Annotated in this window: 53 protein-coding genes and 2 pseudogenes (2 of these 55 running past the window's edge); 21 read left to right on the top strand and 34 right to left on the bottom strand. The window is 69.0% G+C overall.

From position 1 onward, the window contains the following. The 5 genes and pseudogenes from CVV72_RS05425 to CVV72_RS41495 form a co-directional block, all read left to right on the top strand. On the top strand, positions 1–311 hold the end of the coding sequence (locus CVV72_RS05425; protein ID WP_219151325.1) for a 2-oxo acid dehydrogenase subunit E2. The gene continues 988 nt to the left of window position 1, outside the view; the window shows 311 of its 1299 coding nt (coding positions 989–1299); the start codon falls outside the window, past its left edge; the stop codon is at positions 309–311. Next, positions 308–562, top strand: coding sequence for an acyl carrier protein (locus CVV72_RS05420; RefSeq protein ID WP_219151324.1), 255 nt, complete (start codon positions 308–310; stop codon positions 560–562). Before CVV72_RS05425 ends, CVV72_RS05420 begins: the two co-directional genes overlap by 4 nt. 2 nt (positions 563–564) lie before the next feature. Then, on the top strand, positions 565–1992 hold the full coding sequence (locus tag CVV72_RS05415; protein WP_219151323.1) for a glycosyltransferase: 1428 nt from the start codon (positions 565–567) through the stop codon (positions 1990–1992). Continuing rightward, positions 1989–2912, top strand: a complete 924-nt coding sequence (locus CVV72_RS05410) for a galactose-1-phosphate uridylyltransferase (RefSeq protein WP_219151322.1) — start codon at positions 1989–1991, stop codon at positions 2910–2912. Before CVV72_RS05415 ends, CVV72_RS05410 begins: the two co-directional genes overlap by 4 nt. A gap of 54 nt (positions 2913–2966) precedes the next feature. Further along, positions 2967–3530 (top strand): annotated as a pseudogene (locus CVV72_RS41495) (DUF998 domain-containing protein); the annotation flags it as partial. A 68-nt stretch (positions 3531–3598) separates the two neighbouring features. Here CVV72_RS41495 and CVV72_RS05405 read toward each other — a convergent pair. The 5 genes from CVV72_RS05405 to CVV72_RS05385 form a co-directional block, all read right to left on the bottom strand. Beyond that, entirely contained in the window at positions 3599–4417 is an 819-nt protein-coding gene (locus CVV72_RS05405) for a universal stress protein (RefSeq protein ID WP_219151321.1), read from the bottom strand. A gap of 119 nt (positions 4418–4536) precedes the next feature. Continuing rightward, positions 4537–4986: a hypothetical protein gene (locus CVV72_RS05400; protein WP_219151320.1), complete on the bottom strand. Its 450-nt coding sequence runs from the start codon at positions 4984–4986 to the stop codon at positions 4537–4539. Between the two features lie 283 nt (positions 4987–5269). After that, on the bottom strand, positions 5270–5665 hold the full coding sequence (locus CVV72_RS05395) for a DUF302 domain-containing protein (RefSeq protein WP_219151319.1): 396 nt from the start codon (positions 5663–5665) through the stop codon (positions 5270–5272). Between the two features lie 38 nt (positions 5666–5703). Next, a complete protein-coding gene (locus CVV72_RS05390) occupies positions 5704–6492 on the bottom strand; it encodes a sulfite exporter TauE/SafE family protein (RefSeq protein WP_219151318.1) in 789 nt (262 codons plus the stop codon). 10 nt (positions 6493–6502) lie between these two features. After that, a complete protein-coding gene (locus tag CVV72_RS05385; RefSeq protein ID WP_219151317.1) occupies positions 6503–7861 on the bottom strand; it encodes an MBL fold metallo-hydrolase in 1359 nt (452 codons plus the stop codon). Positions 7862–8110: 249 nt separating this feature from the next. Between CVV72_RS05385 and CVV72_RS05380 the strand changes: the two genes are divergently transcribed. Next, positions 8111–8272 (top strand): hypothetical protein, encoded by a 162-nt coding sequence (locus CVV72_RS05380; RefSeq protein WP_219151316.1) that lies wholly within the window; start codon positions 8111–8113, stop codon positions 8270–8272. A gap of 124 nt (positions 8273–8396) precedes the next feature. On the opposite strand, the gene CVV72_RS05375 is transcribed toward CVV72_RS05380, so the two are convergent. The 7 genes from CVV72_RS05375 to CVV72_RS05345 form a co-directional block, all read right to left on the bottom strand. After that, entirely contained in the window at positions 8397–8660 is a 264-nt protein-coding gene (locus CVV72_RS05375; RefSeq protein ID WP_219151315.1) for a metal-sensitive transcriptional regulator, read from the bottom strand. Positions 8661–8726: 66 nt separating this feature from the next. Beyond that, entirely contained in the window at positions 8727–9884 is a 1158-nt protein-coding gene (locus CVV72_RS05370) for an ABC transporter permease (RefSeq protein ID WP_219151314.1), read from the bottom strand. Then, positions 9881–11035, bottom strand: coding sequence for an ABC transporter permease (locus tag CVV72_RS05365; protein ID WP_219151313.1), 1155 nt, complete (start codon positions 11033–11035; stop codon positions 9881–9883). The genes CVV72_RS05370 and CVV72_RS05365 overlap by 4 nt, the downstream gene beginning before the upstream one ends. 11 nt (positions 11036–11046) lie before the next feature. After that, positions 11047–12021: an ABC transporter ATP-binding protein gene (locus tag CVV72_RS05360; RefSeq protein WP_219151312.1), complete on the bottom strand. Its 975-nt coding sequence runs from the start codon at positions 12019–12021 to the stop codon at positions 11047–11049. Then, complete coding sequence (locus tag CVV72_RS05355; protein WP_219151311.1) at positions 12022–12825, bottom strand: HPF/RaiA family ribosome-associated protein; 804 nt, start codon at positions 12823–12825, stop codon at positions 12022–12024. Positions 12826–12970: 145 nt separating this feature from the next. Further along, entirely contained in the window at positions 12971–13495 is a 525-nt protein-coding gene (locus CVV72_RS05350; RefSeq protein ID WP_255632536.1) for a hypothetical protein, read from the bottom strand. 244 nt (positions 13496–13739) lie between these two features. Then, positions 13740–14339 carry a hypothetical protein gene (locus tag CVV72_RS05345; protein ID WP_219151309.1) on the bottom strand — a complete coding sequence of 200 codons (600 nt, stop codon included), beginning with the start codon at positions 14337–14339 and terminating at the stop codon, positions 13740–13742. 487 nt (positions 14340–14826) lie between these two features. On the opposite strand from CVV72_RS05345, the gene CVV72_RS05340 reads away from it, so the two are divergent. The 8 genes from CVV72_RS05340 (at position 14827) to CVV72_RS05305 (ending at position 22235) form a co-directional block, all read left to right on the top strand. Beyond that, positions 14827–16233, top strand: a complete 1407-nt coding sequence (locus CVV72_RS05340; RefSeq protein ID WP_255632535.1) for an amino acid permease — start codon at positions 14827–14829, stop codon at positions 16231–16233. Beyond that, entirely contained in the window at positions 16230–17450 is a 1221-nt protein-coding gene (locus tag CVV72_RS05335; RefSeq protein ID WP_219151308.1) for an arginine deiminase, read from the top strand. Before CVV72_RS05340 ends, CVV72_RS05335 begins: the two co-directional genes overlap by 4 nt. Before the next feature lie 11 nt (positions 17451–17461). After that, a complete protein-coding gene (gene argF / locus CVV72_RS05330; protein ID WP_219151307.1) occupies positions 17462–18463 on the top strand; it encodes an ornithine carbamoyltransferase in 1002 nt (333 codons plus the stop codon). A 2-nt stretch (positions 18464–18465) separates the two neighbouring features. After that, positions 18466–19386, top strand: a complete 921-nt coding sequence (locus CVV72_RS05325) for a carbamate kinase (RefSeq protein ID WP_219151306.1) — start codon at positions 18466–18468, stop codon at positions 19384–19386. A gap of 209 nt (positions 19387–19595) precedes the next feature. After that, entirely contained in the window at positions 19596–20075 is a 480-nt protein-coding gene (locus CVV72_RS05320) for a DUF6069 family protein (RefSeq protein ID WP_219151305.1), read from the top strand. A 27-nt stretch (positions 20076–20102) separates the two neighbouring features. Next, entirely contained in the window at positions 20103–20477 is a 375-nt protein-coding gene (locus CVV72_RS05315; protein ID WP_255632534.1) for a hypothetical protein, read from the top strand. A 107-nt stretch (positions 20478–20584) separates the two neighbouring features. Continuing rightward, a complete protein-coding gene (locus CVV72_RS05310; protein WP_219151304.1) occupies positions 20585–21058 on the top strand; it encodes a GyrI-like domain-containing protein in 474 nt (157 codons plus the stop codon). Positions 21059–21194: 136 nt separating this feature from the next. After that, positions 21195–22235 (top strand): zinc-dependent alcohol dehydrogenase family protein, encoded by a 1041-nt coding sequence (locus CVV72_RS05305; RefSeq protein ID WP_219151303.1) that lies wholly within the window; start codon positions 21195–21197, stop codon positions 22233–22235. A 469-nt stretch (positions 22236–22704) separates the two neighbouring features. Here the strand turns inward: CVV72_RS05305 and CVV72_RS05300 are convergent, their stop codons facing one another. From CVV72_RS05300 to CVV72_RS05280, 5 genes are all read right to left on the bottom strand, one after another. Beyond that, positions 22705–23400 carry a CBS domain-containing protein gene (locus CVV72_RS05300; RefSeq protein ID WP_219151302.1) on the bottom strand — a complete coding sequence of 232 codons (696 nt, stop codon included), beginning with the start codon at positions 23398–23400 and terminating at the stop codon, positions 22705–22707. A 23-nt stretch (positions 23401–23423) separates the two neighbouring features. Continuing rightward, positions 23424–25013: an ABC transporter permease gene (locus tag CVV72_RS05295; RefSeq protein WP_219151301.1), complete on the bottom strand. Its 1590-nt coding sequence runs from the start codon at positions 25011–25013 to the stop codon at positions 23424–23426. Further along, positions 25010–25906, bottom strand: a complete 897-nt coding sequence (locus CVV72_RS05290; protein ID WP_219151300.1) for an ABC transporter ATP-binding protein — start codon at positions 25904–25906, stop codon at positions 25010–25012. The genes CVV72_RS05295 and CVV72_RS05290 overlap by 4 nt, the downstream gene beginning before the upstream one ends. Continuing rightward, complete coding sequence (gene ppsA, locus CVV72_RS05285) at positions 25903–28143, bottom strand: phosphoenolpyruvate synthase (RefSeq protein WP_219151299.1); 2241 nt, start codon at positions 28141–28143, stop codon at positions 25903–25905. Before ppsA ends, CVV72_RS05290 begins: the two co-directional genes overlap by 4 nt. A gap of 121 nt (positions 28144–28264) precedes the next feature. Further along, complete coding sequence (locus CVV72_RS05280; RefSeq protein ID WP_219151298.1) at positions 28265–28531, bottom strand: DUF1876 domain-containing protein; 267 nt, start codon at positions 28529–28531, stop codon at positions 28265–28267. A 204-nt stretch (positions 28532–28735) separates the two neighbouring features. On the opposite strand from CVV72_RS05280, the gene CVV72_RS05275 reads away from it, so the two are divergent. Beyond that, complete coding sequence (locus tag CVV72_RS05275) at positions 28736–29917, top strand: site-2 protease family protein (RefSeq protein ID WP_219151297.1); 1182 nt, start codon at positions 28736–28738, stop codon at positions 29915–29917. A gap of 118 nt (positions 29918–30035) precedes the next feature. On the opposite strand, the gene CVV72_RS05270 is transcribed toward CVV72_RS05275, so the two are convergent. From CVV72_RS05270 to CVV72_RS05255, 4 genes are read right to left on the bottom strand one after another with little or no spacing between them, the layout of a single operon-like run. After that, positions 30036–32297 carry a heavy metal translocating P-type ATPase gene (locus CVV72_RS05270; RefSeq protein WP_219151296.1) on the bottom strand — a complete coding sequence of 754 codons (2262 nt, stop codon included), beginning with the start codon at positions 32295–32297 and terminating at the stop codon, positions 30036–30038. After that, positions 32294–32950 (bottom strand): CBS domain-containing protein, encoded by a 657-nt coding sequence (locus CVV72_RS05265; protein ID WP_219151295.1) that lies wholly within the window; start codon positions 32948–32950, stop codon positions 32294–32296. The genes CVV72_RS05270 and CVV72_RS05265 overlap by 4 nt, the downstream gene beginning before the upstream one ends. Continuing rightward, the gene (locus tag CVV72_RS05260; RefSeq protein ID WP_219151294.1) at positions 32947–33132 is read right to left on the bottom strand and encodes a hypothetical protein; all 186 of its coding nucleotides are present in this window, start codon (positions 33130–33132) and stop codon (positions 32947–32949) included. Before CVV72_RS05260 ends, CVV72_RS05265 begins: the two co-directional genes overlap by 4 nt. After that, positions 33129–34052, bottom strand: a complete 924-nt coding sequence (locus CVV72_RS05255) for a universal stress protein (RefSeq protein ID WP_219151293.1) — start codon at positions 34050–34052, stop codon at positions 33129–33131. The genes CVV72_RS05260 and CVV72_RS05255 overlap by 4 nt, the downstream gene beginning before the upstream one ends. Positions 34053–34228: 176 nt before the next feature. On the opposite strand from CVV72_RS05255, the gene CVV72_RS05250 reads away from it, so the two are divergent. Then, positions 34229–34846, top strand: coding sequence for a hypothetical protein (locus CVV72_RS05250; RefSeq protein WP_219151292.1), 618 nt, complete (start codon positions 34229–34231; stop codon positions 34844–34846). On the opposite strand, the gene CVV72_RS05245 is transcribed toward CVV72_RS05250, so the two are convergent. The 4 genes from CVV72_RS05245 to CVV72_RS05230 all read right to left on the bottom strand — a co-directional run bounded on the left by CVV72_RS05245 (position 34833) and on the right by CVV72_RS05230 (position 38968). Further along, a complete protein-coding gene (locus tag CVV72_RS05245; protein ID WP_219151291.1) occupies positions 34833–36326 on the bottom strand; it encodes a WS/DGAT domain-containing protein in 1494 nt (497 codons plus the stop codon). The genes CVV72_RS05250 and CVV72_RS05245 overlap by 14 nt on opposite strands. Beyond that, the gene (locus tag CVV72_RS05240; RefSeq protein ID WP_219151290.1) at positions 36323–36589 is read right to left on the bottom strand and encodes a DUF1918 domain-containing protein; all 267 of its coding nucleotides are present in this window, start codon (positions 36587–36589) and stop codon (positions 36323–36325) included. Before CVV72_RS05240 ends, CVV72_RS05245 begins: the two co-directional genes overlap by 4 nt. A 463-nt stretch (positions 36590–37052) precedes the next feature. Further along, positions 37053–37577: a flavodoxin gene (locus CVV72_RS05235; RefSeq protein ID WP_219151289.1), complete on the bottom strand. Its 525-nt coding sequence runs from the start codon at positions 37575–37577 to the stop codon at positions 37053–37055. Beyond that, complete coding sequence (locus tag CVV72_RS05230; RefSeq protein WP_219151288.1) at positions 37577–38968, bottom strand: DUF4389 domain-containing protein; 1392 nt, start codon at positions 38966–38968, stop codon at positions 37577–37579. Before CVV72_RS05230 ends, CVV72_RS05235 begins: the two co-directional genes overlap by 1 nt. Before the next feature lie 169 nt (positions 38969–39137). Between CVV72_RS05230 and CVV72_RS05225 the strand changes: the two genes are divergently transcribed. From CVV72_RS05225 to CVV72_RS05210, 4 genes and pseudogenes are all read left to right on the top strand, one after another. Continuing rightward, positions 39138–40157, top strand: coding sequence for an NAD(P)H nitroreductase (locus CVV72_RS05225; RefSeq protein ID WP_219151287.1), 1020 nt, complete (start codon positions 39138–39140; stop codon positions 40155–40157). A gap of 17 nt (positions 40158–40174) precedes the next feature. Next, positions 40175–40405, top strand: a complete 231-nt coding sequence (locus CVV72_RS05220; protein WP_219151286.1) for an SHOCT domain-containing protein — start codon at positions 40175–40177, stop codon at positions 40403–40405. Positions 40406–40432: 27 nt separating this feature from the next. Continuing rightward, positions 40433–42313 (top strand): ATP-dependent zinc metalloprotease FtsH, encoded by a 1881-nt coding sequence (gene ftsH, locus CVV72_RS05215; RefSeq protein ID WP_219151285.1) that lies wholly within the window; start codon positions 40433–40435, stop codon positions 42311–42313. An 18-nt stretch (positions 42314–42331) separates the two neighbouring features. Then, positions 42332–43627: pseudogene (locus tag CVV72_RS05210) on the top strand (wax ester/triacylglycerol synthase family O-acyltransferase); the annotation flags it as partial. A gap of 69 nt (positions 43628–43696) precedes the next feature. On the opposite strand, the gene CVV72_RS05205 reads toward CVV72_RS05210, so the two are convergent. From CVV72_RS05205 to CVV72_RS05185, 5 genes are all read right to left on the bottom strand, one after another. Beyond that, entirely contained in the window at positions 43697–46237 is a 2541-nt protein-coding gene (locus CVV72_RS05205; protein WP_219151284.1) for a cation-transporting P-type ATPase, read from the bottom strand. Continuing rightward, positions 46234–47136, bottom strand: coding sequence for a universal stress protein (locus tag CVV72_RS05200; protein WP_219151283.1), 903 nt, complete (start codon positions 47134–47136; stop codon positions 46234–46236). The genes CVV72_RS05205 and CVV72_RS05200 overlap by 4 nt, the downstream gene beginning before the upstream one ends. Positions 47137–47240: 104 nt before the next feature. After that, positions 47241–47756, bottom strand: a complete 516-nt coding sequence (locus CVV72_RS05195; RefSeq protein WP_219151282.1) for a GNAT family N-acetyltransferase — start codon at positions 47754–47756, stop codon at positions 47241–47243. Positions 47757–47960: 204 nt separating this feature from the next. Then, positions 47961–49334, bottom strand: a complete 1374-nt coding sequence (locus CVV72_RS05190) for an MBL fold metallo-hydrolase RNA specificity domain-containing protein (protein WP_219151281.1) — start codon at positions 49332–49334, stop codon at positions 47961–47963. 24 nt (positions 49335–49358) lie between these two features. Beyond that, positions 49359–50339 (bottom strand): nitroreductase family protein, encoded by a 981-nt coding sequence (locus CVV72_RS05185; protein ID WP_219151280.1) that lies wholly within the window; start codon positions 50337–50339, stop codon positions 49359–49361. Positions 50340–50557: 218 nt separating this feature from the next. On the opposite strand from CVV72_RS05185, the gene CVV72_RS05180 reads away from it, so the two are divergent. Then, entirely contained in the window at positions 50558–51220 is a 663-nt protein-coding gene (locus CVV72_RS05180; protein ID WP_219151279.1) for a response regulator transcription factor, read from the top strand. A 78-nt stretch (positions 51221–51298) separates the two neighbouring features. Here CVV72_RS05180 and CVV72_RS05175 read toward each other — a convergent pair whose 3' ends face one another. The 4 genes from CVV72_RS05175 to CVV72_RS05160 all read right to left on the bottom strand — a co-directional run. Further along, complete coding sequence (locus CVV72_RS05175; RefSeq protein ID WP_219151278.1) at positions 51299–53020, bottom strand: GAF domain-containing protein; 1722 nt, start codon at positions 53018–53020, stop codon at positions 51299–51301. A gap of 97 nt (positions 53021–53117) precedes the next feature. Then, entirely contained in the window at positions 53118–54113 is a 996-nt protein-coding gene (locus tag CVV72_RS05170) for a nitroreductase family protein (RefSeq protein ID WP_255632533.1), read from the bottom strand. Beyond that, a complete protein-coding gene (locus tag CVV72_RS05165) occupies positions 54094–55764 on the bottom strand; it encodes a SulP family inorganic anion transporter (RefSeq protein ID WP_219151277.1) in 1671 nt (556 codons plus the stop codon). The genes CVV72_RS05170 and CVV72_RS05165 overlap by 20 nt, the downstream gene beginning before the upstream one ends. Beyond that, a protein-coding gene (locus CVV72_RS05160) for a lycopene cyclase family protein (RefSeq protein WP_219151276.1) crosses the window boundary here: on the bottom strand, positions 55761–56064 show its final stretch. Its footprint extends 821 nt past the window's final position; only the last 304 of its 1125 coding nucleotides appear in the window; its start codon lies beyond the right edge, outside the window — the gene reads right to left on this strand; the stop codon is at positions 55761–55763. The genes CVV72_RS05165 and CVV72_RS05160 overlap by 4 nt, the downstream gene beginning before the upstream one ends.

The following is a 56064-nucleotide window of genomic DNA, read 5'->3' as shown; positions in this document are numbered from 1 at the left end:
TGCGCGACCTGGTGTCCAGGGCGAGGTCAGGTTCCCTGCGCTCACGAGAGCTGACGACCGCCACTCTCACCGTGACCGACCTCGGCGACAACGGCGTCGAGTCGGTCCACGGCGTCATCCATCCGCCGCAGGTGGCGCTCGTCGGCTTCGGAGCGATCAGCCGGCGTCCCTTCGCGGTCGGCGACCTCCTCGGAGTACGGCCGCTCGTCACCGCGACGCTCGCCGGAGACCACCGTGCGACCGACGGCGCGACCGGCGCCCGATTCCTCAAGCTCGTGACCACCCTGCTGCAGAAACCGGAGGAGCTATGACCCAGCCACTCACCCGAGACCGGGCACATGCGGCGATCCGCACGGCGCTCCGGGGATTCGCCACCGAGGCCGACCTGGAGGCGCTGGATCCCGGTGAAAACCTTCGCGAGGTATTCGAACTGGATTCGCTGGATTTCCTGACCTTCGTGGAACGGCTTTCCGGTGACCTCGGAACACGGATCGAAGAGGCCGACTACGCCAAGCTGTCCACACTGGATTCGGCCACCGAGTTCTTGCTGGCAAGGGGATAGCCGTGCTCCAGACCGTGGACGTCGGCGAACTGGCGATCGAGGCATACCGCTCCGTCGTCCCCGATCAGATCATGGAACCGTTGCTCGAGACCGCACGAGGCCTGCGCGGCGCGAGGGTGCTGCATCTGAGCGCCACCCCGTACGGCGGCGGTGTCTCCGAACTGCTGCGCTCCTCGGTACCGCTGTACAACGATCTCGGCATCGAGACGACATGGAAGATCATCAGTGGGAACCCGCCGTTCTTCGCCGTGACGAAGAAGATGCACAACGCGCTCCAAGGAGAGACCAGGCAGCCGATCACCTCGGCGGACCGGATCCTCTACGAGCGCACCGCCCGGGAGAACGCGGCCGGACTCTCGGCGGATCCACAGTTCGGCGAGTTCGACTTCGTCTTCGTCCACGATCCACAGCCGTCCGCCGTACTGTCCTTTATGGACGACTCGGCCGCGTCGTGGATCTGGCGCTGTCACATCGACACCTCGGCCCCGGCGCCCGAGGCCTGGGAATACCTCAGCGGGTTCATCTCCCGCTACGACGCGACCGTGTTCACGATGGCGCGGTTCGCGCCGCCGGATCTGCCTCGTGGGCGGGTCGACATCATCCCGCCGGCGATCGATCCGCTGAGTCCCAAGAACATGTCACTCGACGATCGCACGGTGCACGCGGTCCTCAACTGGATCGGCATCGAACCCGGAAGACCGCTGATCACCCAGGTCTCCAGATTTGATCCGTGGAAGGACCCCCTCGGGGTGATCGAGGCGTTTCGGATGGTGCGACGCGACGTGCCCGACCTTCAGCTCGCCCTGGTCGGTTCGATGGCGCTGGACGACCCGGAGGCGTGGGACGTGTACAGCACGATCAGCGCCGAAAGCGCGGGCGACCCGGCCATCCACCTGTTCACGAATCTCACCGGGGTCGGCAACATCGAGGTCAACGCCTTTCAGCGGATGTCGACCGTGATGGTGCAGAAGTCCATCCGGGAAGGGTTCGGCCTGGTCGTCTCGGAAGCACTCTGGAAGGGCACTCCGATCGTGGCGGGTGCGGCGGGCGGGATCCCGCTTCAGGTGGCGGACGACTCGGGCGGCTTGCTCGTCGATTCGATCGACAGCTGCGCCGAGGCGATCGGCACACTGCTCACCGATCCGGCGGCGGCCGCCGCCCTCGGGGCCGCCGGACGGGAACGCGTCCGGCGGCACTTCCTGCTCCCCCGTCTGATATTGGACGAGCTGACCTTGCTCGAAGGCATCAGACGCGGAGCGGCCCCGTCCGAGCTGACCACCTCGGGTGACCATCGCGACCCGATCTGCGGGATGACCACCTACACCGCCGATCCCGCACTGGCGACCGAGTTCGACGGACAGAAGTTCCGCTTCTGCTCGCGCCGCTGCCAGGAGCTCTTCACCAGGTCCCCGACGGGAGCACATCCGTGACGGCGCAACGATGGCATGGCGGTGAGCTCCGGCAGGACGGCCTCACCGGGGACTGGGTGGTACTTGCTCCAGGCCGGGCGACTCGGCCACACGGGACCGACGGACCGTGCCCGTTCTGCCCTGGCGCCGGCGAGGACACACCGCCCGAGACGTGGCGGCTGCCCGGTCCGGACGGGAGCGGCTGGCAGGTCCGCTCCGTTCCCAATCGATACGCACTGTCCGACCGGCACGAGGTGATCATCGAGTCGCCCGACCACGAGTGGGATTTCCGCACCGCGACCGACGCCGAGGCCGAAGCCGTGCTGCACGCGTGGCAGCAGCGGCATCTGGCTCTGCGCAAGGCCGCCGCCCAAGTGGTGATCTTCCGTAACCACGGTCTGGCAGCGGGGACTTCGAGACCTCATCCGCATTCCCAGATCGCCGGGCTGCCCGTGCTGTCGCAGCCCGCGCGTCGGGAGCTCGAACTACTCCGCGACCACCAACCGCGTGGGCACCGGTACGCCGAAGACCAGCTGGCCGGAGAACTCGCCGCGGGTACCCGTATCGTGCACACCGGGCCGCACAGCGTCGCGTTGACCCCCTTCGCCCCGAACACCGCTTTCGAGGTCCGGATCGTCCCGCGAGCCTGCCAGGCCGACTTCGCCGCCGTCCCACGCGCGGAACTCGCCGACGTCGCGCGAACCCTGCGTATGCTGCTTCAAGCGCTCGACGGGGAACTCGGTGATCCGGCGTACAACCTCGTCGTGGAGACCGCGCCGACCGGCTGGGAACGGGCGCCTTTCCTGTCCTGGTCCATGCGGGTCCTGCCGCGGCTGGAGATCGCCGCGGGTCTCGAACTGGCCACCGGTATCCCCGTCGTGACCGCGACACCCGAAGACACGGCGTCGGCCCTGCGCGCGAGGGTCGGTGCCCTCGCCTGAGCCCTGCCGCAGGGTGAAGACGGCTGCCGGATCACCTGGATAACGGAGAAACTCATGTCCCCCAGCGATATCGTCGCCCTGCGCGGCCGGACCGCGCACAAGAGCCTGCTCGTGCTCGCTGCCGCGGCGGTCGTGGTGTACGTCGCCGGGGACATCCTCTCGGCCTCCTTGTACGACGGCTACAGCTCCCGGGACCAGGCCATCAGCGAACTGACCGCTTCCGGGTCGCCCGTCCGGCCGCTGATGGTGACGGTCGTCCTCATCCACAACGCCTTGTTGCTGGCGTTCGGGATCGGCATCCTCCGAGTGGCCCGGCGCGGGATCGTGGGGTGGCTCGGTGCCCTGCAGGTCGCGGAGTTCGTCCTCGTGGGCATCGCGACGCACACGTTCTGGGCGATGAGTTCACGCGGCACGGCGCCAGGATTCAACGACACCATGCACATCGTCCTGTCGGGCCTGTTCAGCCTGCTCGTCGTGACGATGATGATCCTCTCGGCCGTCGCCTTCCCGGGCTGGTTCCGCGGCTACGCGCTCGCGACGGCGATCGTGGTCGTCGCCTTCGGCATCGCGTCTTCGCTCGCGATGCGCGGTCTCGCTCGGAACGACACCCCGTGGGCCGGGGTCTTCGAGCAGATCAACGCCTACGCCTACTTCGCCTGGCTCGTGGTTCTGGCCGTGATGATTCGTCACGAGCTCTGGTCGTCCCGCGCCGCAGGACCGGCGCAGGCGGCCGAGACGACGGCGACCGGGCACCGTGCGCGTTCCAGAACCTCGTGGCTGGTGACGCCGAGGATCGGCCTGGTACGCAGTCGCCTGCCATGGGAGCCGACCACGAGCAACCCGGCGTCGGCGGATTCCCCGAGTAGGCCCCCGGCCTCGTCACGCTGACGGACAAGCCGCGGCAGGATCTGGACGTCGGGCCTTGCGGAGGCCGTGGCCTCAGTGCATGCCGCGAGCAGTTTCTCCGCATCGGACTCGGCGTTTCGGTCGTACCACACCCGCACCGGCACGAGCGGGCACTGCCGGAGGGCAGCGGTCTCGGCGGCGAACGACAACGCCGTCTCACCGGCGAGTGAATCGTCCACGCCGACGACGACCGCGCCCGGGGCCGGACCGGCCGCACGGACGACGACCACCGGCGAAACCGCCCGCGCGGCCACCATTCTCGTGACATGCCCCAGGTAAGGCCGGTCGCGTCCCGCCGCACCGAGCGCGACGAGCGAACTGGAGGCGGACCGCTGGATCAGGGTTTCCACCACATCACCGGGTTCTGCCACACAGCGCTTCGGCACCTCGGGCGCGGCAGCGGTCGCGACCGCCGACGCGTCACGCAGGCACCGTGTGCCGTATCCGCCGGCCGGGTCCCGATCGGAGACGGGTGCGTAGACCCAGAGGAGTTCCAAGGGCACGCGACGGCGCGCGGCCTCCTTCGCGGCCCAGCCGACAGCGGCCAGTCCTGGACGCGAACCGTCCACCCCGGCCAGCACCGGAAATTCACTGTCCATAATGGTCACCTTCCGAAACGTCGGCCGGATCGGTCAGGCCCGCCGGGGCTGCCCGGGCGGATACGGCTGCACGCCTGGACAAGCGGTCGGCCAAGGTCGCCTCCGACGCTGTCATGACGTCACCCTTCTCCGAGGGAACGTATTCCCGCGCGCAGGAGAGTCACCAGCTGGACCAATGCTCCGATAGCCGATCCGGCGATAGCGATGACCAGCAGCACGCGCACCGTCAGCGGCCAGTCGAAGGAGGCGCCCCCGAAGTCGAACGGGAAGACCTGCCAGATCCGGATCACCGCGACCAGTCCGGTCACTGTCGCCGCCAGGCCGGCGACAGAGGTGAACCATTCGGCGCCGTACCCGACACAGACAAGGCTGCTGACCATTCCGACCACCAGCGACATGGTGACGACTCCCAGCACCTGATCGGTCTCGTCGGTCAGGAACGGCACCGCCCGCCATCCGGGGCCGGCGTGGATCCCGATCAGCAGCAGGCCATTGATCACCACGCTCACCGTATAGGCGGCGCGGCGCGGCGCTGCCGTCGAACGACGGGTTCTTTCCTTGGCTGTCATCACGGCTCCTCTGTGCCTCCGATGATCCGGCTGGGATCACACGGGAATCAGAGGCTTAGGTCCGCTCAGTGGGGGACCTAAGAGCGATGCGGAGCGGCGAGGCTTCAGGTGACAACCGAGCCGAACCCTTGCCGGTTCCTTGACACAGAAGGCAGTCCGTCTTACCGGCGCCTTGGCACCGCGAACAGTTCACGGTCATCCCGTACCCCGGCACGATGCGCACTTTCCTTCTCCTGTTCCGTGGCACCATATGCAGTCCACGTCCGCTCTCCTTCCGCTCGGCTCAGGGCGAGGTCAAGGTCTCGAGCGCCGCACGGATGCGTTTGCCCGCCTCCTCGGCGACGGGGCGGAGCTCATCGCGTTCGGGCACGTCGATCATCACCCGCGGATCGAGCGCCTGGACCAGGGTGCGCTCGGCGCCGACGGCGCGGACGACGACGTTGCAGGGCAGCAGCAGACCGATCATGCGATCCACCTCCAACGCGCGGTGGGCCAGCGTCGGATTGCACGCGCCGAGGATCACGTAGGGCTCCATGTCGGCGTCGAGCTTCTCGCGCATGGTCGCCTTGACGTCGATCTCGGTCAGCACCCCGAAGCCCTGCTCCTTCAGCGCCGTGCGCACTTCGGCGACAGCCTTCTCGTACGGCAGTTCCAGGGTGACACTGAGGTCGTACCTCATGGTGATCATTCCTTTCTTTCTCGGCGCGAGCCTGCGGCTCATCCGCCGTGCAATGCGGAGGGTGCGAATGCCGCCGCGGCCGCGACACCGGCCGCGACCACCAGCACCAGAGAGGCGAACGCGCGCCGGACCGTCCGCTCCGGCAGCCGGTTTCCGAACCGACCGGCCACCAGCGAAGCCAGGAGGGCCGTTCCGGCGAAGGACAGTGCGACGGCGAGGTCCGGCACAGTGGCCGCGTGTGCGGCCAGCCCGCCCAGCGAGGTGAGCACGATGACCACCAGCGAGGTCGCGACCGCTTCCGGCGCGGTGAGTCCCAGCAGCATGGTCAGGGCCGGCACGATGACGAAACCACCGCCGACACCGAACAGACCGGTCAGCACGCCCACGACGGCACCGGCGCCCAGCGCCTTGGGCAGGCACCGGCGCCAGTCCACCTCGCCCGCGCCGACGCGGCAGGCACCTTCCGGCTCGCTGGTGGCGGTGAGCATCCGTACCGCGACCACCGCCATCAGAACGGCGAACGCGACCAGCACCCACCGGTCCGGCAGCAGCCTTCCGAGCGCGGTACCGGCGAACGCGGCAGGCACGCTCGCCGCGGCGAAGACGAGCGCGACGGGCCAGCGAATCACCTTCGCCCGCCACCTGGCCACCAGACCACCGGACGCTGACACCGCCACGACCAGCAGCGACGTCGGGATCGCCGCGCTGAGCGGCAATCCGACGCCGTAGACCAGCGCCGGAATCGCCAGGATGGAGCCGCCCGCACCGAGCAGGCCCAGCGCGGATCCGATGACGAGGCCGAACGCCACGGCCAGCAGCATCGTCATGGCGTCGGCCTCAGCTTGCGACCATGGACAACCCGGCCCGCGCCGCCCGGTCGAACTCGTCGTCGACCGCGACGACCCGGCGCCCGGCCGCCGCGAGCACCGAAGCCGCGATCGAGGCACGGTAGCCCGCCTGGCAATGCACCCAGACCTCCCCGGCAGGCACCTCGCCAACGCGGTCCAGCAGCTCGTGCAGGGGAACGTGCAGTGCGCCGTCGATGTGGCTCCGGGCCCATTCGAGATCGCGCCGGACGTCGAGAACGGTCACCGGCCGGTGGTGGCGGACCATGGCCAGCTCTTCGAAGCGTGCACGGGGAAACGTGCCCAGTGACGCACCGCCCGACCAGTCCTCCGGAGCGCCCGTGGCCGCGGTTTCGACGTGGTCGACGCCGATCCGGAGCAGTTCACGCTGCGCTTCGGTGACCTGTTCCGGGGTCTCCCCGAGCAGGGAAAGCGGGGTGCCCCAGGGGATGAGCCAGCCCAGGTAGGTGGCGAAACTGCCGTCGATGCCGAAGTTGAGGCTCCCGACCAGGTGACCGGCCGCGAACGCGGTCCGTGAACGCAGGTCCACCACCCACTCCCCCGCTTCGAGGCGCGAGCGCAACTCGCCGGGTTCGGCCTTCGCGGGCGTGGTGACCCCCGGGGCGTCAGGACCCGCGCTGTTCGCCGGGCCCATGTGCGCGTAATAAGCCGGATAGGCGTCCAGGCCGGCGAGCAATTCGTCGACGTAGGCCCGTTCGTCCTGGCTCAGCACCGGGTTGACCTGCTTCTCCCGGCCGATCGTCGACCGATCGGCCGCCGACTGAGTGGCGGAGCAGAAACTGCCGAAGCCGTGCGTGGGGTAGATCTCGGCGTCGTCCGGCAGTAGCTCCGCCAGCCGATGCGCGGACGCGTACTGGCGCTTCACCAGCTCACCGGTGTGTGCGGGGCCGAGCAGGTCCGGACGGCCGGTCGAGCCGTACAGCAGGGAACCACCCGTGAACACGGCAGGAACCCGATCCGGTGCTTCCAGGACGTAGGCCAGATGCGTGAACGTATGCCCTGGTGTCGCCAGCGCACGCACGCGCATGAAAGACCCGACTTCGACCACGTCACCGTCCGCGACCGGTGAGCGTTCGAAGGAAACCGGATCGGCGGCGTTCACGTGATAGTCCGCACCCGTGGCGTGAGCCAGCGCGAGTCCACCGGTCACGTAGTCGTTGTGGATATGGGTTTCGAACACGTCGGTGACCCGCAGCCCGCGCACTTGGGCGAGGTCCAGGACGCGATCGATGTCGCGCTGCGGGTCGACCACGAATGCCACCTCGCCATCGCTGACGAGGTAGCTGCGGTCGCCCAAGGTCGGCGTGTCGATGGCGACGATCTCGATCATGCTCCTCCTTTCGATACCCCCAGGGGTATACGAATCCAGGATAGCCCACCTTGCCGAATGCCTCTTGATACCCCATGGGGCATAGCTCAAACAGGCACTTCCTCGCACCGATCAGCATCGCAGCACCCGAAGGCGAATATCAGTGCTCTTGGTCCCTGCCGCACACGACCATCGGACACCTGGCTCGACTGGTACCCCCGGGGGTATAGTGAAAGCCGAGAAATGGCCTTGACCTCGTGAGGAGTCCACATGTGCCAACGGATCGTCTGTCCGAAGTGCGGGAAGCCGACCTACCGCGGCTGCGGCAACCACGTCGAGCAGGTCCTGGGTGACGTACCCGCCGCCCAGCGGTGCACCTGTTCCACCGAGCGGCCCGAGCGGAAGCCTTGGCGGCTGTTCGGCCGCCGCTGAGCGCGGCAAGGGCAGGCGGACCACACGGCCTGCCACGCGGCGGCGACCGGCTCGCCAGGGCCGACTTCCGGCTGTCACTACGGGGAGCCGCGCGCGGCTCCCTTCCATCCTGTCTCCTGGAACGTCAGGCCAGGGTGAGGAACAGCTTCTCGAGCTGTTTGCGATCGGCGGCGCCCTGCTCGGAGTCGTCGGACAGGCACTTTTCCAGGCCGCTGGCGATCAGCTGGAATCCGGCCCGGTCCAGTGCCCGCGACACGGCGGCGAGCTGGATGATGACGTCCCGGCAGTCCCGGCCGTCATCGAGCATCTGGATCAGGCCACCGACCTGGCCCTGTGCCCGCCGCAGCCGTTTGCGCACATCCGCGAGCACGTCTTCGTCAAGTTCCACACCGACCTCCTCTGGTACCCCCTAGGGTACCTGGCGAGAGGCTCCGGTACTCCAGGCCGTCGCGGTCTAGGCGAACAGCGATCGCCTCATCCGCAGGACGGCCACACCGAGGAACAGCGAGGCGAACGCGACGAGAATCGCCAAGGGCCCCAAGATGCCGGACAGCCCGCTGCTTCGGGAAAGGATCGCCGTCCAGGCGTCGACCGCCCAGGCATGCGGGGTGGCGTGTCCCGCGATCCTGACCGCGGGCGGCACGATCTCCAGCGGCCAGGTACAGCCGCCGAGCATGCCGGCCCCGATCCCGACGGCGGGACCGATGGCCGACGCCTGATCGGGGGTGCGGAAGACAGTTCCGCTCAACATCCCCGCCCCGGCGCCGACCAGTGCCCAAGTGATCGTCAGTGCGGCGGCCGCGAGCGGATCGCCCCAGCTCACCCCGAAGAGCAGAGAACCGACACCGATGATCAGTGCCGACTGGAGCAGGGCCAGCACGAGATAGCTGAGCGTTTCACCGAGTACGACGTCGCGGGAACGGACCGGTCCGGCCATGATCCGCGCGTGGATGCCCAGATCACGGGTCTGGATCAAGACCGCGCCCAAGGCCATCGCGTTGATGAAGACGAAGAACACCAGCATCGTCGGCGCGCTGTAGCCGAACCCTGGCGGCAGGACCTCACCCGCACTGCCGACCACTTCCGACCGGACCAGCACCTGGGGCGTCGTGGCATCGAGCGACCGGGCCATCGGGAGCAGGGCTTCGAAGGGCTGCCCGGTCTGCCGTGCGGCGAATCCGGCGGCCTGCACAGCCGACGCGTGGTCGGTGATCACCGACGCCACGGCGGACCATGCGCCCTGCCCGGATCCGGCCGAACTGGTGACCAGCAACGGGAACTCGACCGAGCCACCGCTGGCCAACGCGCCGTCCAGGTTGGCGGGGACAAGCAGCACGGCGTCGATCTCGTTACGGCGCAGAGCATCCGTTGCCTCGTTCTCGCCAGTGAACCGGCTGATCACCAGCGTTTCGGCCCTGTCGAGACTCTGCGTCAGTTCGCCGGCCAACCGTCCTTCCCCTGCCACCAGCCCGATCCTGAACCCGGATTGGCCTTGCACGACCGTCCCGATCACCAAGATCACGATTACCGGCAGCAGCACCATGAAGAACAGAGCGATCCGGTCCCCCACCATTCGCCGCAGCGACACCGCCGCGATCGTCAGGATGTTCATCGCGATTTCCTCCGGTACAACACCGCTGTGGCCACCGAGACGACGCCACAGAAGGCGAGGATCGCCATCACCGGCAGGATGACGCTGGTCCAGCCGGCGCCACCGGCGAGGTCGGTGAAGGCACGTAACGCCCAGCCGTTCGGGGTCAGGAGCGCCAATCGCCGCATGAACTCCGGCGCACCGCCGATCAGGACGAAGTTCCCGCCGAGCAACACCAGCCCGAAGATGATGACGGAGGCGATACCGTCGGCCTGCCGGTCGCTTCCCGCGATGGCGATGACGAAAGCCGTCAAACAGACCAGCGTCAGCGCCAGTGCCGCGATCACCGCACCGACGGCGAGCGGCGGCCCCCACTCCGCGCCGAAGAACAACCCAGTCACGACCGCGACCGACGACAGGCTGGCGGCACCGTAGACGAACGTCGCCAGCGCTTTGCCCACCAGGATCGAACGAGGTCGGACCGGCGCGACGCCGATCCTGTCGAGAGTCCCGTTCCGGCGTTCCTCGAAGTAACCCTTGGCGCCGAAACCGATCGCGAAGAACATGAAGAAGATCCCCATCGCGGGCCCGTAATACCCGACACCGGTGAGCTTTTCGGTACCGGCGGGCTTCGGGACGACCCGCTCCGGCAGACGCAGCCCGGCCGCCTCCTCCGGCAGGTTTCCCGGCGGTGCCCCGGCGGCGGCGGCCACCGCGACCGAAAGACGATCGGCGTTCAGCTGCGCCACGAACGATTCGGCGATCGACCGCGCGACCGCACCGGCCAGTGGCGAGTCCACGCTGGACAACACGGTGATCGGGCCTGCCTCACCCCCGATGGCGGCAGCGGAAAAGCCGCTGGGCAGGACGAAGGCGGCACCGAGGTCGCCCTCGTCGAGAAGTGCTCGCGCCTCGGCCGTGCCCGTCACCTCGACGATGGTCAGTACCGATTCCAGTTCAGGGCCGGCTATGTGGGCGGTGAACGCAGCGGCCAGCGCACCACCGTCTTCATTGACGACGGCGACATCGGTGTGAAAGGTCTCCGCACCTCGGAAGGCGAAACTGACCAGCATGGCCACCGCCACCGGCGCCAAGAACCCGAGTATCCACGCGGACCGGTCCCGTAACCGCTGCCGCAGGTCCTTTCCGGCCACGACGAATGCCGCGTTCATCGGCTGACTCCTCAATCCCGCAAAGCGGTGCCGGTGAGGTGCAGGAAGACCGCTTCGAGGTCCGGCTCCGTCACTTCGACCGATCGCACGCCCGCTCCGGCCCGCTCGACCGTGTCCAGCACGCTCGGCAACAGATGCCTGCCGTCACGGACGATCAACTGCAGTTCGTCCCCGATGACGCCGGCCCGCTCGACTCCCGGCATGTCGCGGCAGAGTTTCACGAGCGAGGTCAGATCACCGTCCGCGGCCAGGTTGATCCGGTCGTGCTCGCCGAGCCGGTCGATCAGTTCCCTGCGGGTGCCTTCGGCGATCAGGCGTCCGTGGTCGACGATGCCGACCCGGTCGCACAGCCGCTCCGCCTCTTCCATGTAGTGCGTGGTGTAGAGCACGGCCATGCCCGAGGCACCGAGTGATCGGACGTTTTCCATGATCGCGTGCCTGCTCTGCGGGTCGACGCCGACCGTCGGCTCGTCGAGCACCAGTAGCGTCGGCCGGTGCATCAGGCCGGCACCGATGTTGAGCCTGCGACGCATCCCGCCGGAGTACCCTTCGACCTTCTCCTTCGCCCGGTCGGACAGCCCGATCAGTTCGAGCACTTCCCCCACTCGCCGTTCCAGTGCCCTCCCGCGCAGCCGGTACAGCTTCCCGAAGAAACGGAGGTTCTCTCGCGCGCTGAGATCCGGGTACAGAGCGACGTCCTGCGGGACGTAGCCGACCTGTGCCCTGGCGTCGATCATCGCGCCGCCACCGGGCACACCCGCGATGGCGATACTCCCCGCGTCCGGCCGCAGCAGACCGCACACCAAGCGGATCGTCGTCGTCTTCCCGGCTCCGTTCGGTCCGAGTAACCCGTACGTTTCCCCAGGCGCGATCGCGAAACTGACATCGTCGACGGCGATCCGGTCACCGAAACGCTTGGTCAGCCCGGAGACCGCCAGAATCTCGGCGAGCACGGGCGACGGCCCGGTCAGCGATCCGCCGCTCATCTAGACGGCCGGGGTGATGAGGCCGTAGTGGCCGTCGTAACGGTGATAGAGCACGCTCCCCCGGCCGCGTTCGGCGTCGAGGAAGAAGAGGAACGGCAACCCGAGCAAGCCGAGTCGATCCACCGCTTCGGTCGTGGACAAGAGCGGCGCGGGCTGCGTGCTGATGGTCAGCGCGAGCTTGAACGGAGCGAGCAGATGTGGCCCCGGCGGTGTCGGCTGCGCAAGCCGGTGCATGGTCGGGCCCGCGTGGTAGAGCACGCTGTCCTGCCCCGTCCCGGATTCGGTGAACAGGTGGAAGTCGTAGTCCAGCAGGTGCATGTCGATGGCTGCTTCGTCCACAGTGGAGGGAGCAAGCGAGTAGGACTTGTGCCGGATGATCTCCCGCTCGGCCGACGGCCGGGGGTACCACGGATCCGGCCGCGACGGCACCGAATCGTGCCGCCATTCACCGGGCTCCTCGCTCGGACGCCTTCCGCGCCTGGCCTCCCAATGCAGTGCGCTCCGCTCCAGCTGACGACGCAGCTTCGCGTCCAGCAGGTCGATCGCCTCCTCGGCGGTCGGCGCGGCCACCTGCGCGCGAACCGGTCTTCCGTTCACATCGAGGGTCGCTTGCGCGATCACCGGGCGGTCCATCGCGGGATTTCCGTGCCTGCTCAACCGCACCGACGCGGCGAGCACCGGACGGTGCGCCGCCCCGAAGAGACGCGACACCTTCTTTCCGGCACGATCGGCGAGCGCCGGCGGGATGTCTCCGCGGATCGTCACTCGCACTTCCGGCTTCACCGTGATCCCGGTCGTCCGCATTCGTTCAGTCCTTCCCAAGATTTCCACCTCTTCATCGGACACCGACGGTGCCTGCCTCACCAAGGGACCAAGGGCGTCGAGAGGAGAGACCTTGGGGCCTGTCAGGCTGCCATCGGAGAACTGGAGCCGGTGCTTCACGCACCGATCATGAATGGGTCCATCGTGGTGAAACGGTCTCCCACTCACGCTGCCACCGATCGGCTCGCGCCCGATCGAGCAAAACCCGGGCGACCCGGTACGACAGCCAGCTCAGCACCAGAATCGCGCCCCACAGGCCGGCACCGGCTCCCAGACCGCGGAGCGCCGCACCGGACATGGTCAACGGCGCCCCCACCGGAATCCCATCGGCGTCGAGCCACACCGGTACCCGGGCGCCCGCCGGGGTCCCGCGTGTCGCGGGTACCTCACCGATCCGGGTCGAACCGTCGGGACGCGTCCAGCGAGCCGTGACGAAGGTGGTGTCGTCGAACGTCCCGGACCGGACCGCGATGACGATCGGCGCCCCGTCCTCGAGCAGGATCGCCTCGGCACGGTACCGGGTGGCGGTTTCTTGGGCCGACCTGAGTTTTCCGGACGCGAACACCGCTGACCCGGCCGTCGCCGCGAAGGGAAGTGACACCATCGCGATCAGCACGGCGAGCACCAGGATCGCGACCTCGAGCCGGTCCACCGGCCTCGCCAACGAATCGGGCCCGGGACGAACTGTCCGCCAGGCCCGGATGAACGGTGATGAAGTGTCCATTGCCGGCCTCCGGTCGCGTTCCGCTCGTGTGTCCATCAGCATTGCCTTGTGACGTCTCGACGAGGAGGGACGTCGGTCCCGGCTTGGTGGGACCTCCAGCCCCAACGATCTTCACCTGCTCGTCTTCGCGCGGGACTCGACTTCAAGAACCCCAGCGGTGTCCCGTTCGCTTTCAGGCCGCGGTCCACTTTTCGGAGGCCCGTCGCCATTCCCGCTCCCACCCGGCGTCGCGCAGACGTCCCAGCATCGAACGACCGGCGAGAAAGACGCTCGTCAGCAGCATCACGCACACGAGCCAGAAGGCGACGCCGACACCGACGCCCTGGCCGACCGCGTCGGCACGCGCGACGGGCGCGTCGACCGCGTTCCCTTTCGCGTCGAGCCAGATCGGTATTTCGTCGCCGGTCGCCAACCCGGGATCCACGGTGACGACGCCCTCCCGGACCGGCCCGCCGGGCACGGTCCAGCGAGCATGCACCTTCACCGTCTCTTCGACGGGCACCCCATCGAACCGGACCTGTGCGGGTGGCGCGTCGGCCACCAGCACGGCCGTCGCCTCGTGACGATTCGCGGACTCCTCGCCCGCTCGCCGCAATCCGGCATCGTAGGCCTCGGACCCCATCGCCACCGCGAACGGAATCGCCAGCAGGGCGAGCAGGACGAGACCGATCACCAGTGCCGCCTCCACCCGGTCCGAGAGACGGACGAGCGGATTCCGGCCGACGTGAAGCCGTCGCCGGACCGCCGTGACGATACCCGGCTGTGTTCGCATGATGCTCTCCTCGATCAGGGTCGTCCACGGGACACGGATGTCGACGGCCTGTCTTCAAGCTTCTTTCCCGGAGGGAACACACGGGAGTGGCTGTGGTCCCCGGCGAGCCGGGACCTTCGGCACGCTGCCGCCCGATCCGGTCCTTCGACCCATCGACCGCGGACCTAAGCCCCATGGCACTGCCGCGCCGTAGGTAGATCCTTTGTCGAGGACAGGCGACCGTGTCGTCCGGAGCGGGTCGATCGTGGGTATCGCCTCGGATTCTCTTGAGTTCCCGGTCAGGGCCCCACCGCGACCGCACATTCGCCCTACCTCTCGACAACCCGAATCGACACTCACGACCACCTCGACCCTTCGTCCCACCTTTGCCTTCCGGCAAACGAGCCCTGCAAACGGAAGATCGGACAGACTGATGGCGGAGCAGGAACAACCGGGCGGATCCGCACCAGCCCCGACGACGGGCAAAGAGTTCTCGAAGAGGTTCGGCTTGCCGACCGCGACGGCGCTGGTGGTCGGCTCGATCATCGGCACGGGCGTGTTCGCCCTGCCCTCGTCACTGGCCCCGTACGGCCTGTCGAGTCTCCTGGCCTTCGCCTTGGTCACCATCGGCGCCTTGGCTCTGGGGCTGGTGTTCGGCTGGCTCAACAAACGCGTGCCGGGCTCGGGCGGACCGTACTTGTACGCACGGGACGCTTTCGGCGACTTCGGTGGCTTCGTCACCGCCTGGGCCTATTGGCTCACCGCGTGGGTGGGCAACGCCGGTATCGCGGTCGCCTGGGTCGGCTACGTGGAAGTGTTCGTCAACAAGGAGCACAACCCGTGGTGGTCGATCGCCATCGCGCTCATCGGCCTGTGGCTACCGGCCGCGATCACCATCTCCGGCGTCCGGAACCTCGCATGGTTCCAGATCGTCACCACGATCCTCAAGTTCGTACCGCTGGTGTTCATGGCGACCATCGGGCTGTTCTTCATCAAGGTCGAGAACCTCGGTTCGTTCAATCCCAGCGGGTTGTCGTGGCTGGGGGCCATCTCCGCGGCGGCCGCGATCGCGTTGTTCAGCTACCTCGGCCTGGAAACCGCCTCGGTGGCCGCCGGGCGCGTCCGCGACCCGAGCCGGAACGTGTCCCGGGCGACCGTGCTCGGCACGCTGGTCTGCGCCGTCGTCTACGTTCTGGGAACCGTCACGGTGTTCGGCACCGTGGGGCAGGGCGCCCTGATCGACTCGACGGCACCGTTCTCCGATTCGGCCACCGCCATCTTCGGGGGGAGCTGGGCCGGGCAGGCCATGGCCGTGGTGGCGATCGTCTCCGGGCTCGGCTGCCTGAACGGCTGGACGTTGATCTGCGCCGAAATGCCGATGGCCGCCGCCCGCGACCGGCTGTTCCCGGCCCAGTTCGCCAAGCTGAGCAAGAAGGAGATCCCGGTCTTCGGCATCTTGGCCGCCACCGTGCTGGCGTCGGTGCTCACCGCTTTGGGTTACTGGAACTTCCAGTCCGTGTTCACCAATGTGGTGCTGCTGGGTGTCTTCACCGCGGTGATCCCTTACCTGTACTCCGCCGCCGCGCATCTCTACTGGCTCATCGTCCAGGGCCGCGCGCTGAACTGGCCGCATCTGGTCCGCGACCTGGTCGTGACCGCCTTCGCGCTGCTGTTCAGCTTCTGGGCCCTGGCGGGCAGCGGATACCAGGCGGTGTACTACGGCGTGTTCGTCTTCTTCCTCGGCATCCCCGTCTACGTCTGGATGAAATCCCAGCGCAAGGAGTACGGCGAGACCCCCGTCTCCCCCATCCGCTATCCCGCGGACAGCCCCTATTTCCTCTCCCCCAACGGGACCAACGGCGCGAACGTCGAAGATGCCCCCACGTCGCCGTCCGAAACGCAGGAGCAGTCATGACTTTCGCCGTTCATTCGGAGGTCGGCCGGTTGCGGCAGGCCATCGTGCACCGTCCCGGCCTCGAACTCAGCCGGTTGACCCCTCGCAACATCGGCGAACTGCTCTTCGACGACGTCCTCTGGGCCAAGAAAGCGAAGCAGGAACACGACGCGTTCGCCGAAGCTCTGCGAGACAAGGGTGTCCGCGTGCACTACTACGGCCAGTTGCTGGCGGAAACGCTCGCACTCCCCGAGGGCCGGGCGTTCGTGCTGGACCGCGTGTGCACCCCTGAAATCCTCGGCCCGGCGCTGGTCGCGCCACTGCGGGCCCTGTTCGACGACCTCGACGGCGAGCATCTGGCCGAGTACCTGGTGGGCGGAGTCCTCAAAGCCGACCTTTCCCCGCTGCGAGCGCGGAGTCTCCGATGGGACACCCTCGCCGCCGACGACTTCGTCCTCCCGCCGTTGCCCAATCATCTGTTCCAGCGTGACGATTCCTGCTGGGTGTACCGCGGTGTCTCGATCAACCCGATGGCGAAACCCGCCCGGCAACGCGAATCCCTGCACACCCGGGCCATCTACCGCCACCATCCGATGTTCGCCGGGGCCGGATTCCACACCTACTACGGTGATGACGACGTCAGTCACCAGCCGGCCACGATCGAAGGCGGTGACGTGCACGTCCTCGGCGAAGGTGCCGTCCTCATCGGAATGGGAGAGCGCACCACGCCCATGGCCGTGGAAATCCTCGCCAAGGCGCTGTTCTCGTCCGGACAGGCACACACCGTCGTCGCCGTGGAGCTTCCGCACTCCCACGCCACGATGCACCTGGACACGGTGATGAGCATGGTCGACCGCGCCACCTTCGTGGTCTACCCCTACTTCGACCACGACTCCCGCAGCTGGACCGTCACCGCGGGAGAAGAGCCCTCCACCCTGAGCGTGCGCGCCAACGGGAACCTCTGGCACACCCTCGCCGAGGTCCTGCAGGTTCCCGAGGTCACGCTGCTCAGCACCGACGAGGACATCCGAGCCGCCGAGCGGGAGCAATGGGACGACGGGACGAACTACCTCGCCGTCGCCCCCGGGGTCGTCCTCGGCTACGAACGCAACGTCGCCACCAACACCATGCTGCGCAAGAGCGGCATCGAAGTCGTCACCATCGCCGGAAGCGAGCTGGGACGCGGCCGTGGCGGCCCGCGCTGCATGACCTGCCCGATCGACCGCGACCCGAGCTGAACGGATCCGAAATGGCCTTCAACCTGCGCAACCGCAGCTACCTCACCGAACTCGACTTCACCAAGGAAGAACTCCTCTTCCTGCTCGACCTCGCCGCCCAGCTCAAATCCGCGGCCTACGCCGGGATCGCGCAAAACCGGCTGGTGGGCAAGCATCTGGCGCTCATCTTCGAGAAGGCCTCCACCCGCACCCGATGCGCGTTCGAGGTCGCCGCCGCCGAGGAAGGAGCGACCACGACCTACCTCGGTCCCCAGGACGCCCACCTCGGGCACAAGGAATCCGCCCGTGACACCGCTCGCGTCCTCGGCCGAATGTACGACGGCATCGAGTACCGCGGCCACGAGCAGGCCACCGTCGAAGAGCTGGCCCGGTACTCCGGCGTGCCGGTCTACAATGGACTCACCGCGACGAGCCACCCCACGCAATCGCTGTGCGACGTGTTCACCATGCGGGAGCACAGCACGAAACCCCTGCCGGAGATCGCTTTCTGCTATCTCGGCGACACCCGCAACAACGTCGCCCGATCCCTGCTCGCGATGGGCGCCAAACTCGGTATGGACGTCCGGCTGGCCGGCCCCCGCGCGCTCTGGCCGGACGAGGAGTACCTGACGACCTGCCTGGCCGAAGGCGCGGTCAGCGGCGCCCGGATCACCGTCACCGACGACGTCGAGGAAGCCGTGACGGGTGCGGACTTCCTTCACACCGATGTCTGGGTGTCCATGGGCGAACCCGCCGGCACCTGGCACGAACGGGTCGCGCTGCTGGCGCCGTACCAGGTCACGGCCAAGACACTCGGCGCCACCGGAAACCCCGGCGTCCGGTTCCTGCACTGCCTGCCCGCGCTGCACGACCGCGAGACCGAGGTGGGAGCCGAGGCGTTCGAGGAATTCGGGCTGGACGGTGTCGAGGTCACCGACGACGTCTTCGAGTCTCCGGCGTCGCTGGTGTTCGAGCAGGCAGAGAACCGGATGCACACCATCAAGGCGATCCTGGTCGCCACGCTGGGGAGCTGACCGTGCGCATTCTCGTCGCACTGGGCGGCAATGCCCTGCTGCGCCGCGGTGAACGGCCGGACGCCGACCTCCAGCAGGTCAACGTGCTCGCCGCCGCCGAGGCACTCGCGGAACTCGCCACCGAACACGAAGTCGTGCTCACCCACGGCAATGGCCCCCAGGTCGGAATGCTGGCACTGGAGAGCGCGGCGGACCCCGCACTGACCCGGCCCTACCCGCTCGACGTCCTCGGTGCGCAGACCCAGGGCATGATCGGCTACCTGCTCGGCCAGGCGCTGCGGAACGTCGTGCCCGGCAAGCAGGTCGCCACACTCATGACGCAGACGCTCGTGTCCGTCGCCGATCCCGCGTTCAGCGATCCCGCCAAGTTCGTCGGCCCGGTCTACACCGAGGAGCAGACCGCCGCACTGGCCGCCGAACGTGACTGGACCGTCCGCCAGGACGGCTCGTCCTGGCGCAGGGTCGTCCCGTCGCCGAGCCCGCAGCGCGTGGTGGAGACTCCGGTGATCCGCGCGCTCGTCGAGGCAGGCACGCTCGTGGTCTGCGCCGGCGGGGGCGGTGTCCCCGTGGTGCGGGACGAACACACCGGACGGTTGCGGGGCGTCGAGGCCGTCGTCGACAAGGACCAGACCGCGGCCCTGCTCGCCGAAGCCCTGGACGCCGACGCGCTGCTGCTGCTCACCGACGTGCCCGCGGTCATCGACGGCTACGGCACCCCGCACGCCTCTCCGATCCACCACACCACACCGGCACGGCTGCGGTCCCGCGATTTCCCGGCCGGTTCGATGGGTCCGAAGGTCGACGCCGCCTGCCGCTTCGTCGAACTCACCGGCAACACCGCCGCCATCGGTGCCCTCGACTCACCCGCCGCGATGCTGCGGGGCACCGAAGGCACCGTCATCACGCCAACCGGCAAGGCGTGAGCGGTGGGCCGCCGCCCGTGCGGACCGGCTGCGTGTCGCGAAAGCCACTTTGGGGACGTCTGATGCCCCGAAAGTGGCTTTCGCGACACGTCCGGTGCGCAGCCGAACGCACCGCGGACCGCGGCGCTCCCGGTTCACAGGTCGTTGGTCCCGCCATCGGGGTTCCTCGGCCCCTTCTGCGCGACTGAGCCGGCGAGCAAGGTTTCACCATGGACAACGACTTCGAGGAAGAAGAGCGACCTGCTGTCAACGGAGCACGGCTGTGGGCGGGCGGTGCCGCGACTGCGGTGACCGCCGCCCTGACCGCGATCGTCGGGATCCTGATCGCGCGCGGCCTGGTCAAAGTCGCCGTATTGGCGCCCAGCCGCGAAGGTGCCTGGGGTGGCGCGAGCAGCCTCACCTACTCGCTCGCGTCGGCGGCCATCGCCCTCGCGGCGACAGCCCTGCTTCATCTTCTTCTGCTGACGGCACCGAAGCCCCGGACGTTCTTCGGCTGGATCATGGTGCTGTTCACCGCGATCGCCGTCGTGATCCCGTTGAGCCTGGGTGCCGCACTGGACGCACGGCTTGCGACGGCGATCATCAACCTGGCCATCGGGCTGGCCATCACGATCACGCTGTCCGGCGTCGCGGGTTCGGCCATCCGCCCCCGGCGGACGACCGGATCGTTCGAACACGAATCGCCCTGACACCTCGCTGGGAGAAGGAGAACCCCCATGGCAGTGAGCGAACAGGAACAGCCCACCGAGCGTGCGAGGCGCGGCCGTCCCGAGGTCGCGGACGTCGGCGTCCTGGCCGCCGAACTGCTCCAGCAAGCCCGCGAACACCACTCCCGACGTGCCGCCAGGACCCTGGTGGCAGGCAACTCCCAGCGGGTCACCCTCATCGCGCTGGCCGAGGGCGCCGAATTGGCGGAACACGACTCGCCCTCGGCCGCGACACTGCACGTCATCACCGGACGGGTTCGCCTGAGCACCCACGACCACGACCGGCTCCTCGACCACGGTCAGCTCACCGCCATCCCACCGGAGCGGCACAGTCTGGCGGCGTTCCTCGACAGCGCCGTCCTGCTCACCGTCGCGCTCCACTGAGCATCCGATCAGGCAGTGGTGGTCGCTGGTATGCCGGTGACCTAGGACGGTCTGGGAAGGGACCTTGGCTCCTCTGCCGCGGTCGCCCGGCGCCTGATGCTCGTGTCATGACCTATCCAGTGGAACTCACCGAACTCGAAGCCCTCACCGCCGCACATCTGCGCCGCCACACCACGATCGCCGACATCGGCGAGTGCGTGGGAGCGGGATACGAAACGTTGTACGCCTTCGTCGCCGAAGCCGGGACCGCGCCGAGCGGCCCTCCCCAAGCGGCCTATCGGGGTGACTTCCTACCGGGCGAAAAGCTCGATCTCGACCTCTACCTGCCCATCCCCGGCGGCCTCCCGGCGCAAGGCGATATCGACATCGTCACCCTCGCGGGCGGGCCTGCCGTACGCACCTCGCATCACGGACCTTACGACGAGATCAGTGCGGCGTATGAAGCCGTATACGAGTGGGTCCGGGAAAGCGGTCGTCAACCCGCTGGAGCACCACGGGAGTTGTACCTCCGTGGGCCGGACAGCACGCCGGACCCCGCTCTCTACGTCACCGACGTCGTCCTGCCACTGCGGAAAGAGTGAGCGCGAGCAGGTGGCCTTCAAGAGTTCGGGTGATGCGGCCGGACGTCGCGCCCCGCAGGGGCTTTGGGCCCTGTGTCGAGCGGCGATCGGACGACACGCTCGAACCAGCAGGCCTTTCCGAAAACAAGGAGGAAGCATGAAGGCTCTCGTATACGACGGACCAGGACGACGGGCTTGGACCGATCGGCCCCAGCCGGTGCTCGCCGCGGCGACCGACGCGATCGTCCGCGTCGACGCGGTCACCATCTGCGGCACCGATCTGCACATCCTCAAAGGCGACGTCCCGGCCGTGGAGCCCGGCAGGGTCCTCGGTCACGAGGCCGTCGGCACGATCATGGAGGTCGGCGACGCGGTGACGACCCTGAAGCCGGGCGATCGCGTGCTGGTCTCCTGCATCACCGCCTGCGGACGGTGCGAATACTGCCGGAAAGCCGTCTACGGGCAGTGTCTCGGCGGCGGAGGCTGGATCCTGGGTCACCGGATCGACGGCGTGCAGGCGGAGTTCGTGCGGGTTCCGTTCGCCGAGACCTCCACCTATGTGCTGCCGAAAGGTGTCGCGGACGAAGCCGCGCTGATGCTGGCCGACATCATGCCGACGTCCTACGAAGTCGGCGCTCGCAACGGAAAAGTGCAGCCAGGCGACTGCGTCGCGATCGTCGGGGCCGGCCCGATCGGGCTCGCCGCGATCACGACGGCGCAGCTGTTCGGACCGAGTTCCATCGTGGTGATCGACAAGGAACCCAGCAGGCTCGCCGCCGCGAAGAGTTTCGGCGCGGACGTCCTCCTCCAGCCCGGGGAGAATCCGGCCGCGGCGATCGCCGAACTCACCGGTGGTCTCGGCGCGGACGTCGCGATCGAAGCGGTCGGCGTGCCCGAGACCTTCGAGTTGTGCACGGAAATCGTGCGGCCCGGCGGGCACGTCGCGAACGTCGGTGTCCACGGCGCGCCCGCGACATTGCATCTGGAAGACCTCTGGATCCGCGACATCACCATCACCACGGGTCTCGTCGACACGTCGAGCACCTCGATGCTGCTGCGGATGCTCGCGGCGGGACGGCTCGACACGACCCGGTTCATCACCCACCGGTTCGGGCTCGACGAGATGGACGAGGCCTACGACGTCTTCGCCCGGCCCCAGGACAGCGACGCGCTCAAGGTCGCGCTCTTCCGCGGCTGACACGCCGACGGTAAAGAGGTTATCGAGGGGAAAGTCGCCTGCCGTGTGCTCATCTGCTGGGCATAGGGATATCGATTCCGCCATATGCGTCTGATTGGGCGCTTTGCGCGGGGGGCGAGGGGTAAGGCAAAGGTTGCGTCGGTTGGGAGTGTATGGAAACAGGGACGTTGGGTGTCCCTATTTCCACACACCTCTCCTGAACCGGTCGCGACAGGGGACGTCTCGCCGGACTGTGTGGATTTCAGGTCATCCAACGCACTGAAATCCACACAGTGAGGGACGCGGTCCAGCGGAGCAAGGCCGTCCGGCACCACGCCCGAAAACGACACCTTTGACTTACCTGCCAATAACCCTCTTTGCCACTCACGCCCCTCGCGTGAACCGGACATCAATCGGGGCACGCCATCACCAACCCGCGCCAGTCACGATCCCCGGCCCGACGCCACCGGCCGGAAGGAGGCCGTGCCGGTCAAGAATGACGCTTCAACGCCTCGATGACGCCCTTGCCGACCGGTTCCTCGATCGGCAGATGGCTGTCGTCCATCTCCGCGGTGAGGTACTCACGGACGTCCACCACGCCGTCGAGCCGACGGATGAGCGCCACGATCACCGGGATCATGCCCGTGCGTTCGACCTGGCCCCGCACCGTCACGACGCCGTTGTGCACGGAGACCGACAGCGTGTCGGGATCGATCGCCATCGCGCGTTTGACGACCTCGGTGCGGACCTCCTCTCGCAAGTCCGCATCAGAACGGAGAAAGCCGCGCAGGAGCTCGGATCTCCCGACGATGCCCACCAGTTTCCCGTCGTCGTCGAGGACCGGGAGCCGGTGCACCCGGTGAACCTCCATCCGCCGGATCGCTTCGTCCACGCCGACGTCCTGCGTCACCGTGATCGCGGGCGCGGTCATCAACTCGTCGGCCCGGCTTCCCTCGACTTTGCGCCGCAACCGGGGGCGGACGCGCAGCAGGCGGTGCCGGATCTGCCGTTCCAGCAGATCGCGCTGTGACACGACGCCGACCACCCTGCCTTCGTCGTCCACCACAGGCACACCGCTCACTCCCCACGACGCGAGAAGAACGGTGATCGCCTTGAACGGGGTCTCCGGTCGCACCGTGAGCACTTGGCCGCGCATCACCTCGCGCACTCGACGACGTCTGCTCATCTCGATCTCCTTTCCGAAAGGTGTCAAGCCGCGATGTCTCGGCGCCGGAAGCCGGCCATACCGGCCGCGAGCAAGGCGCAGGTGGTCAGGACCAGCCAGGGAATGGACGTCATGCCCGCCGTCGAACCCGGCAGGCTGGGGAGGTGGGTGAACGGGGAAAGGTCCAGGACCAGTTGAGGAACGCCGAAGAGCACGCCGAACTCACCGACCACGACGACCGCCGCCAGCACCACCCAGGCCAGCCCGAGCCTGCGCGGGAACAGCCCGAACAAGGCGCACGCCAACCCCGCGAGTACCCAAACCGCGGGCAGCTGCACCAGCGCGGCGGCCGTCAGCCTGCCGATCTCGGCACCGGGGTTCCCGGTCTGCAAGCCGCTCGCGAGTCCGGCGCCCACGCCGGCCGCGAGCAGCGGGACAACACTCCCGGCGATCGCGAGAAGCAGATAGCCGGTCAGCAGCCGGGTTCGCGAGACGGACGAGGCGAGGAGCGGCTCGACCCGGAGTGCCTCCTCCTCGGTGTGCAAGTGCGTGAGCGCGGATATCGCGTACACCGAGACAACGACCCCGGCGATACCGAGTTCCAGCGCGAAGAACGCGTCCGACAGGGCTTTTTCCCCGCCCAAGGCGAGTATCAGCCGCTCGGCCCGGGGGTTGTCCAGGAACTTGCCGATCCCGCCGGCAAGGTTGCCGATGACGAGACCCAGGACCAGGTAGACCGCCGTCCAGGCGAGCAGGCCCGTGCGGTTGAGCCGCCAGAGCAGGCCACCGATGCTTCGCAGACCACAGCCGGCGTGCGCGGGGCCGGCGCGGTCGGCCAGCAGGCCCGCCCCGAGGTCACGGCGGTCACTCAGCCGGACCGCGACGAGCACCAGCACGGTGGCGAACGCGAGGGGAAGCGCCACGACCCACCAGCGTTCCCCGGCGAACGGACGGATCTGCTGCGCCCAGCCGACCGGGGACAGCCAGGACAGCCATTCCGGCCCGGAGTCCCCGATGGCGCGCACGAGGTAGGCGAGTCCGAGAACGCCCCCGGTGATCCCGGTGGCCAGGCGCGCGGACCGGCACAACTGCGCGATGACCGCCGCGATCCCCCCGAACGCCCACCCCGTCGTCATCCAACCTGCCCCCAACGCCACCGACCCCGCCAAGGGCAACCCCGAGACGACGAGTCCACCGGCGGTCAGGACCCCGACGGCCAGTCCCGCGACGACGGTGACCGCGAGCGCCGCGGCGAGCGGCGCGTGCCTGCCGAGCACGCCGGAGCCGAGCAGATCGAGTCTGCCGGACTCCTCCTCCGCCCTGGTGTGACGGACCACCGTGGTGATGAGCAGCAACGCGACCAACGCGGCACCGAAACCGGTCAGCTTGAGCACCGCGGCGGCACCGAGCGAGGTGGGGTCGTAGATGCGCCCGTAGAAGGCGACCAGCGCGGGCACCGCGTTGACCGCCTCGGCGAGTACGGTCAGTTCTCGTTGGGACGGATAGAGGTCCGCGGTGGCGGCAGCCGCTCCGGCGGTGGTGGCCGCGAAGGCGAGTGTCCACAGGGGAACACGCAGGCGCTCGCGTCGGAGCGCGAGGCGGAAGAGTACGCCGGTCCCGGTCAGCGTGCTCATCGAGGTTCCAGGGCAGGCTCGCGATAATGGCGCAGGAAGAGTTCCTCCAGCGTCGGAGCCTGGCTCGTCAGACCCAGGACTCCGGCGCGGCCGAGCGCGGCGAGAACCACACCGAGTTCCGCGTTGTCGACGGTCAGCCGGACGGTTTCCCGGTCCTGGCTGAAATCGTGGACACCGGGCAGTGCCGCGAGCCCGTCCGGTGGTCCGGTCAGCCGCGCGGTGAGCGATGTCCGCGTCAGGTGCCGGAGTTCGTCGAGGCTCCCGGTGTCGACCACGCGTCCGCCCCGGATGATGCTCACGCGGTCGGACAGCGCTTCGGCTTCGGAAAGGATGTGGCTGGACAACAGCACGGTCCGGCCGCGGTCGCGTTCCTCCCGGATGCACCCGCGGAAGGCGTCTTCCATCAGCGGATCGAGGCCGGCGGTCGGTTCGTCGAGCAGGAGCAGTTCGGCGTCGGAGGCCAGCGCGGCCACGACGGCGACCTTCTGGCGATTGCCTTTCGAATACGCGCGTCCCTTGCGGGTCGGATCGAGATCGAACAGGTCCAGAAAGCGGTCACGCCGGCGCACGTCGATGCCGCCGCGAAGCCTGCCGAGCAGGTCGATCACCTCACCGCCGGTGAGGGTCGGCCAGAGAGCCACCTCGCCGGGCACGTAGGCGAGACGCCGGTGAAGCGACACCGCGTCACGCCAGGGGTCCCCGTCCAGCAGCCGCATCTCGCCGGCATCGGCCTTCAGCAGTCCCAACAGGAGCCGCAACGTCGTCGTCTTGCCCGCGCCGTTCGGCCCGAGGAAGCCGTGGACTTCGCCGGTCCGGACGGTCAGGTCCAGTCCGTCCAACGCCTGGGTGCGGCCGAAGCTCTTCCGCAGGCCGCGGATCTCGATCGCGTTCATCGGGCGGCGTCCAGCAGGACCCGCCGTTCCGCGGCCGCGATCGCGCGCCGGGACGCGTCCACCGCGTCGGGGTTGACGGAGATCGACGTGATCCCGAACCGCACGAGGTGCTCCGCGAAGCCCGGCTTCACCGAAGGTGCCTGACCGCACAAAGAGGAGGTGATCCCCGCGTCCCGGGCGGCGCCGACGATCCGTCCGATGGTGTCGAGCACGGCGGGGTCGGCTTCGTCGAACAGTTCCGCGCAGACCGCCGAATCCCGGTCCACCCCGAGAACCAGCTGGGTGAGGTCGTTGCTGCCGATGGACACACCGTCGATGCCCATCCCGGCGTACTCCGGAAGCCAGTGCACCACCGACGGGACCTCCGCCATGATCCACCGACGCAGTCCACGCTGCCTTCCGAGCGGGCTCGCGTCGATCAGCTCGAGGCAGGCCTCCAGCTCCCACTTCGTACGGACGAACGGGATCATGACGTGCAGGTTCGGTGTCTGTTCCCGCACCCGGGCGAGTGTGCGCAGTTCGAGGTCGAACAGGTCCTTTTCCCGTACATAACGGAAGCAGCCGCGGTAGCCGATCATCGGATTGCTCTCGACGGCTTCGTAGGCCTCACCCCCGGCGAGTCCGCGGAACTCGTTGCTGCGCAGGTCGGTCGTCCGGTAGATGACCGGGCGGGTGCCGAACGGACGCGTGATCCGCAGCAGGGACTCGGCCATCGAGTCCACAAAGGACTCCTGTTCGCCCTTGGCGATGAGGTCACGGGGATGGCGCCCGTCCAGCGCCTCGGTCAGCAAGAACTCCGCCCGGAGCAATCCCACCCCGTCGACCTGCCGCGCGGCGGCCTCCTCGGCATGGTCCGGCATGGCGAGGTTCACGTACAGCCGGGTTCCGATCGTCTCGGCCGCGACGGGCGCGGCGATCGGTTCGGTGTGCGCCTGGGGCCGGGTGTAGCCGGACCGCACCTCTCCGGTGGTGCCGTCGACCGTGACAGGTCCGCGTCCCGCGAGTACCCGTGTCGCGTCACCGGTGCCGACGACGCAGGGAACCCGCAGCTCCCGCGCCACGACGGCGGCGTGGCAGGTCATGCCGCCACCGTCGGTCACGAGCGCCGAAGCCCGCCGGATCGCGGGTACCCAGTCGGGGTTGGTCATCGGTGCGACCAGGACCTCGCCGTCCCGCAACTGCCCGCCTTCGGCCGGATCACGCAGCACACGTACCGCTCCGCCCCCGATGCCCGGCGACGCGGCCAATCCCGTGACGAGGACGTCCGGCGTCTGCTCACGATCCGGCGGCAGCGTGGTGACCGGCCGGGACTGGACGACCCAGATCTCCTTGCCCGTCATGGCGAACTCGATGTCCTGGGGCGTTTCGTAGTGGTCTTCGATCCTGGTCGCGAGCCGTGCCAGCTCGAGGACGGTCGCGTCGTCGAGGACCCGGCGGCCCGCCGTCTGCGCGGGAAGCGCGACTTTGACGTCTCCCCCGCCCACCTCGGCGATGATCTTGTGGGACTTGCTGCCGACCCGCGCCGAAACCAGCTGCAGGTCTTCCTTGGCCACCAAGTAGGTATCCGGTTCGACCGCACCCGAGACGATCGCTTCGCCTTGACCGAAGACCGCCTCGATCACCAGGCGGTCCCGATCGCCGGAACGCGGGTCCGCGGTGAAGATGACCCCGGAGCGATCGGCGGTGATCATCTTCTGTACCACCACGGCGATCGCGGGTTCTCCGGTGAAGCCACGGCCGGCCCGGTATCCGATCACCCGAGGGGAGAACAACGACGCCCAGCAGTCGACGATCCGCTCCCGGACGGCGTTGTCCCCCCATACGTTGGTGAAACTGGCGTTCATGCCGGCGAACGAGGCTTCCGCACCGTCCTCCCCCGTCGCCGAGGATCGGACCGCGATGGGCGTCGACTGCCCGACCCCGTGATAGGCATCGATCACCTCGGTCAGGACAGCGGCCGTCATCCCCGCCCGGTGGACCAAAGCGCGCAACTCGTCGCACAGCCCGGACAGCTGCTCCGGCACGTCCGCGGACGCGAGCGCCTTCTCGTGCAGCTCCGCGATCTCACCACGCACACCCGCTTCGTCGAGTGAGGCGAGATACGCCTCACGAAGCACGACGAACCCCGGAGGGACGGAGAATCCGGCGGTGATCAGCTCACCGAGATTCGCGCCTTTCCCGCCCGCCGATTCGGCGTCGACGAGGCTGACCGCCGACAAGTCGCGTACGTAGCTCATCGCTTTCCCTCCGGACGTTGGCCTTCCATGGAATCCATGCTCACCGGAGGTGCGGTCGCCGCTCTGCTGTCCAAGGTCCCGGCGCGCCGGGACTTCGTCCCCACGGCCGGGCCTCGGCGGGTCAGCTGCCGAGATGAACGGGCTTTTCGGTGACGCCCTCGATATCCGCCGCGGCCGCGTCGAGCAACCGGTGCGCGAGCTCGCTCAACGCACGGGAGGCGGCCAGTTCGTCACCGATCTCGGGCACATTCGCGTCCAGCGGATTGAGTCGCGCGACCCCCACCCCCGTCAAGCCGGTGTCATCCCGGTTGACCAGTCGCGCGGTCGCGCGTGTCCGCGCTTCGTGCTCGTCGATGAAGATCTCCACGGTCCAGCGTTTCTCCTGCATTCGTGTCTCCTCGGTCCGTTGTCAGCCCTACGGGCCCACCGTGTTCCGGCGGCGGCACCGGTCGAAAGTGCCGAAGGTCCCGGCTCGCCGGACGGCCTCGCGATCGGGGCTGTTCGGCCCTAGCCGCCCGCCCGCGCCCCGAGAACCGTTGGACGGGTCCGATCCGCGAAACACCGGTCGGCGACGCCGGGGGAAGGGAATCCGATGTTCCGCACCGCCATCCCGCTCGGCCGGTGGGCCGGGGTCGTCGTACGGGCCCACTGGTCGGTACTCGTCGTGCTCTACCTGATCACCGACCTCCTCGCGTCGGTCGTCCTGCCCCAAGCGGCTCCGGGTGTGCACACCTCGTGGTACTGGATCACCGGTGGGCTCACCGCGACGGGCTTCCTCACTTCGCTTCTTCTCCACGAGCTCTCCCACGCCGCGGTCGCGCGGCGCCACGGCGTGAAGGTCAGGCGGATCACGCTCTGGATTCTCGGTGGCGCCGCCGAGCTCGAGGACGAACCTCCGACACCGAAAGCCGACTTCCGGATCGCGGTGGCGGGCCCGCTCGCCAGTCTGCTGATCGGCGGCACCGCGCTCGGTGGCGCCGTCCTGGCCGCGGGGGCGCTGCCACCGCTGCCGGTCGGTGGCCTGGCGTGGCTGGGGGTCAGCAACCTCCTGCTCGCGGTGTTCAACCTGCTGCCCGGCGCGCCACTGGACGGCGGCAGGATCCTGAGGGCGGTCATCTGGTGGCGGCGAGGGGACCGTGCCCGGGCAGGCGCCATCGCCGACAGGTCCGGCCAAGTGCTGGGCGCCGTCCTGGCCGTGGCGGGTTTCGCGCAACTGCTCTTCCTCGGACAGTTCACCGGCCTTTGGCTCGTCCTGCTCGGCTGGTTCCTGATCTTCGCGGCACAGGCCGAATTCGCCGCCGGTCCGTTGCGCGAGCGGCTCGCTGGGTTGCGGGTGGGCGACATCATGAATTCCTCACCGGTGATCGCGCCCGGCTGGTGGACGGTGGACGCCTTCGCCGAATACGCCGCGGGTGCCGGCCACGAACGGGTTTTCCCGGTGATGTCGTTCGACGGCGTTCCTGTCGGCATCGTCAGCCTCGGCGATCTGAGCAAGCTGCCCGCCGACGCCCGGCGTGCGACCAGGGTCACCGACGTCGCGCGGAAGGATCAGGCGGTCACGGTCGTCGGCGCCGACGCAGAGGTCGCCTCGCTCATGGAGCGAGGCTTTCCCCGATCCGGCCGCGACCTCGTCCTGGTCACCCGGGCCGGCGGTCTGGCAGGCGTGGTCGGAGCCGACGACCTGGCGTGGGCCTTCGAGCTGACCGCGTTGGACCACCGCCCTCGGATCGCCGATGGTCGAACGCCGACGTTCGACCACCAATCAGTGAACTGACGCTTTGTCGCCGACACGAACCCGCTGCTCCCACACGTCCCGAAAAATGGCTTTCGCGACACCGACAGCGCCGGGACGCGGGCCGAGAGCCAGCCAGACGACGACAACCGCATGCCCCTCAAAGCGTGAAGTAGGCCTCTTCCTCCTGCGCGAAGTGAAGCGTGAGAATCGCGTCGAGGCCGTAGAGGGTCGCCCTGAGGTCGTCGACCTGGTCCGGCCGGATGCCGTCCGGCGCCTCGTCGAGGTGCCTGCGCAGCCGACGGATCAACCGCTCGATCTCGGCGTGCTCCCGGCTCATCGTGGCCGTGCTGTCCGGACCTCCCAGCACTTCGGCCACCGCCGGATACAGCTGTTCCTCCTCGGCCCGTTCGTGTGGCAGAAGCCGCTCCGTAAGCACCTTGCCGGCCTGCCGGACCGCGTCATCGGCGTCCGGCCCCGCGCCTTCGGCCAGTGCGTCCGCTGCCAGGCGCACCGCGGAACGGACCGGCAGCAAGGTTTCGTGCTCGCCGGCGAATCGCCGGACCAATCCTTCCGGCGCGCGACGGCGAGACGCTCGCGGAGCCAGAAGAGCACGGAGCGAATTCCCGATGACGGCGATGTCGATCCCCTCCTGCACCAACGCCCCCAGCACGGGTGCCAACCATCCGCCTGCCGCCGCGAGCATGGCGAGCACGGACAAGCCGGTGCCGATCCCGGCGCTCTCGACAGCCAGTCGCCTCGCCCGGCGCGCGATGTCCACCGCGTCGGCAAGCCGGTCGATGCGGTCGTCCAAGATCACCGCGTCGGCGGCCTGCACCGCCGCCGTCGAACCGCGTGAGCCCAGAGCGATGCCGACACCCGCGGCCGCGAGGGCGGGAGCGTCGTTGACCCCGTCCCCGACCATGGCGGTGACCGCGCGTTCGTTCTCCTCGCCTACGAACGAGATCTTGTCCCCTGGAGAACATTCGGCGTGCAGGTCGTCGAGGCCGAGCAGCGCCGCCACCTCCTCCGCGTTGCCGACGCGATCGCCGGTGAGCAGGACGATCCGAGTCAGCCCCGCCGCGCGCAGACGGCGCAGCGTCCGGGCCGCGTCCGGCCGGAGCCGGTCCCGTACCAGCAGCGCGGCGACCGGCTTGTCGTCCTCCTCGACCCAGATCACGGAGGCCAGGTCGAGCCTTCCCCGTCGTTCCACGCCGTGCGCCCAGCCGGGAAGCAGGCTCCCGGACCGCCTCCCCACCCGGACTTTCTTCCCGTCCACCATTCCCTCGACCCCGCGGCCCGGCGTCTCGGACACGACCTCGGCGGGCGATACCCCGAGTCCAGCGGCCTTCGCCGCCCGCAGGACACATCCGGCGAGCACATGCGGCGAGTACCGCTCCACCGCCGCGGCGATACCGAGAACGCGATCGGCCGAGTCGTCCGGAGCGCAGACCACGGCAGTGATCTCCGGGCGGCCCTCGGTCACGGTGCCGGTCTTGTCCATCGCGAGGGTGCGGACCCGGCCGAGCAGTTCCAGCGCGGCGCCGTCCTTGACGACCACACCCGACCGCGCCATCCGGGACATTCCGCCGGTCACCGCGACCGGTACGGCGAGGAGCAGCGGGCAAGGCGTGGCGGTGACGAGTACCGCGACCGCACGCGTCGGATCCGCGGTGAACGCCCAGGCGAGGGCGGCGATGACGAGTGCCGTCGGCAGGAACCACACCGCCACCCGATCCGCCAGCCGCGCGATCGGCGCGGTGGCCGAAGCGGCCTGCTCGGCAAGCCGGACGACCCCGGCGTAGGTGCTGGCGTCGGCGGTCGCGGAGGCCACCACTTCGACAACGGAGCCCGCGTTGACGACACCACTGCGGACCTCTTCCCCCGAACGATCGGCGGGCTCCGCTTCTCCGGTCAGGGCGGACTCGTCGAAGATCCCTTCACCGCGGACCAGGCCGTCCACCGGAACGACCTCGCCGGGCAGGACGACGACCAAGTCGCCCGGTAGCACGGAGGCGGCCGGAACCACCTCGACGAGGTCGCCCCGGCGCACATGGGTCGAAGTCGGTGCCCGTGCCAGCAGCGCGGACAGGTCGCGGCCGGCCCGACGACGCGCGGCCGCTTCGAGTACCCGGCCGGTCGCGACCATCGCCGCGATGATCGCCCCGGCGAGGTACTCCCCGACCGCGACAGTGCCACCGAGCGCGAGCACCGCGAGCACGTCGGCTCCCCATCTGCCCGCCCGCAGGTCGGCGAGTACCCAGAGCGTCGCCGGTACGAACATCACCACGGTGGCGCCCGCCCACAGCACCGAGGCCGTCGCCGGGCCCCAGATGCGGGCGATACCGCCCGCGGCGAGCAGCGCCAGCACTCCGGCCAGGAGAAGCGTTTCGCGAGACGGGGGCCATCGGGACTTCGTCATCCGGTCGGCCTGTTCGCCTCGTCGTCCCACCCGAAACGGAGCTCGTCGACGACTTTCACGACGCCGGCGATCCGCCGTGCCAGTGCCGACAGCACGACGGCCTGGCTCCGTCGTTCGACCACGCCTCGCAGGGTCACGACCCCGTTTTCCACCTCTGCCCGCACCTCACCCCTCGCCGGACGCCGGACCTGTTCCGAGATGTCCCGCAGGACCTCGTCACGGATCTCCGCGTCCGTCCGGACGAAGGCGCGTACGAGATCGGCCCGGCTGACGATCCCGGTCAGCTTGCCGTCGCGGTCGACGACCGGTAGCCGCTTGACGCGATGGCCCACCATCAAGCGGGCCGCCTCCGCGACCGGAAGGCCGTCTTCGACGGTGATGGCTGGGCTGCTCATCACGCTCTCCGCCGTACGTCCGTCCGCTCTGGACCGGATACCCGGCAACTTCGGCCGCGGGGCGGCGACCGACTCGACCTGCCTGAGCAACAGGTCGGCCTCCGAGACGACACCGATGACAGCGCGGTCGTCATCCACGACGGGGACGGCGCTGATCCCCCGGCCCGCGAGGACGCCCGCGATCTCCGCGACCGGGGTGCCCTTCAGCACCGAGCAGACCTTTCGGGTCATGACGTCGCGGACGGCCGTTCCGGTCATGACGGACGCTCTCCGTCCTCTTCGGCCGGTTCCTCACGCTTCCGCGCGCGATAGGACTCCGCGGCGAAGTATCTCCGCATCGCCGCCTCCGCCAACTCACCCGAAGAACGGGACGGACCGGATCCGGCGGCGATCGCGTCCCGTGCTTCCTTGGCCGCGCGCGCGTTCTCGACGTCGTTCATGTTCTGCTTCCTTTCTTGGTGTACTGCGGAATTTCGGTATCCGCGCGGACGACGGCGACCGGGCACCATGCCCGGCCTGCCAGGCCTTGGCTCACCGAGCCGAACAGCATCCCGGCGAATCCGCTCCGGCCACGGGTTCCGACCACGATCAGACCGGCTCGTTCGCCGTACTCCCGGAGGGTCTTGCCCGCTCGTCCCCGGACCACCACACAGCCGAAAGGAACATCCGGATACTCGTGTGCCACCGAAGACACCTCGACGGCCAAGGCACGTCGCGCGGAGTCGTGGACGACTCTCGATCCGCCGAGACGCCGCACGCCTGGCTGAACGGCGCCCAGCTCGCTCCACGTCCTGAGGGCGGTCACCGAGGTTCTCAGCTCTGCCGCCTCCTGGAAAGCGAAGCGCACGGCGGCCGCCGAGGCGGGCCAGCCGTCGACACCGACCAGTACCGGACCGGGACGCGCGTCGCCATCGCGGACTATCACGAGCGGGCACTGTCCGTGGTTCGCCAGCGCGAGTCCCGAAGAGCCGAGCAGGAACCTGCCGACACTTCCGAATCCGCGAGAACCGAGGACCACGAGAGCCGCCCGGCGCGATTCCTCGACGAGTACCTCCTTCGGGTCTCCCTCCACGACCTCCGTCGTGATGGCCAGGCCGGGCGCGGCCTCCGCCGCGGTCTTCCGGGCGCCGCTCAAACGCCGGACCGCGGTCTCCCGCATGGCTTCACGCACCTCCGCCGCGGTGACCTCCAACGTCGGGTAGTCACGCCCGGCCGATTCGTACGCGGACACGAGCCGCAGGGGTAGCCCGCGACGCAGGGCCTCCCCCGCGGCCCATCTCGCCGCTTCCACCGCGGACCGCGAACCGTCCATCCCGGCCACCACCGGATTCGGCCGACCGTCGCCGGATCTTTCAGTCATGTTCCGACCGCCTTCCACGGAGCGCTACAGCCAAGCCTGCCTTGGTCACGGCGGCCAGGTCAGTGCCCGCCGCCCCGAGGTGCCGGGTCGTTGGCCCGCCGAGCGCGGGACGTTCGGCCCTGACGCCGGACACGGGTTCGGACGACCGTTTGACTTTCCGGAGAGGAGACCTCGCGATGCGCGACACGGGAACTCGGCTTCATGAAGGTGGGCGGTCCACGACGGCGGGCCACCCCACTCTGCTCGACGTCTTCGCGCCATGCCCGGCCTTCGTTCTCGCGGAGACCGCACGGGTCGACGTGCCGGCCGACGCGCTGTACCGGGCGATCGGCGAGCTCCGGGCCGCGGACGTGCGTTCGCCGTTGGTCCGGACGCTCGTCCGCGCGCGAGGCCTCCCCCAGACGCTCCGCGGGCACGGGCACTGTCCCGATCTCGGCGAGACCATGCTCGGCGAACGATGCGTCTTTCTCGGCGAGCGGCCAGGGGAAGAGCTGGTCCTGGGCGCGGCTGGCCGGTTCTGGACCGCCGTTCCCGAGTGGTACGAGGTCACGGCGGAATCCTTCCGCGAGTTCGCCCATCCCCGCAGCGGCACGATCGCCATGGGGTTTACCGTGACGCCGAGCGAGGGAACGGGCTGCCGGTTGACCATCGAGACCAGGATCACCGTCACCGACCCGGCCGCCCGGCACGCGATAGCGCGCTACTGGCACGTGATCAGGCCCGCCGCCTGGCTCACCACCCGTGCGCTGCTCGACACCATGGCAGCGCGCGCCGTCGCGCTCACCGGTTCGTGAGCGCGACGGCGTCGGTCACCGCGTCGTCCAGCGCGGTGACCAGCAGTCCGGGGTCGGGCACGAGCGACCGATCGGTCCCGAAACCGAACCGGACGAAACCCGCGTAGCTGAACACACAGACCGTGACGGCTTGCTTCCCGCTGCACGGCGCCCAGCCCACGATTCCTTCGACAAGAGCCCCGGCGAGTTCGCCCGGCCGGCGTGGTCCCGGGACATTGGTCAGCACACCCACCGCCTTGGCCGCGAAGAACCGCGTCAAAGGTTCCGAGACGATCTCCGGTGCCCGGCCCGCCAGCCACTGGACGCCGAACGTCAGGGCCGGCTCGAGTGACTCGCGAATACTCGAGACACGACGGTGCACGTCATCCAACCGCTCTCGGAAGTTCCTTTTGCGCAAGGGGAAACCTGCCAGTATCAGCGCGAAGTCGTTGCCAAGGTCCCGAGGAAGCGCATCATCGAAGTCCGAACGGCTCACCGGGATGAGCCAATTCATCTCCGCCTCGCCGCTTCCCGAAGTGGTTTCTTGGGCGTACCGCTCGAAAGCGGCCATGATGAGGGCCACGCACACGTCGTTCACGCTTGTTCCGGTGGCATGCCCCACGGCGGCGAGGAGATCCAACGGCACGGCGTTTCCCCAGGCGGCGGTCTTCTCCGGTCCAGGCTCTCCCGACCAGAGCGCACCGGACGCGGCGGGCGCCAGAAGGCCGAGCGCACCCTCGACGGTGTTGCGCGCGGTGAACCCCTGCCCCATCAGCCACCTCACCGCGGTGGCCGGACGGGACGGCAGCGCAGACGTCACGGCCTCCGCGACCGCGCCGGTGAAACCCGCCACCGTGCTCAGGCCGAGCAACGGCCAGCCCAGGGTCACGCGCGCGACCGGTCCCTCCAGTCGCTCGCCGAACCCGTTGAGTGCTTTCACCACCTTCGCCGCGGCTCTCGAAGGCGCGCGGGAAAAGTCGACTCCACGCGGCCCCACCCCACCGATTCTCGCCGGGTGGGCGTCCCCGGCCACCGGGTCGAACAGTCCGAAAAGGACTTGAACCAGCCGGATTCCGTCCGCCATGGCATGGTGCGAGCACAAGACGACCGCCGACCCCGCGCCGTAACCGCGGACGAGCTCCATCGTCCACAAAGGATGCTCTGGATCGAGGAGCCGTCCTCTCCGCGCCGCGACCAGGTCCTGCAGGACCTCTCTGGTCCCTGGCGGGGGCAGTTCACTCACCGTCAGATGCCGGTCCAGGCTGAACTCCAGGTCGTCCTCCCAAAACCATGTACCACCGTCGAGGACCGGGCGGCGGGTGAACACCGGATAGCGTCCGATCAGCCGGTCCGCGACCACACGCTTGAGGCGCTCGGGGTCCACTTCGGTCGACGTCCAGAGCACGGCCGTGATGAGCATCGGGTTGGCGGGCCCGTCCAGTTTCAGCCACAATCTGTCCTGCGCGCTGATCGGGCTGCGCGGACGGCGGTCACCGGTCACGACCAGTGCCGCACGGCGATGGCCTCCTGCACGGCCGAGAGCCGGGCGCGCTCCGCTTCGTCCGCGGCGTTCTGCTCCTCCTCTGTCACGACAACGGCGTCCGGGCCGGGAAAGACCGTGGACACATGGTCGTCCTGGGGCCAGCGCACGACATAGGGTGGTGTTCCGTCCGGATTGCGAACCTCGATGATCAGGCCACGCTGGTCCGGCTTCCCGACCGCCGGCCCTTTGATGACCAGCCAATCTCCTCGCTGTGCACGCATGGGGTTCCGCCTTCCGCTGTGGCCGGCACGATTCTTTCGGTTGCTCGTCCTTCACCGTCCTCCGAGCGGAGTCGACGGTGGAGGGCCGAAGGTCCTCACGTGTCAGAGCCTGTTGGCGGAGCGGCCGGATGCGTGATCCTGACCTGGCCAAGGGTGTCGCGAAAGCCACTTTGGGGACATCTGGTGTCCCGAAAGCGGCTTTCGCGACATGACCGCCGGCCGGTCGCCGAGGAACGCTCACCCGGCCGGCGGACAAGCCGAAGCGCCACTCACGTTTGCCGTACCCCCTCGATGGCGCCACGAGTCCGCCTTCTTTCGAAAAGCAGTAAGAACGGCAGAGTGAACAGCAGAGAGCCGGCCACCGCGATCGGCCGTTGCAGCCACCAGATCGTGTCGGGCGTGCACTGCGCGACCAATTCGGGTGGCCTGATCATCGCCTGGTGGGTGCTTTCGCACCCTGAGGTCATCCGGCCGCGGTCTCCAGAAGCCGCGCCCCGAGCCGGATACCCCAGGCCTCGGCGCGTTCCTGCTCACCGTCGGACAGGATCGTGGCGTTCTTGCCGACGTCCACGAAGAAGCTCTCCGGCGGCAGCAACGGAACACCGCGACGCTTCAGCAGCAGCTTCCGCGCGCCGAGCGCCGCGGAACCGGTGAGCCACCGAGCCCGGCGAAGTCTCGTGTCGAAAACCGCGACGGGGACTCTCCGCGACGCGGTCGGGAGAGCGCTCAACCACTCCCGCAAGCCGGTCGCCGAGCGAACTCCACCCTCGACCTCTTGCAGTGCGCTCTTGCGTGTCCCGGGGCGGGTCATGCCATGGGCGTGGGTGGGGCCTCCGACGACGAGCAAGCCGAGGCCGTCCCACTGGGCCGGGGCGTCGTCGACGTTGACGACGTCGACCTCGCACGAGGAAGCCAGCCCCTTGCCGATCGCCCTGGCGACGATCTCGGTGTTGCCGAACATCGATTCGAACACCACGAGTACCTGCATCACGACTCTCCTTGGCTGATCGGCGAAAGTTCGTTCGAGACACGGGTGACGGCGATCGCGGCCAGCGCCACCCCGGCGGCGAGCAGCAGCGCGCCGGCCACCAGCAGGGTCCAGGACAGCCAGCCGAGGATCGGAAGGGTCGCCCCCGCCTCCACCCGCACGTCCACCCCGGGCGATCCGTCGGCGTTCATCACCACGACGGTCCAGTCACCGGCCTGGTCCGGCCACGTGATCGTCTGCGTGCCGGGGCCGGCCGCCGAAACCGTCCAGATACCCACCTCCCACGGGAGCACCGGCGACTCCGGCGAACGGTGTACGGCCAGCTCGCCCGAAGCGAGATCGGTGACCGTCGCGTAGTCGGTCCCACTCAGATAGCGTTCCGCCGCCGGGGCCGGCGCGACACCGACGAAAACGTCCTTCGGGCCGAGAGCGGTCACCCGTACGCGGATGTCTCCGAGCGCCCGGGCGGCGGGTACGTCACCGGCGGTGGTGGCGACGAAGGTGAATCGCTCACTCGCCAAGGCGGCGGTATCGGTGCTGTAGGTTCCCGAGGCCGTCAGGTATCCGTCGGCGTCGCGCTCGGCCCGGTCCAGCCACAGGGAGGCGGCGCCTCCGCTGAGCAGACCGGTCGAGACGACGGCGAGCACCACACCGGCCACGATCGACACGACGCGCCCCGGGGTCCACCCCGCCGGACGCGGGCGAGGCCGTGCCGGTTCCGCGGAGCCGTCGAACGGAGGGCCGGGTTCGGTCCCGCCCGAATCCAGGCGGAATGGCGGGTAGTCGTCGGTCATGAGTGCGGCGTACGCACCCACCCGGATGACCCATCGGTCCATGCCGATCACGAAATCGAAGATCGGCTTCGGATATTCGCCCCGCACCAGCAGGATGACACCCGCGATGAGCACCAGGATGCCGATCAATCCGCCCGCTCCCCACTGGAAGCCGTCGTCGGAGCCGTACCACAGCCAGAGCCCGCCTCCGGCGAAGAGACCGACGACGAGGTAATGCGGAAGGGCGAGCAGCCACCACTTCACCAGTACGAGACCGCGGGACAACCGTTCCGGGTAGTCGATCTCGAGCCGGGCGGGATAACCGGGATCGTCGGCCAGGGTGAACGGCGGATAGCGATCCGTGCCCAGCGCGGCGTAGGCGTAGTAGTGCACCCGCCACGTCCAGCGGAGAACGCCGACGTTGAACTCGAAGATCGCCCGCGGATACCGCCCGGTGACCAGGATGGCGAAGAACGCCACCGCCGTCAGCGGGACGAACGCGAGCCACAGCACCGCCAGCACGAGATAGTGCGGGATCGCGAGCAGCCATTTCACCAGCCACAGCCAGCGGGACAGGCCGGGATCGAGCGAAGCCTCGACGCGGACAGGGGAACTCATGGGACGCCTCCTTGCGGGGAGCGGACCTTTCCGACGATCCCGCGCGGCCGCACGGGCGAACAGAAACGAACGGCCCGGCGAACCGGGTCCTCCGGCCCTCCACGGCACGCGGCGTCCGGAGAACCATGAGATGCGACCCCTTCACCCCCTGAGCAGAGGCAGGTTTCCGATGGACCACGGCCTTCCCGACGACTACACCGTCGAAACCGCGGTGGCCCTGGCCTGCCGCGCCCCTTCGGTGCACAACTCCCAGCCTTGGCAATGGCGCGTCGGAGATCGCACCGTTCACCTCTACGCCGACCGGACCCGGCAGCTGACCGGGACCGATCCCGACGGCCGTGACCTGATGCTCAGCTGCGGCGCGGCGCTGCACCATCTCCGGGTCGGCTTCGCTGCCTTGGGCTGGCGGGCCGAGGTGCACCGGTTGCCCAATCCGGCGGAGCCGGACCACCTGGCGTCCGTCGAACTGCACCGGCACGAGCCCACCCAAGAGGACATCGCGCTCGCCGCCGCCATCCCCCGGCGCCGGACCGACCGGCGCCGGCACAGCTCCTGGACCGTGCCCGCCGGGCACCTCGAGACCCTCGCCCGGCACGCGGCCGACGAAGGAGCGATTCTGCGTCCCGCCCTCGACGCCGCCCGCTACCACCTCGCCCGCGCCGTCTCCGAAGCCGCCGAGGCCCACGCGGCCGACCCGGCGTACCGCACCGAACTCGCCGCCTGGAGCGGCAGGCACACCGCTCCCGACGGCGTCCCGTCGGCGAACGCACCCGCACAGGACGACACCCCCGGCGCCCTGCCCGCGCGTGCGTTCGCCGACCCCCGCCTCGGCCAGCCCGAAGGCTCGACCGGTGAAGCGGACGAGACCGTGCTCCTCGTGCTCAGCACGGCTTCGGACGACGCCATGTCGCGTCTCCGCGCGGGCGAAGCCACCAGCGCGGTACTGCTCGCCGCGACCAGCCTTGGCCTGGCCACTTCTCCGCTCACCGAACCGCTGGAAGTCGCGGGAACCAGGGTGCAGGTGCGAGACCTGGTCGCCGGCGGCACTTTCCCGCAGATGGTGCTGCGGACCGGCTGGGCGCCGGTCAACGCCGACCCCCTCACCGCGACCCCGCGCCGGAACCTCGACGAGGTTCTCTCACCCCTCGGGTCACCGGTGACCGGCGAAATGCGCTACCAGAGCCACTGAATCGAAAAGGAGCGATCATGCCTTACTGGCACTACTCCAACGGCGGCTGGGTCAGCATGCTGCTGATGCTGATCACCGTGCTCATCCTGGTCGGCGGCCTCATCACCGTCTCGGTGATCCTGTTGCGCCGCACCACCAAGACCTCGACCGGGCACGACGACGCGGTCAGGATCCTGAACGAACGCTTCGCACGCGGGGAGATCGACAAGGACGAGTTCGAGACACGGCGTGCCGTGCTTCGCGGGTGACCGGACCCGCGCACGAAAGGACCTGTGATGTCACGGACGGCCAAACCCGGTCCGCCCTCCGACCCGATCCCACCCGCGGCCCCTCCCGAACCCTCGGGCCGGCGCCGCTGGGTGGTCCCCGCTGTCTTCCTGGTGATGCTGCTCCTGTTCTTCCTGCCTCATCTGCTGACCGCCGAGACACCCTCCTTCGGCTACACGGAATTTCTGTCCAAAGTGGACACCGGGCAGGTGGAGAAGATCACCGTCGACGACGAAGGAGCCATCAAGGGAAACCTCCGTGACGGGACGGCCTTCACGACACAGCTTCCCGTCGCGTTCGCCGATGACCAGCTGCTGCCGAAGCTGAAGGAGAAAGGCGTCCAGGTCACCGGTGCGCAGGGTGGGTCGTCTGCCGTGCTGTCCTTCGTCGGCAGTCTGGTGCCGTTGCTGCTTCTGGTGGGTTTCCTGGTCTGGATGAGCAAAGGAGCGCAACGCTCCCTCGCCGGGGCCGGCGGTTTCGGCCGGTCGAAAGCGAAGATCATCGAGGCGCAGCGACCCACCACCCGGTTCGCGGACGTCGCGGGATACGAAGGGGTCAAGCAGGAGGTCAGTGAGATCGTCGACTTCCTCCGTGACCCGGACCGCTACGCGGCGGCGGGCGCGAAAGGGCCACGAGGGGTCATCATGGTCGGACCGCCGGGAACCGGGAAGACCCTGTTGGCCCGCGCGGTCGCGGGCGAGGCCAGTGTGCCGTTCCTGTCGGTCACCGGTTCCGAGTTCGTGGAGATGTTCGTCGGCGTCGGGGCGTCGCGGGTCCGAGACCTGTTCACCGAGGCCAGAAACCGGGCGCCGTCGATCATCTTCATCGACGAGATCGACGCCGTCGGCAGCCGCCGGGGCTTCGGCGGTACGGGCGGCCACGACGAACGCGAACAGACCCTGAATCAGCTTCTGGCCGAAATGGACGGTTTCGATCAGAGCAGCGGGATCGTCGTGCTCGCCGCGACCAACCGGCCGGAATCCCTCGATCACGCGCTGCTGCGGCCGGGCCGGTTCGACCGGCAGGTCACCGTCCCGCTGCCGAACCAGGACGAACGCGCGGCCATTCTCGCCGTTCACGTACACGGCAAGCATCTCGGTCCTGACGTCGATCTGCGGCGCGTCGCCCGCGGAACGCCAGGGTTCTCCGGCGCGGATCTCGCGAATCTGGTCAACGAGGGAGCGATCAACGCCGTCCGCGACGGGCGGACGACCATCACGGCGGCCGATCTCGACTCCGCCCGTGACCGGGTCCTGCTCGGCCGCCGCGAAACGTCCAACGCCCTGCTGCCCGAAGAACGGCACGCCGTGGCCGTCCACGAATCCGGTCACGCGCTGATCGCCGCGTTGTGCGAGCACGCCGATCCGGTCGCGAAGGTCACCATCCTCCCGGCGGGGATGGCGCTGGGCGCCACCGAGCAGCTTCCCGAAGCCGAACGGCATCTCTACAGCGAGGCCTACCTCACCGATCTGCTGGCCGTGCGGCTGGGCGGCCGTGCCGCGGAACTGGTGGTATTCCGCCAGGGTTCCACCGGCGCCGCCGACGATCTCGCCGGTGCCACCGCGCTCGCGGTGAAGATGGTGACGGAGTTCGGCCTGTCCACCGCGCTCGGCCCGGTCGCCTATCCGGCCGCACACAACCGGTTCCTCGCCGAGGATCCCGCCGAGCGACGGCAGGGTGGTTTCTCCGAAAGAACACAGCAGGTGATCGATCGGGAGGTCGCGCGGCTGGTCCGCGCGGCCGAAGACCGGGCCGTCAGCACTCTGCGCGGGCACCGGAAAGCGCTGGACCTGCTGACCGCCGCATTGATGAGCGAAGAAACAGTCGACGGGAGCGTCGTCCTCGACGTGCTGCGGCAGGAAACCGAAGCCGGCGATCTCGCGTCCTGAACGATCCGGGAGGCACCGATGGACCATCTGAGCCCGCTCGACGCGGCGTTCCTGGAACTGGAGGACGGGGATTCCAACGCGTCCCTTTCCATCGCGTCGGTGGCGGTGCTCGAAGGCCCGCCGCCGTCGCACGCGGACTTCGTCCGGTCGATCACCGCCCGGTTGCCGCTGATCCCCCGCTACCGGCAGAAGATCCACCGGGTACCGCTCGATCTCGGTCCACCGGTGTGGGTCGACGACGACCGGTTCGACGCGGCCCGGCACTTCCACCGGATCGCCGTTCCGCCCCCCGGCGGGGAGAAAGAGCTGTGCGAACTGGTCGCCCTGCTGATGGGGGAACGCCTCGACCGGGATCATCCGCTGTGGGAGTTCTGGGTCATGGAGGGGCTTTCCGGCGGCCGCTGGGCGGTGCTGTCGAAACTGCACCATTGCGTCGCGGACGGCGTCACCGGTAACGAGCTGTTGAAGGTCCTCTTCACGGACGCGCCACCGCACGCCGCCTCAGCCGAACCGGTCCCCGATCTCGGCAGCCTGGACCTGCTCAAGGATGCCGCACGCAGGCTTCTGCTGACGCCTGTCGCCCAGCTTCGCTCGGTGGCAGGACTGGTGTTCTCCCCTGCCCGGGCGGTGCGCGGTATCGCGGACGCCGTCTCGGGCCTGACGGCGTTCGCCTCCGCGCTCATCCCCGCGGCGAGGTCGTCGCTCTCCGGCCCTATCGGGCCCGACCGCCGCTACGAGGTCGCACACACCTCCCTCGACGACGTCCACGATGTCTGCCGTGCCTTCGAGGTCACCGTCAACGACGTGGCGCTGGCGGCCGTCTCGGGCGCGTTCCGTGCTCTCTTGCGCCGGAGAGGCGAAAGACCGGTCCCGGACGCGATGCGCGCCCTCGTACCGATCTCCGTCCGCGGCGACCACGGCACCGTCGACAACGAAGTCTCGCTGATGCTTCCCCTGCTCCCCGTCGACGTCCCCGATCCCGTGGGACGGCTGGTCGCCGTCCATCGGCGTTCGGCCGCGTTGAAGGCGAGCAAGGAGGCGGAAGCCGGCGCCGCTTTGACCGGTGTCGCGGCCTCCGCGCCGTTCGCCCCCATCGCGTGGGCCGTCCGGCTCGCCGCCGGGCTCCCGCAGCACAACGTGGTCTCAGTGGTCACGAACGTCCCCGGGCCCCGGACACCGCTGCGGTTGCTCGGACGGGAGGTGACCGACCTCTACCCCTACGTCCCGGTCGCCTTGCGGCTCCGGACCGGTGTGGCCGTGTTCTCCTATCGCGACAAGCTCAACTTCGGGATCACCTTGGACTTCGCGAGTGCGCCGGACACCGGTTTCCTCGCCAAGGCCATCGAAAACGAGCTCTCGGCCTTGGCGAGGATCGCGCACCGGTCACGACCGGGCGCGAACGGCCTTGTGGACGGTGTCGGCGAGCAAGACGACCGGCACGGTGGCGAAGGCCAGCACCCAGCCGAGCGGGCTCGGCACGGTTCCGCCGAGAAGGCCGGGCAGCGGGGGCATGAGCAGGAAGGCGGCCAGCATCGCGAGTTCGAAGACGATCGCGAACCACAGCAACGGATTTCCCCGCAAACCGATCCTGCCGATCCAGCGTGACTCGCTCCGGCAGGCGAAGGCGTTCGCGAGCTGGCCGAGCACGATCGCGGAGAACGCGGTTCCGGACGCGGTCGCGAGCAGTGCGGTGCCGGGCGTCTCGCCGAACCACCATCCACCGCCGAGCAGCACCACCAGGAACGCCGCCATGGCCGACAGGGCCTCGGCGGGGCCGAGCACCCCGAAGGCGCGGCGCGCCAGCCTGCCGTCGATCAGGGAACCGCCCTTCGCGGGCCCCTCCATCGTGCGCCGGTTCGGCGGCTCCGCGCCGAGCGCGACCGCCGGGAGGAGGTCGGTGCCGATGTCGAGCGCCAGGACCTGAAGGACGGTGATGGCCAGCGGGATCTGCCCGCCCGCGAGCGCCCACACGACGAACGGCGTGAGCTCGGCGACGTTGTCGGTCAGGTGATAGGTGAGGAAACGCCGGATGTTCACGAACGTCGCGCGTCCGAGTTCCACGGCGGCCACGATGGTGCCGAAGTGATCGTCGAGGAGGACCAGGTCGGCCGCTTCCCTGGCGACGTCGCTGCCCGAAGCGCCCATGGCGACACCGATGTCGGCCGTGCGCAAGGCCGGCCCGTCGTTGACGCCGTCGCCGGTCATCGCCACGACGTGTCCTCGCGCCTGGAGGGCCTTCGCGATCCGGAGCTTCTCCTCCGGGGCGACCCTCGCGACCACCACGCCGTCGACGTCGAGCAGTCTGCCGAGTTCCTCGTCGTCGGCGGGCAGGTCCTTGCCCTCCAGGACGAGCCGGTCCGGCCCGAGCAGACCGACTTCCTCGGCGATGGCCGCGGCCGTTCCCGGATGGTCGCCGGTCACCATCGCCAGCCGGATCCCGGCGCGACGGCAGGACGCGATCGCGGTGCCGACGTCGGGCCGGGGCGGGTCTTCCAGTCCGACGAGGCCGAGCAGCGTCAACCCGCCTTCTTCCTCCTTTGTGGACGGTTCGGCGTGGTGCGCCACCGCGAGCACCCGCAGTCCCGACCGGCTGAACGCGGCGATGGCTTCGTCCGCACCGGAAACCTCGCCGCACAGGGGCAGGACGGTGTCCGGTGCGCCCGAGACGTGGAGACCGCCGGCGTCCGCGACCGACGACCGGCGCCGACGCGGATCGAACGGCCGCCTCCGGGCCGGCGGCGGAGGGACACCGACTCCGGCTCGTGCGGCGAGGACGTGCAGCGCCACCTCCATCGGGTCGCCCACCGGCCGCCACCCGTTCGCCTCTTCGACGGCGTGCGCGTCCGGTGAGCACCGTGCCGCGGAGTCCGCGAGCCTCGCCGCGGCTCGCACCGAGGCCGGAGTGCCGGTCAGCTCGCCGACCGGCCGGTACCCCATCCCGTCGACCTCGACGGTCCCGGACGGGGTCCACACCCGGACGACGGACATCTCGTTGCGGGTCAGCGTGCCGGTCTTGTCGGTGCAGATGAAGGTGGTCGCCCCCAGCGTCTCGACGGATTCGAGCCGGCGTACCAAGGCGTGGCGGCCCGCCATCTTCTGCGCCGCTCGTGCCAGCGACAGCGTCACGGTCGGCAGCAGCCCTTCCGGGACGAGCGCGACCGTCACGCCGATCGCGAGCAGGAAGCTTTCCGTTCCCGCGCGTCCCAGGCCGAGGGCGGCGACGAAGAACACGCAGCCGACCGCGACCGCGATCAGCGCCACGATCCGCACCACACGGTGCAATTGCGCGGCCAGAGGGCTCTTGGGCCGCACGGCGTTCGCGGTCACCGCGGAGATCCCGGCGAGCCGGGAGCGGGGGCCCGTGGCCGTCACGATCGCGACGCTGTGCCCTTCGGTGACATACGTCCCGGCGAAGACGGATCCGCCCACCTCCGGCCGCACGGGCCTGCTCTCGCCGGTCAGCATCGACTCGTCCACCGACAGCGACCCGCGTTCGGCGAGCCGTCCGTCCGCGCACACCCGGTCGCCCGCCTCGAGCAGGACCACGTCTCCCACGACCAGTTCCGCCGCGTCCACCACGACCGCGCGCCCGTCCCGGCGCACCGTCGCGCGGACCGGCAGCAGATCCCGCAACCGTTCGGCGGCCCGATCGGCGCGGTACTCCTGCGCGAACGAGAACGCGCCGTTGAGCAGGACGACCACGGCGATCGCGATCGACAGCGCCGGCATTCCGGCGAGGAGAGCCAGACCGGCGGCGGCCCACAGCATGAGCGCGAAGAAGTGGACCATCTGCCCGGCCAGCGTCAGCAGCGGATTCCGCTGTTTCGCGGTGGGCAAGGTGTTCGGCCCGTCCCGGCGAAGTGCCGTCGCCGCTTCGGCGGCGGTGAGACCCTCCGTTTCCCGGGCCACGACGGAACCGGTCACCGGTCCACGGTTTCGCGAGCCACGATCACCGGGCACAGCGCGTAGGACATCACCGCTTGGCTCGTCGAACCGAGCAGCATCCCGGCGACCCCGCCGCGCCCGCGGCTGCCCACGACCAGCAGTCGCGCCTGGTCCGCACGCTTGAGCAGTTCGTCCGCCGGACGGCCACGGACGACCTCTCGGTGGACGCGCACGTCGGGATACTTCTCCCGCCAGCCCGCGAGGCGTTCGGCGAGCACCTCGTTCGCGCTCTCCTCGATCTCGGACCGCTCCAAGCTCCAGTGCGTCTCCTCGAACACCGCCGATAGGAAGGCGTCGTCCCAGCAGTGCAGGGCGACCAGCTCCGTCTGCCGCCAGGAAGCTTCCTCGAAGGCGAGCGCGAGCGCGGTCTCGCTGGTCCTCGTCCCGTCGATGCCGACGACGACCGGTCCGTCCTGTGGCGCATCGGCTTCCGCGACGTGCGGTCGGATCAGCGCGACGGGGCACGCCGCACGTGCCGCCAGCGCGATGGACACCGATCCGACCAGCACCCGGCCCAAGGGACGCAGGCCTTCGGTCCCCAGCACGAGCAGGTCCGCGTTCCCCGCCGCGTCCTTCAGCGCTTGCACCGGGCGCTCGTGCCGCAGGTCGAGCGAGACGTGGACGTCCGGCGCGATCTCCCTGGCAGCGTCACGGGCCTCCCGGAGGAGGCGATGCCCGCGCATCCGGATCATCCCGGAGAGATCCTCCCTGGTCGGCATCGGCCTCGGGTGACTCAGTGACTCGTCGTCGATCGCGTGCACCAGCGTCAGTTCCGCGTGGCGGCGGCGCGCCTGCTCCGCCGCCCAGCGGACGGCCCTGATCGCGGACTCCGAGCCGTCGACACCGACGACGACCCGGTGCCCTGAATTCTCCGGCATGGCGGTTCACCCCATCCTGATTTCGGCAACTGCCTTGGACGTTAGGAACTGACTCGCGAAGAAGGCAGCGGCGTTCGTAACCAGGAGACGGGACCTTCGGCCTATCAGTCCACTGTGGAGGGAGGAGACGGCAGCCGCACCACCGCGTCCGCGAGCCCATCCGTGATCACCCGCCGCGCCCCCGCCGAGTCGAGCAGGTCGGCGACCGGCCGGTTGTCGGCGAGGTAGGTGGCGGTGAACTCGCTGAACCCGTGCCGCGACGCCGCTTCCGCCAGCTTCGCGACCAAGGCGGACGCCAGCCCGGCCCGGCGCCAGGCGGGCTTCACCACTACCGCGATTTCGGCGACGCCGGGCTGGGCCGTCGCCTCGTACCGCGCGATCGCCACTCCCTTCCCGGCCTCGTCCCGGGCGACCAGCGCGTAACGTCGATCGAAGTCGAGCTCGGTCAGGCGCGCCAGCAGGCGCGGTGTCACCTTCGGAGGCGGCCCGCAGAACCGGCGGTACAACGTCTCCCGATCCGCCTCGGCGAGCGCCTCGCCGAGTTCCTCGGAGTCGGCGGGGCTCAGACGGGTCACGAAGACGGTCCGGCCATCGCGCAGGCGCACCGGCTGTCCGTCCATCGGCTCAGCGTAGGGCCGCGGGCTCTCGCTGCGACAAGGCCGAAGAGGCCTTGGCACCGGGGCCCAACGTCCCTCATCCTCCACCCGGCGGTCGAACCGAGCAGGGAAAGCCCCCGGCGTTCGTGTCGCGAAAGCCACTTTCGGGACATCACACGCCTCGAAAGTGGCTTTCGCGACACCGGGGCCTCGCCAGAGACGCAGCCGTCAGATCAGCACCCGCTCCCGATCACGAGGAACGACAGCCTGCCAATCCCGTTCGGCGCGCAGCCGTTCGGCGACCGCCTCCGACGCGTCGGGTTCACCGTGCACGAGGTAGGTGGTCTTCGGTGGCGTTCCCGCGGTGGCCCACCGCACCAGCTCGTCCGCGTCGGCATGGGCGCTGAAGGTGTCGAGCTGGGCCACGTCGGCGCGGACCGTCGTGTAGCGGCCGTGGATCTTGATCTGCCTGGCTCCGTTCGCGAGGCTGCGAGCGCGGGTGCCGGGAGCGGCGTAGCCGACGATGAGCACAGTGTGCCGGTAGTCCGGGAGCATGTGCTCCAAGTGATGCAGTACCCGGCCTCCGCTCGCCATCCCCGACGCGGAGATGATGATCGAAGGCATTCTCGGCGCGTTGACCCGCATGGATTCCTCCACGGTCCGCAGCTCGGTCAACGAAGGCGGAGTCAGCGGATCGTGCCCGGCCAGCTCGGGCCGGATCTCCGGCCAGCGGTCGCGGAACGCCTCGCGGTATACCCGCAACGCCGTCAACGCCATCGGGCTGTCCACATACACCGGCAGGTCGGGGATGGACCGCGACCGCATCAGTTTCGCGAGCGCGGCCAGTACCACTTCGGTCCGGTCGACGGCGAACGCCGGGATGAGCACGCTGCCACCACGTCCGGTGGTCCGCCTGACCACGTCGGCGAGCTGGTCCATCGCACCGGCGTCGTGGTGGACGCGGGAACCGTAGGTCGATTCGAGTACCAGCGCGTCGCAGGGTGGCCGCGGCGACGGCGGCCGCAGAAGACTGTGCGCCGGACGGCCGAGATCGCCGCTGAACACGACGTCACGTCCCTCGGAGCGCAGCTGAGCCCACGCGGAGCCGAGGATGTGGCCGGCTCGCCCGAACCGCAGCGTCATGTCCTTGCCCACTGTCGTCTCGGCGCCGTACTCGAGTTCTTCGAGAAGTCCGATCGCCTTCCGCGCGTCGCCCGCGTCGTAGAGCGGCATCGCCGGCCGGTGTTTCGACCAGCCGTACTTGTTGGCGTGCGCGGCCTCCTCGGTCATGAGATGGGCGCTGTCCTCCAGCACGATCGGCACGAGAGCAGCGGTGCCCGGTGTCGCGTAGACCGGTCCGCGCCAGCCCGACCGCACCAGGACCGGCAGATACCCGCAGTGGTCCAGATGCGCGTGGGTGATCACCACGGCGTCGACATCGGTCAGCGCCCGAGGCAGCGGCGTCCAGTTCCGGCGGCGCAGATCGGCGACGCCCTGGAAGAGGCCGCAGTCGACCAGGACGCGGGAACAGGGCGTTTCCAGCAGGTACTTGCTACCGGTGACGGTTCCGGCTCCGCCATGGAAGGTCAGCGCGATGGTCACGTTGGCACCTTTCTCGTGAGGAGCTCAGAATCCGTTTCCGAGGACTTCGTCGACGGCACGTCGGGGGCTCGGCGTCACCAGCCCGGTGGGATGGCCGAAGCGCATGACGGCCTGCGGGAACCCGGGAAGTTCCAGATCTTCGGTCAAGGCCGAGCGGACTTCGGGCAGATGCAAGGGCTGGGTCAGGACCGAACCGGCCAGGCCGTCGTCGACCGCTTCGAGCCAGGTGTCCTGGAGGGCGTGTCCCGCGTGCAGGTGGTCGAACCGGCCGTCATCGATGGTGAGGAAGACGAGCAAGGTCTCACCGGCGAGGCGACGCTGAAGGACTCGGCGATCGGGCAGCGCCGTTCCCGGACGCACCAGTCCCGCCCAGGGGAGCGATCCGGCGGGAAGCGTCCTCGCGGCCAGTCCGACGCCGTGGCGGTGGTACTGCTCGTCGTGGATGGTCCAGAGGGCCAGTTCGCGCTGGTACGCCAGATCGTGCTGATAAGCCTCGGCGGCGAATTCGAGCAGGTCGGCGACTCGGGAGAGTTCCAGCTCGTCGTGGATGAGCCTGGCTTCGACGCCGCTCTCGGCCGCGGCGGCGATCAGGTCGCCGATCTTCTCCCGCGAGACTCTCCGTCCGGAGAAGGGGTGGCGGTAGCTTCCTCGCCGGGCTATCGCCGAGTAGCGGTGCAGGTCGACGTCGGATGGCGCCGAGCGCCCCGTGGTCTCGATCGCGGCGACGATGTCCGGCTCACCGGCCTCCGGGAACATCCGGGTGGCCGGGTCGTAGCCGAGCACCCGGACCGCCAGCTCGACATTGGCGAGGGCGGCGCCGCACGAGATGAGCCGGTCACGGCCCCGGGGGTCGTGTTCGGGCAGTGCCAGGTCGCGGCGCTCACGCAGGAGAAGCCGGTCTCCGTCGAGGTCCAGTCGCCACGGCTGGGTGTTGTGCACGGAGGGCGCCCGCAGCAACGTCCTCGCCAGTACCTCGGTCTCGGCCCTCGTCCACCCGTTCGCCATGTGCCCCGTCCTCAGTCGTCACTCGATCGGCTTCCACGGTGCCCCGGTCTCGCGAGGAGCAGCAGGTACCGAGGGCACCGATCACCGGGACCAAATACCCAGGGCGGTCCCGCTAGGGCCCAAGGTCCCGGTTCGTTGGGACGTCTAGGTGGCTGTCACGATCGAAATTCGCGGGTACCGTCGATGGGGAAGCCGGGACCCCGCAGGAGGAACGAGAGATGGCGACCAAGGTGTTCCTCGTGGACGACCACGAGATTGTCCGGCGAGGGCTGGCGGATCTGCTCGGGAACGAACCCGACATCGAAATCGCCGGCGAAGCCGCCTCGGTCTCCGAAGCACTCGCCCGCATCCCGCACAGCGACGCGGACATCGCCGTGCTCGACGTGCGGCTCCCCGACGGAACCGGCATCGAACTCTGCCGGGATCTGCTGTCCACCGAGCCGGACCTGCGCTGCCTGATGCTCACCTCGTACGCCGACGACGAGGCGCTGTTCACCGCCATCATGGCCGGCGCGTCCGGGTTCGTCCTCAAGCAGGTCCTCGGGAACGACCTGGTTTCGGCGATCCGCACCATCGCGAGTGGCGGCTCGCTGCTCGACAGCCGGACCACCGCCGCGCTGATGAACCGCATCCGGCGCGAACGCGACCAGAACGATCCGACCGCCACCCTCTCCGAGCAGGAACGAACCGTGTTCGATCTGATCGGTGAAGGGCTGACCAACCGCGAGATCGGTGAGCGGATGTTCCTCGCCGAGAAGACCGTGAAGAACTACGTATCCCGGATCCTCGCCAAGCTCGGCATCCAGCGCCGGACTCAGGCCGCGGTCCTCGCGACCGAACTCAAGCGGACCGCGGCGCCCCCGGTGTTCGGCGACCGCTAGGGCCGGCCGGAGTGGTCGTGAGTGGCAGTGATCGTTCTAACCCTCTTTACCACTCACGACCCCCTGCACCGCAGGAAACTAGGTCAGCGGAACGCGCCAGAGCACTCTGGCGCCGCCACCGTCACGGTCTCCGAATTCGGCTTCTCCTCCGCACCTCTCCGCCCGGTCGGCGAGGTTCGCCAATCCACTTCGCCGTCCCGCCTGCGGGATCCCGATGCCGTTGTCGGCGACCTCGATGATCAGCTCGCGGTCCGCCTCGACGCTGATCATGATCTCGTCGGCGCCGGAATGCCGGACGGCGTTGCTCAGCGCCTCGCGGACCACCGCCTCGGCATGCTCGTGCAGGGTCTGCGGCACGAGCGTGTCGACCGCCCCGGCGATCCGGACCGACGGGGTGAGCGTGCTCTCGGTCGTCAACTCCGTGACGGCGTCGAGCAGCCGGCGGCGCAGGCTCTTCGAGGCGTCCGAGCCCGAGGTGTGCAGGTCGAAGATGGACGTCCTGATCTCACGGACCGTGCGATCCAGTTGCTCCACCGCCTGCGTGACCCTGTCCCGCGCGAACACGTCCGGTACCCGGGGCACGATGCTCTGCAGGCTCATCCCGGTGGCGAACATCCGCTGGATGACGTGATCGTGCAGATCCTGAGCGATCCGGTCCCGATCGGCGAGGACGTCCAGCAGCCGCTGATTACGCTGTTTCTCACCGAACTCCAGCGCGACCGCGGCCTGATCGGCGAACGACGACAGCATCGGGAGCTGATCGGCCTTGTACTGCGGGGAACCCTTGTCCCGGCCCGCGACGAGCACCCCTCCGACGCCGGAAGTGCTGTTCAACGGGATCACCGCCGCCGGCCCGAGTCCCTCCAAAACGGGCTCGGCCTGCTGATGGGAGACCGTACCCAGGTCGGGGACGAGACTGGGCTGACCGGAACCGAGCACCTGGTCGATGGCCGGATGCCCACCGGCCATCGACGTACCCTCCAGAACGGTCATCCGCTCCCCCGCGGAGACGCTCACCGTCAGCGGTTGCCCGATCTCCGTGGCGAGCAGGATCAGCACCTGGTCGGCCGCGGAGAGCTCGCGAACCCTGGTGGCGATGAGGTTCAGCGTATCGGTGACCGAGGCTCCGCCCAGGAGCTCACCGTTGACCTCCGCGACCGCTTCGAGCCAGCGCTCCCGCGTCCGTGACCGTTCGAACAGCCGGGCGTTGTCGATGGCGACACCGGCCGCCGCGGCCAAGGCCTGCAGGACGACCTCGTCATCGGCGGTGAATTCGGCGGCACCCCGCTTCTCCGTCAGGTACAGGTTGCCGAAGACCTCGTCCCGGACGCGGACCGGGACACCGAGGAAGCTGTGCATCGGCGGATGATTCGCCGGGAACCCCACCGAGGCGGGATGCAGGGTCAGATCGGGGACCCGGACGGGATGGGGCTCCGCGATGAGCAACCCGAGCAGACCCCGGCCTTCGGGCAAATGGCCCATCTGGGAGCGGGTCTCCGCGTCGATGCCCTCGTAGACGAACTCCGAGAGCCCGTCCTCGTCACCGAGCACGCCGAGCGCGCCGTAGCGGGCGTCGACCAGCTCGACCGCCGCCTGCACGATGCGCTGCAGGGTCGAGTCGAGCTCCAGCCCGGTGGCCACGGCCAGGACAGCGTCGAGCAGGCCCTGAAGCCGGTCTCGGGTCTTGACGATCTCCGACAGCCGCTCTTGGACCTCGTGCAGCAGTTCGTCGAGCCGCAGCCCGGTCAAGACCGCCGCGCTCGGTGGCGTCTCGTCGGACGGACCTCGATCCGGCGGCATTCGGTTGCTCCTCGTGGGTCGGCATGGCGACTCGTCTTAGTCGCCCGATCGGCTCCAGCGTTTCACCACCGGCCGCTCCTGCCAAGCCACGCGGCCGTCAGAACGGCCGATGATCGTCCGGTTGCCACACGATCTCACCGGGTCGGCGGCGGGCGGCGTGCCGAACCGGCCCGTCCGGATAGCCGAGCCGCATGATGAGCTGGGGATGTCCCGGCAGGTTCAGTTCGGCGGTCATCCGCTTCCGGACGGCTTCCTCGTGCAGCAGCTGGGTCAGCACCGACGCGGCCAGCCCTCCGTCGACGGCCGCGAGCCAAGAACGCTGCATGGCCACGCCCGTCGCGACGTGGCCGGCGCGATCGTCCTCCTTCGCCCAGAAGATCAGGACGTTCTCCACGGCCAGTCTCCGCGCGAGGGTCCGGGCGTCCGGGATCAGGCTGGTCCGGCGGACCAGCCCCGCCCACGGAAGGCTCGCCTTGTCGTAGCCGGGCCGGACCAGGCCGTCACCGACACCGTCGGGCCGCCACTCTCCTGTCCACTCCTCGAGTTCTCGCTGAAGTCCCTCGCGGTTTTGAATCGTTCTAGCGGCTTGTTCGAGCAGTACCGAGAGGAGGTCTTCGTCGCCGGCGCGCAGAACCCGGCAGCCGACACCGTGGGGCAACTGTTCGATGACCGGTGCGAGCAGCGACGGCGCTATCGGGATCTCGGCGAACGGACGACGGTGACTTCGCCTGCGCGAGATGGCGGCATACGCGTGCAGCTCACCGTCGGAAGGCTGCTCGCGGCCGGAGGGCGTGACGACGGCGACCAGTGACCCACGTCCGTGGGACATCTCCACCTCGGTGGCCCACCCCAGCACCCGGACGGCCAGCACGAGATTCTCCAGGGCCGCTCCGCAGGAGATGAGCCGGTCGCGACCGGTGGGGTCGTGCTCCGGAAGGGAGAGATCGGTCCGTTCACTCAGTTCCGCGCGCAGATCGGGCAGGGCCAGTGCCCACGGCTGGATGTTGTGCACGGAGGGTGCGCGGAGGACCGCCCGCGCCAGGACCTCGATCTCACCGTCGGACCACATTCGCTCATCGCGGGGGTTCGGCATGTGCCTTCTTCCTCTCCCGGAACGCGTCGACGACGCTGGGCAGTGTCGGGTACAGCGAGCCGGGGCCGATGAGCCCGAGAAGGCCCGCGGCTTCGAGATCTTCGCGCAGCTCCTGTTTCACCCTGGCGAGCGCGAACGTGATCCCGCGTCGTCGCAGCTCCTCGCAGAGCCCGCGCAAGGCGTCGGCCGCGGTGATGTCGAGTTCGACGTTGGCTTCGGCGTTGAGGACGAACCATTCGACCTCCGTCCCGTCGTCCAGTGCGGCGAGGGCTCGTCGCCGGAAGTCGTCGGCGTTGGCGAAACACAGGGGCGCGTCGTAGCGATAGATCACCAGGCCCGGCTCGGTCGTCGCGTGCGGATAGTCGCCGACATCGTGCATGCCGGGTACGCCCGGAACGAACCCGAGTACCGCACCGTGCGGCCGCGCCAGCCTGCGCAGCAGATCCAAGATGGACAATCCGACGGCGGCCAGCACGCCATACAGGACACCCAGCGCGACGACGGCGAGCAAGGTCGACACCGCCAGGACGAACTCGCTCCGGCGGAACCGCGCGATGCGCCGGAATTCCCGGGGATCGATCAGCTTCAACGCCGCGTAGACGACTATGGCCGCCAATGCCGCCTTGGGGAAACCTGCCAGCAACGGTCCCGCGAAAAGAACCGTCAGCACGACGGTCGCGAGCGCGGCAAGGGAGTACAACTGGGTCCGGGCACCCATCGCGGAGGCCAGAGCGGTCCGGCTGCCGCTCGAACTGACCGGAAACCCGTGCAGAAGTCCCGACGAGAGATTCGACGCGGCCAGCGCCCGCAACTCGCGAGTGGAATCGACCTGTTCGCCGCGCCTGCCCGCGAAAGCGCGAGCCGTCAGGACATTGTCGGAGAAGCCGACGAGGGCGATCCCCAGCGCGGGCAGCAGCAGGTTCACCAGATCCGCGCCGTTCACCACGGGGACCGCGGGCACCGGCAGCGCTCCCGGTACCGGCCCGATCACCCTGATCCCCTTCTCCGTCAAGGAAAAGACAGTGACGACGGCGGTCGCCACCAGGATGACGGCCAACGGCCCGGGGAAGCGTGGAAGCCAGTGTTGCACCGCCAGCAGGCCGGCCAGCACGAGACCACCGAGGATCAAGGTCGGCCAGTGCGGGTGCGCGATGTTCACGAGGAACGAGCCGAATTCCGCGATCATCCCGTCGCCCGTGACGGGGACGCCGGTCAGCTTGCCCAGCTGGCTCACGATCATCAGCACCGCGATCCCGGCCATGTAGCCGGTCAGTACCGGTTTCGACAGCAGTTCCGCCAGCACGCCGAGCCGGGCCATACCCCCCAGTAGGCACAAGCCGCCGACCACGAGCGCGAGCATCGCCGCGAGCGCTCCGTAGCGGGCGGGATCACCCGCGGCGAGTGGGCCGAGCGCGACGGCAGTCATCAAGGCGGTCGTCGATTCCGGACCCACCGAAAGCAGCTTCGACGAACCCAGCGCCGCATAGACCGCCAAGGGACCGATCACCGCCCATAGACCGACCTCCGGTGGCAGCCCCGCGACCTCCGCGTACGCCATCACCTGGGGCACCAGATACGCGGCGACCGTCGCCCCGGCCAGCAGGTCACCTCGTAGCCACGAGCGCTGATAGCGTGCGAAGGAGATCTTCATCGAGGTCTCCGGCGAACCGCCGAATACAGCGAAGGCGGCAAGCGGGCGAACAACTTCCCCTCCTGGGGCAGGGAGCTTTCCTCGTCGAGGAAGCGCAGTACCGGCTCCGCCGACGATCGGTCGAACAAGGCCGCGAAGACCCGTTCGAGCTGAGCCGGGTCCCGTGCCACGACGTCGAGGAGCGTGGCGTCGAACAGCAGGTGCCGCGCCTTGGGCGTGGGCAGGTCGAAGGGATGTCCTCGGCACGCCAAGGATCTCGCGATCGCGGCACTGTCGGCCTGGATACGCTGGAAGGCGTAG

The sequence above is a fragment of the Amycolatopsis sp. TNS106 genome (assembly GCF_019330265.1).
GTDB classification, from domain to species: domain Bacteria; phylum Actinomycetota; class Actinomycetes; order Mycobacteriales; family Pseudonocardiaceae; genus Amycolatopsis; species Amycolatopsis lurida.
Note: the sequence above shows the minus strand (reverse complement) of the source record. Positions and strands in the feature narration are given on the sequence as shown.

What these genes read in the sequence shown, in the direction of transcription:
- CVV72_RS05420 (WP_219151324.1), top strand. Translation starts at nt 308, where the DNA reads ATGACCCAGCCACTCACCCGAGACCGGGCACATGCGGCGATCCGCACG.
- CVV72_RS05405 (WP_219151321.1), bottom strand. Translation starts at nt 4,417, where the DNA reads ATGGACAGTGAATTTCCGGTGCTGGCCGGGGTGGACGGTTCGCGTCCA.
- CVV72_RS05400 (WP_219151320.1), bottom strand. Translation starts at nt 4,986, where the DNA reads ATGACAGCCAAGGAAAGAACCCGTCGTTCGACGGCAGCGCCGCGCCGC.
- CVV72_RS05395 (WP_219151319.1), bottom strand. Translation starts at nt 5,665, where the DNA reads ATGAGGTACGACCTCAGTGTCACCCTGGAACTGCCGTACGAGAAGGCT.
- CVV72_RS05390 (WP_219151318.1), bottom strand. Translation starts at nt 6,492, where the DNA reads ATGACGATGCTGCTGGCCGTGGCGTTCGGCCTCGTCATCGGATCCGCG.
- CVV72_RS05385 (WP_219151317.1), bottom strand. Translation starts at nt 7,861, where the DNA reads ATGATCGAGATCGTCGCCATCGACACGCCGACCTTGGGCGACCGCAGC.
- CVV72_RS05380 (WP_219151316.1), top strand. Translation starts at nt 8,111, where the DNA reads ATGTGCCAACGGATCGTCTGTCCGAAGTGCGGGAAGCCGACCTACCGC.
- CVV72_RS05370 (WP_219151314.1), bottom strand. Translation starts at nt 9,884, where the DNA reads ATGAACATCCTGACGATCGCGGCGGTGTCGCTGCGGCGAATGGTGGGG.
- CVV72_RS05365 (WP_219151313.1), bottom strand. Translation starts at nt 11,035, where the DNA reads ATGAACGCGGCATTCGTCGTGGCCGGAAAGGACCTGCGGCAGCGGTTA.
- CVV72_RS05360 (WP_219151312.1), bottom strand. Translation starts at nt 12,021, where the DNA reads ATGAGCGGCGGATCGCTGACCGGGCCGTCGCCCGTGCTCGCCGAGATT.
- CVV72_RS05355 (WP_219151311.1), bottom strand. Translation starts at nt 12,825, where the DNA reads ATGCGGACGACCGGGATCACGGTGAAGCCGGAAGTGCGAGTGACGATC.
- CVV72_RS05345 (WP_219151309.1), bottom strand. Translation starts at nt 14,339, where the DNA reads ATGCGAACACAGCCGGGTATCGTCACGGCGGTCCGGCGACGGCTTCAC.
- CVV72_RS05335 (WP_219151308.1), top strand. Translation starts at nt 16,230, where the DNA reads ATGACTTTCGCCGTTCATTCGGAGGTCGGCCGGTTGCGGCAGGCCATC.
- argF (WP_219151307.1), top strand. Translation starts at nt 17,462, where the DNA reads ATGGCCTTCAACCTGCGCAACCGCAGCTACCTCACCGAACTCGACTTC.
- CVV72_RS05320 (WP_219151305.1), top strand. Translation starts at nt 19,596, where the DNA reads ATGGACAACGACTTCGAGGAAGAAGAGCGACCTGCTGTCAACGGAGCA.
- CVV72_RS05315 (WP_255632534.1), top strand. Translation starts at nt 20,103, where the DNA reads ATGGCAGTGAGCGAACAGGAACAGCCCACCGAGCGTGCGAGGCGCGGC.
- CVV72_RS05310 (WP_219151304.1), top strand. Translation starts at nt 20,585, where the DNA reads ATGACCTATCCAGTGGAACTCACCGAACTCGAAGCCCTCACCGCCGCA.
- CVV72_RS05305 (WP_219151303.1), top strand. Translation starts at nt 21,195, where the DNA reads ATGAAGGCTCTCGTATACGACGGACCAGGACGACGGGCTTGGACCGAT.
- CVV72_RS05300 (WP_219151302.1), bottom strand. Translation starts at nt 23,400, where the DNA reads ATGAGCAGACGTCGTCGAGTGCGCGAGGTGATGCGCGGCCAAGTGCTC.
- CVV72_RS05295 (WP_219151301.1), bottom strand. Translation starts at nt 25,013, where the DNA reads ATGAGCACGCTGACCGGGACCGGCGTACTCTTCCGCCTCGCGCTCCGA.
- CVV72_RS05290 (WP_219151300.1), bottom strand. Translation starts at nt 25,906, where the DNA reads ATGAACGCGATCGAGATCCGCGGCCTGCGGAAGAGCTTCGGCCGCACC.
- ppsA (WP_219151299.1), bottom strand. Translation starts at nt 28,143, where the DNA reads ATGAGCTACGTACGCGACTTGTCGGCGGTCAGCCTCGTCGACGCCGAA.
- CVV72_RS05280 (WP_219151298.1), bottom strand. Translation starts at nt 28,531, where the DNA reads ATGCAGGAGAAACGCTGGACCGTGGAGATCTTCATCGACGAGCACGAA.
- CVV72_RS05275 (WP_219151297.1), top strand. Translation starts at nt 28,736, where the DNA reads ATGTTCCGCACCGCCATCCCGCTCGGCCGGTGGGCCGGGGTCGTCGTA.
- CVV72_RS05270 (WP_219151296.1), bottom strand. Translation starts at nt 32,297, where the DNA reads ATGACGAAGTCCCGATGGCCCCCGTCTCGCGAAACGCTTCTCCTGGCC.
- CVV72_RS05265 (WP_219151295.1), bottom strand. Translation starts at nt 32,950, where the DNA reads ATGACCGGAACGGCCGTCCGCGACGTCATGACCCGAAAGGTCTGCTCG.
- CVV72_RS05260 (WP_219151294.1), bottom strand. Translation starts at nt 33,132, where the DNA reads ATGAACGACGTCGAGAACGCGCGCGCGGCCAAGGAAGCACGGGACGCG.
- CVV72_RS05255 (WP_219151293.1), bottom strand. Translation starts at nt 34,052, where the DNA reads ATGACTGAAAGATCCGGCGACGGTCGGCCGAATCCGGTGGTGGCCGGG.
- CVV72_RS05250 (WP_219151292.1), top strand. Translation starts at nt 34,229, where the DNA reads ATGCGCGACACGGGAACTCGGCTTCATGAAGGTGGGCGGTCCACGACG.
- CVV72_RS05240 (WP_219151290.1), bottom strand. Translation starts at nt 36,589, where the DNA reads ATGCGTGCACAGCGAGGAGATTGGCTGGTCATCAAAGGGCCGGCGGTC.
- CVV72_RS05235 (WP_219151289.1), bottom strand. Translation starts at nt 37,577, where the DNA reads ATGCAGGTACTCGTGGTGTTCGAATCGATGTTCGGCAACACCGAGATC.
- CVV72_RS05230 (WP_219151288.1), bottom strand. Translation starts at nt 38,968, where the DNA reads ATGAGTTCCCCTGTCCGCGTCGAGGCTTCGCTCGATCCCGGCCTGTCC.
- CVV72_RS05225 (WP_219151287.1), top strand. Translation starts at nt 39,138, where the DNA reads ATGGACCACGGCCTTCCCGACGACTACACCGTCGAAACCGCGGTGGCC.
- CVV72_RS05220 (WP_219151286.1), top strand. Translation starts at nt 40,175, where the DNA reads ATGCCTTACTGGCACTACTCCAACGGCGGCTGGGTCAGCATGCTGCTG.
- ftsH (WP_219151285.1), top strand. Translation starts at nt 40,433, where the DNA reads ATGTCACGGACGGCCAAACCCGGTCCGCCCTCCGACCCGATCCCACCC.
- CVV72_RS05200 (WP_219151283.1), bottom strand. Translation starts at nt 47,136, where the DNA reads ATGCCGGAGAATTCAGGGCACCGGGTCGTCGTCGGTGTCGACGGCTCG.
- CVV72_RS05195 (WP_219151282.1), bottom strand. Translation starts at nt 47,756, where the DNA reads ATGGACGGACAGCCGGTGCGCCTGCGCGATGGCCGGACCGTCTTCGTG.
- CVV72_RS05185 (WP_219151280.1), bottom strand. Translation starts at nt 50,339, where the DNA reads ATGGCGAACGGGTGGACGAGGGCCGAGACCGAGGTACTGGCGAGGACG.
- CVV72_RS05180 (WP_219151279.1), top strand. Translation starts at nt 50,558, where the DNA reads ATGGCGACCAAGGTGTTCCTCGTGGACGACCACGAGATTGTCCGGCGA.
- CVV72_RS05175 (WP_219151278.1), bottom strand. Translation starts at nt 53,020, where the DNA reads ATGCCGCCGGATCGAGGTCCGTCCGACGAGACGCCACCGAGCGCGGCG.
- CVV72_RS05170 (WP_255632533.1), bottom strand. Translation starts at nt 54,113, where the DNA reads ATGCCGAACCCCCGCGATGAGCGAATGTGGTCCGACGGTGAGATCGAG.
- CVV72_RS05165 (WP_219151277.1), bottom strand. Translation starts at nt 55,764, where the DNA reads ATGAAGATCTCCTTCGCACGCTATCAGCGCTCGTGGCTACGAGGTGAC.